The sequence below is a fragment of the Pedosphaera parvula Ellin514 genome, assembly GCF_000172555.1.
In the GTDB taxonomy this organism is placed as follows: domain Bacteria; phylum Verrucomicrobiota; class Verrucomicrobiia; order Limisphaerales; family Pedosphaeraceae; genus Pedosphaera.
This window is the reverse complement of the sequence record NZ_ABOX02000041.1, coordinates 1-57671: the sequence shown is the minus strand read 5'-3', so window position 1 is coordinate 57671 and position 57671 is coordinate 1. Positions and strand designations below refer to the sequence as shown.

Sequence of the window (57671 nt, the reverse complement as noted above, 5' to 3'; positions counted from 1 at the left end):
CGTCGCATGCCTACCGTACGGGAACACAGGACGGTGATCTAAAAACCCAAGTCGTTGCAGTTGAGGGGAGAACCTTTTTGTTCGAAGAACACACAGTCAAGCCAGAGTTAATATCCCGACCGCGTTTCAGGCATAACGCCTGTTTTTAATTTGCTATAGCTGACTGGCGGATTCTTCTGTTCCCTGGATAAAAGTTTGCTCTTTGTAATTGATGGCAACGAAAATAAACAATATTGCCGCAATGAACATCAAAGCTGCGAAAAACAGATAATAATTCGGACCGGCCAGTTTGCCAGCCACGTCAGGATGACTCTTCATAAACCCATTTACCTGCGACGTAAAAACGTTTCCCAAAGTCACCGAAGCTAGGAAAGTGGCCATAATAAAGGATTTCATCCGTTTGGGTGCCTGCGTATAGGAAAACTCCAAGGCGGTGATCGAGACGAAAATTTCTCCGGCGATCAACAGCGTGTAGGCATAAAACTGCCAAATGATATGCGGCGTTTCACCTGCCACGATCCGCGACTCCACATAGGCGGGCACGAGAAACGACGCAGCCGTGACAAAAAACCCAATGGAAATCTTCCGCAAAGCCGTCAGCGGAAACACTTTATTGATGGCGGGATATATCCCATAGGTAAACAGCGGGATATAAATAAGAATCAGCAACGGATTAATGGCCTGCAATTGTGCTGGCAGCCATTCATGCCCAAACGCATGTCGATCCATCTTCTCCGCCTGCAGCACCCAGGCTGAACTTGACTGGTCGTAAAGCGACCAAAATACCGCCACAAAGACATAGATCACAGCCAGTTTGCCCAGCGTCTTCAACCCCAATGGACTGAATGTCTCTTCAAAAAACTTATTTCTGGCAGGTTGAATGTGCGCGAATTTATAACGCCCCATCCAAAAGAAGATCGTGGCCAGAAACATGAGAATTCCCGGAATTCCGAATGCAATATGCGGTCCGTACCTTTCCAGGAGAATCGGTATCAGCAGGGTGGAGATCGCTGAACCGAAGTTGATGGAAAAGTAAAACCAGCTAAAAACCTTCGGTAGAAGGTGTTGATTTCCAGCGCTGAACTGGTCTCCCACGTGCGCCGAAACACACGGTTTAATGCCTCCTGAGCCCAAAGCGATCAATCCCAACCCGATTGCCAATCCTGTCTTAGTCGCGTCAAGAGCCAAGGCCAGATGTCCCAGGCAATAGACGATGGAAAGACTGATGATGGTCATGTACTTGCCTAGGAACGCGTCGGCGATAATTGAGCCAATAATTGGACAAATGTAAACCGAAGCCAGGAAAAGGTGATACCAATACTTGGCGTCGGTGTCGCTCAAGACATCCAATTGCCCATGTCTGTTCAGCAGGTACTTGGTCATGAACACCACGAGAATGGACCGCATGCCATAGTAACTGAACCGTTCGGCCGCCTCATTGGCCACAATATAGGGCACTCCCGGTGGCATCTGGTTTGTCTTGATCGGCTCGGTTAAATATTTTGTCCTGGCCATGTAATCAATAACTTATCTGCCTAAAGCCATGCAGATTTCAACCATTCTTCTCTGAAACCCGCAATGGAAAGCAAGTGTATTACAAAATTTGCATAACATCCTGGTTTGCATCCAGCTCAAGGTGGAATAGAATGCACACAGAAAGGACACCTATGGCCGCACAGGAAATGGAAATGATTGCCCGGGCTCTCGTGGCCCCAAACAAGGGAATTCTTGCTGCTGACGAAAGCACCGGCACCATCGAGAAGCGATTCAAAAACATCAATGTGCCGAACACGGAGGAAAATCGCCGGGACTACCGCGAATTGCTCTTCACCACTCCGGACATCTCGAAATTCATCAGCGGTGTCATTCTTTATGATGAAACCATCCGTCAAAAAAATAAGGAAGGCACCCCGTTGGTTGAAATCTTAAAGCAGCAGGGCCTGATCCCCGGCATCAAGGTTGATAAGGGCGCCAAGCCTTTGGCTGGTTTTCCAGGCGAAAAGATCACCGAGGGCTTGGACGGCCTCCGCGCCCGCTTCGAGGAATACTACAAACTCGGCGCCCGTTTCAGCAAATGGCGTGCGGTGATCACCATTGGAAACGGCATCCCCACTCTCGCTTGCATCAAGGCCAACGCTCATGCTCTTGCCTGCTATGCGGCCCTGAGCCAGGAAGCAGGGATTGTCCCCATCGTGGAACCGGAAGTATTGATGGACGGCAGTCATACCTTACAACGTTGCGCCGAAGTCACTGAGCTGACTATTAGAATAGTTTTTGAAGAATTGTTTATGCAACGGGTCGTCTTCGAACAAATGCTCTTAAAGCCCAACATGGTCACGGCCGGCAAGGACTCTCCTGAACAGGCCAGCGTCAGTGACGTCGCCAAAGCCACCATCCGCGTCCTGCGTCATTCTGTTCCTGCCGCCGTTCCCGGCATTGTCTTTCTCTCGGGAGGCCAGAACGATATCCTGGCAACCGAACATTTGAATGCCATGAATCAACTCGGTCCGCATCCTTGGCAACTAAGTTTCTCGTATGGCCGCGCCTTGCAAGACGCTCCCTTGCATGCATGGCTGGGCAATCCTTCCAACCGCGCAACCGCTCAACAGGCATTCCTTCACCGCGCCGAATGCAACGGCATGGCTCGCAGTGGAAAATACAGTGAGCAACTCGAAGCAGGTTCCGGCAATGGTCAAGCAACTGCTCGCAAACCAATTGTCGCCTCTGCCAGTCAGGATTAAAGAAGAACTGCCAAGCCGCGTTCTCAAACCAATTGTCAGCGGAATTGACATCATCATGCACTGGACATTTCTTCAATAATTGGAGAAATTTCGGGTTCACATGAACAGAGCCGCGTTATTCCGCTGTAGTTTGGCATTTGCATTTTTTATGGCGGCCCTGGTTAACCTCGTGGCTCAGGGAATCAGCAGCAGCAAGCTCAGCGCTCACCTCATCAACGCCTACACTGCCGGCTCATCCAACATCATTGCCGGTCATCCCAGGGTCTTGAAAATTCTCGACGTCGGCTCCGGTATGGTTAACGCCATGCGGGCTTACAAATCGGGAACACCCGGCGGCAAAGTTGTCCTGCGCGTTTACAGTCCGCGTATGTATACGCTCGATTCCGACCCGGATGCCTCGGCTGCCGCCACCAATTTTTGGACCACCATATTGCAACCCTCAATAAACTCGCTCTCCAGTTCGGATCGTGCCCTGCTCGATTATATCGAAGGACCCAACGAGGGCCAAACACCCACGCTTGGTTATCCACCGGACCGCCCCGTGCAAGCTTCTCAATGGTTTAATCAGTTTTGGACCAATCTCACGCCAATGATTGTGGCCGCAGGCTTCAAACCTTGCATTGGAAGCATTGGCGTGGGAAATCCGGGAGGTAGCCCGGCAGAAATGCAATCCTATCTGGCAGCGTTCGTGCCTGCGTTGCGACAAGCCAAGGCCGCAGGCGGAGCGTGGAGTTATCATGCCTATACGATTCAATACACCACCGATCCAAACGCAGAAATTTATTATTCACTACGCTACCGGCAATTTTACAATTACTTCGCCTCGACATTTCCGGATCTGAACAACATGCCATTGATTCTGACAGAAGGCGGCGTAGATCTGAGCGGTGACCCCAACACTTCAGGCTGGCAGGCGCGCGGACCCGCAGATTGGTACCAAAGATGGTTGAATTGGTTCGACAGCCAAATGAACCAGGATTCGTATGTGATGGGCTGCACCTTGTTCCAAAACGGCAACCCAAGTGGGTGGTCTTCCTTCGACCTGGAACCGATAGCCAGTTGGATGCGAACTTATCTTACCGGTCCATCAACTCTTCCACCAGCGCCCACCGGAGTTTCAGCCGCATGGGGTCTGAACACCATCACACTTACATGGCCCACTATTCCGTCCACGCCGACGAGCTTCTATGTGAAACGCGCCACCGTCAGTGGCGGCCCTTATTCTGTCATCGCGAGCAATATCACCACCGGTGTAACGAACTTCTATTATCTCGATACGACGGCCACCAATGGAGGTTCTTATTTTTATGTGATCTCGGCTCTGAATTCTGTTGGCGAAGGTCCCAACTCCCCGGAAATTACCCCGCAGATATTCGTCCCGAACGCAATCAATTGCGGCGGATCTGCAGTTGGCTCGTACCAAGCAGATGCCTATTTCAGTGGCGGTCTCACTTACGCGGTAGGGAACACGATCGACACAAATGGACTCAGCAATCCCGCGCCGATGTCGGTGTATCAATCCCAGCGCTATCAAAACCTCACCTATACCCTGCCCTTTTTCACGCCGAATGCTCCGTATAAACTTCGTTTGCATTTTGCCGAAATCTACTGGACCGCAACCGGTCAACGGGTCTTTAACGTGCTCGTCAATGGTGCACAGGTATTGTCCAGCTTCGACATCATCGCAGCTGCTGGAGCGCCAATGAAAGGTAATATCCAGGAAATCAATGCCATTTCCGACTCCTCGGGAAATATCAATTTGCAATTGGTCACTATCACCGATCAGGCCAGTATCAATGGTATCGAAGTGGTTGCGAATCCGACCAATTTCATTCCTATTGCGCCCGCCGGGTTAACCACCTCCGTCAGCACAGGCCAGGTTTCTCTTTCATGGTCGGCTCCCGCCAGCGCCACCCGTTTCAACATAAAGCGCTCCACTACCAGTGGCGGACCATACACGACCATTGCCAGCAATGTCGTCGTCTCAGCCTTCACTGATTACTCCTTTACTCCGAATACCACCTACTACTACGTCGTCAGCGGACAGAATACTTTAGGCGAAGGACCGAATTCAGCCCAGGCTTCTGCCACACCAACCGCCGGATTGCCCGATGTGGTCATCACGGCTCTGAGTTGGACGCCGAATCCTGCCCTCGGTGGCAACAATGTCACTTTCAAAGCCACAGTGAAAAATCAGGGTTCTGCCGCCACTCCTGCCGGAGTTGTTCTTGGAGTTGGATTCAATGTCGATGATGCCGGGGCGACTTTCTCCGGCAGCTTTAGCAGTGCCTTGGCTCCGGGCTCATCTGTAGTCCTGACGGCAAATGGTGGTGGTTCTCCCAGCGGAACCTGGCCGGCCACACCCGGTATCCACACACTGACGGGAAACGTGGACGACATTAACCGGTTTCCAGAAAGCAATGAGAACAACAATATTTTTAGCACGAATATGGCCGTCTTCGTGAGCGGTTACTCCATTAACTCTGGAGGCACAACCACTGGCTCCTTTGCAACTGATCAAAACTCCACTGGTGGCACGACATCTACTTCCACCAATACCATCGATCTCAGTCTGGCGAGCAACGTGGCTGGCCCGCAGTCGCTATATCAATCGCAACGTCTTGGAGATTTTACTTATTCATTCAACAATCTCATTCCCAATCAGACCTACGCTGTGCGACTGCATTTTGCTGAACTGGTTTATACCAACATCGGCCAGCGGGCGTTTAATGTCTCCATCAACGGCATTCAGAAACTGACGAATTTTGATATTGTCGCCCAGTCTGGAGGAATTAACCGTGCACTAATTGAACGATTCAACGCGCCTGCCGACACGAATGGTCAAATCATCGTTCAATTCACGTCTGTGGTGGATCAGGCATTGGTCAACGGCATACAAATCCTGGCCACCAATGGCCTGGTGAATGCCACCCCCACTTTGATTGCCATCTCGAATTACACGATCAATGCCAATCAATTGTTAAGCTTTACCACCAAGGCCATCGACCCTGACCAGCCCACTCAAAATCTCACTTACAGCATCGTAACAGGTGCGCCGGGCGGTGCCACCATCGGCCCAATCAGCGGATTGTTCACCTGGACACCGACACTGCTTCAAGCGCCAGGCACCAACACCATTCAAGTGCGCGCGACAGACAATGCTTCGCCTGCCGCCAGCGCCTTGAAAAGCTTTACTGTTATCGTTGTTGCCCCACCACATATTTCACAGTTGCTGAACCTCGGCACCAACCTTTCGCTCTCGTTCGATTCCTATCCAGGCAAAACCTACCGTCTCCAATACAAAGACGATTTGAGCGACACCAACTGGGTTACTCTTGGGGCTGATACAATGGCCAGTACATCAGGCAGTTCGTTCTCCAGTCTTGCCAATACAAACTCGCAACGGTTTTATCGCGTCCTGCAACTAAACTAAAATATTGTCCCCAGCTTAATCCGTGCGCCCACATTGCATTGCATCAAAACTGGGTGATATTTTCGCATGGAAGCAATCTATCCGAAGGTGGGATGCTGCGGATTTCCTCTGAACAAACCGGAATTCGCCCGGCGCTTTCCAGTCGCTGAAGTGCAGCAAACATTTTATCAGCCACCAAAAAAGCAGGAGACGCTCAAGCGTTGGCGGGCGGAAGTGCGACCTGAGTTCGAGTATACCCTGAAGGCCTGGCAGCTCATCACCCACCCTGCGACCAGTCCGACTTACCGACGGGTAACCAGCAAACTGGCAAAGGATGAACTTGAATGCTGCGGCTCATTCCAGGATTCCCTGATTGTGCATGAAGCCTGGCTGAATACGAAAGCTTGCGCGCAGGCTCTGGGAGCAAAGCTCGTCCTGTTTCAATGTCCACCAAGTTTTGCTCCAACACTACAAAACATCAGTCAGATGAAGAAGTTTTTCGCGAAGGTGAAACGTGACGACTTGACATTCCTTTGGGAACCCCGGGGCTATTGGACTGAAGAAGTAATTGAGAGGCTGTGCCGGGAGTTGAATTTAATCCATGCGGTTGATCCCTTCCTGAATCATACCGTCACACCGGAGTTCGTTTATTATCGCCTCCACGGTGGGAAGGATTTTCGACATGTATACTCAGAGAAACAGATGCGGAACCTCTTGAATATCATTCCGGCTGGCAAACCCTCCTATATTATGTTCAATAACATTGCCATGCTGGAAAACGCGACCCGGTTTCAGGATATGGCGGAGACTCTGAAGCATACTCAGGAACTGGAGCTTCATTAGGCATGGCACGAATCAGGCGTGCAGCAGCGAGCAGACGCAGCCAGGCAACCAATTACTTGATTTTAAGAATAGTCCCCGCAATGTAACGCGGCCCATCATGCTGGTTGAAATAGTAGGTAACGAGCACCTTGTCCCTGGAAATCATGGTGGACCAGGGATAACCAAGGTCAAATCCACTCCCATCCTCACGCAAAATCATTTCGGGTGCTGCTGCTGCATTGGTGCATTCTGCGTCAAGAACGCGGCAGCGAATGCCTTGGGGAGCATGACGGTAACCGTAAACAAGCAGGACACGTTTATCTGGCAAACGTAAAGCGTGGAGTGGGTGTCCTTGAAAACCGAGATCCTGCCACTTCCCGAAACTCTTGCCGCCATCGGTCGAGCGCGCAAGGCAGGCATGATCGTCGAAACCCTCCGTGCGCATGAAAGCGATGAGATCACCTTTTGGTGTTTCGTACATGGATGTTTCATTGAAGGTAATTTTGTCATCCCATGCTATGGGGCTGGAGTAGTTCCACGTGTTGCCTTTGTCGTTCGAAATCATCAGGTGAGTCCCGTTGTGTTTCGCATTGTGGCCCGCATGACTCGCCACGGCCCAGTAAAGATTTCCATTTTTCCCTTCATATATTGCCCCTCTGTTAAAGGCTGGAACAGGTTTGCCGAAGATATCCACCATTTTCTCCTCAGGAACCGAGGCCGGAACGATTGGACCTTGCCACGAACTACCGCCATCCCTGGAGCGAAGCAGATAGCCACCCATGAATGCAAAATTGCCAATGTGCGAAGAATTGGTCATTTTCGCAATAGTCTCTGGGTCAAAAACTGCCCAGCCGTAGCTGGCGCAAAGAATGGAATTGTCACTCAGCCGCACCATGCACGGGTCTTGCGAACCACCAAAGGGATGGGCGTAAAGCATTTCGGGTTCTGTCGACCAACTCTCGCCACCATCCTTGGAGCGGACCATGACAAGATGGCTGTTTGGATCGGTATGTTTCACACCCGGCTGTCCAAAATGACGCCGATCCGGCGCGCGACGGAACGCCACCAGCAATTCACCATCCGAACGCTTAACAACCGAGGGGAATGCACAATGAAAATATTCATTCGTGTAAATGACGACGTCCTTCAGCTTTGTAAGACCAGGTGCGTTTTTGAGCGAAGAATCGGAACGCGCGATTTGAATCATCAAAACAAGGACGAAAGTAATCAGCCAAAAACTTTTTCTCGGTTTGAACATGAGCGAAGTGAAACCTCTTCACCATTGAACACAAGTAAAAAAATTCAGACGCATCTGAAGTCGCATCTCATTACTGTTCTTAAGATCAGCAAAATTGATTAAAGCGCCCCATTTTTCCGTCCAACGTCCTTCTTTGTTAAGAACAGTACCAAGGTGCAACCAGGAAACAGTATCCGCAGAGAACGTCCTTGTTTTTGTCTCAAAAACCGAGGTATTCTCAAGCTAACTGAGATTGAAAAAAGCTTTTTGCTGCGCATTTAACGTGTTGCTGTTGCCCTCAGAGGTCTGTTTGCAAGCTCAGGCTTCTGTTACCGCCAACATTGTAACAGCGGTCAAAGATCGACTTTTCATTTTGGAAGCGAGTTCACGAACCTAACTCATGAGACAAACGACCATCTGGCGGCGATTAAACGCGTCGCTGGCCATCCTGATTTTTCTACTGGTCCTCGGCGCGGGTTTAGCCTGGTGGGTGGAGCATAACCGCGCAGTCGCGCGCGCACGGAGTGATTTGCTGAATAATCAGGCGATTAAGGTGCAGCTTAGCCTGGTCCAGATGAGCGATGCCATGAAGGGCCTGCTAATTGATCCAAACAATGACGACGAAAAAAGGGCGTTCGTCCTGGCCGAGAAGAGCCTGACCGCTCCACTGAGAGTAATCCAAAAGAACTTCGGAGATTACGATGCCCTGGCAAATACCATCGGCAACATCCGCGAGTTCGTTTCCAAACCTCTTTACAAGTTCCAGAGTGACATGCAGGTTTTGCAGACAACCAATTCCCTCGATGCCCCGGCACAATATATCAAAGCATATCCCGCACTGCGCCAGCAACGAGATCAATTGCTCAAGGACTTTAATCTCGCAGTTCAACGGGTTGCCGATTCGGAATCAGATGACAGGGTCGCTTCTTTCACGGGATCGGGCGTGTTGCTGATCATCCTTTTGGTGAGTATCTGGGTGGGAACCGCACAATCCTCAGCTGTGACCAAACCATTATCTCAATTGATTGAAGCCCTGGAACGCATGCGACACGGGGACTTCACGCAGCGGTTGAAATTGGAACGCAACGATGAATTTGGAATGATCGGTGATGGCATCAACCGGTTGGCTGATGATCTTTCCGTTCTGGTTGGCCAGGTTCAACGCTCCGGGATTCAGGTGAATTCCACCGCGACACAAATTGCAGCAAGCGCGAAAGATCAGCAGAGCACAGCCACGGAAATTGCAGCCACCACTGCGGAAATTGGAAACACATCCAAGGAGATTACTGCGACGTCGAAGGAATTGGTGAAGACCATGAATGAGGTCAGCCATGTCGCGGAAGAAACAGCCCGTCTGGCAGGAAGCGCTCAAGCCGCCATCGTAAGCATGGAATCCATGATGCGGCATATCATGGAAGCCTCGAGCTCAATTACAGGCAAGCTGGCAATCCTGAATGATAAAACGGGCAACATTAACTCCGTGGTGACAACCATCACCAAAGTGGCAGATCAGACCAACCTGCTTTCACTGAACGCCGCCATCGAAGCCGAGAAGGCTGGTGAATACGGATTGGGATTTGCGGTGGTCGCCATGGAAATCCGGCGATTGGCCGACCAAACAGCGGTGGCAACCTATGACATTGAAAAAATGGTCAAAGAGATGCAGTCGGCTGTTTCCACAGGCGTGATGGGAATGGATAAGTTTTCCGAGGAAGTGCGTCGCGGTGTGGAGGAAATTCGCCAGGTCAGCACTCAATTTGCTCAAATAATTCGCCAGGTCCAGGCGCTTACACCCCGCTTTCAGACAGTGAACGAGGGCATGCAATCTCAGGCCACGGGTGCCCAACAGATCAGTGAAACCTTGACGCAACTCAGCGAAGCGGCGCAACAAACAGCAGAATCGCTCAGATATTCCAATCATGCCATTGAGCAACTGAACGAGGCTGCGCGCCGCCTGCAGAGCAGCGTCACACGTTTTAAACTGGACGAAGCCTAGCAAGATGTTGTTTTTAACCTTCCAACTTGGCCAGGACCGTTACGCACTGGAAGCCAGTCGCGTCATTGAGGTGTTGCCTTTGGTGGAAATGAAACGGTTTCCAAATGCTCCCGCCGGTGTGGCTGGCATGATTAATTATCGCGCGCAACCTGTCCCCATTATCGACTTGAGTGAACTCACTCTTGGTCAGAAGGCCGGGGAACGCATGAGCACTCGGATCATTCTCATCAAGTATCCGGATCATGAAGGCCGGGAACATCCACTGGGCCTGATTGCCGAACAGGCAACCAGTACCATCCGCCGTGAAGCCAGTGATTTTATTGAACCCGGGCTCAATTTGAGTGGCACCCCCTACCTCGGCCCCGTGTTGATGGAGGATAAGTCCCCCATTCAATGGCTTTATGGGCAACATCTGCTCACGAACGAACTTCGCGATAAGTTGTTTTGCGCATCATTGGAGGAAAGCCCATGAATGACATCGCTATTTTTCTTCAGCAAACAATTGGTCTATACGCGCCAACCATCGGCTTCTCCGCGATTGAGAGTGCAGTGCGCGCGCGCATGAAAAATCTTGGTCTTTCGAGCAAGACCGATTACCTGGGCGCCTTACGCGCATCTTCCTCTGAACTCAACACTCTGATTGATTCGGTGGTTGTAACCGAGACCTGGTTTTTCAGGGACAGTGAACCTTTTTCCGCACTGGTGCGACTGATAAAACAGCGGTGGATTCCAGGCAACCACGAGCGACCATTGAGGATTCTAAGCCTTCCCTGCTCTACCGGCGAAGAACCTTACTCCATCGCCATGGCACTTTTAGACTCAGGCCTGGCTGCGACTGACTTCGAAATTGAAGCAGTCGATATCAGCACGAAAGCACTGGCGATGGCAGAACGTGGGCTTTATCAAAAGAACTCGTTTCGAAGTCGGAATCTCGGTTTTCGGGATCGCTATTTTCAATTGGATGAAGGTGGTTATTTACTGAGTCCAGTTGTTCGCAAGCAGGTCCGCTTCTCTCAGGGTAATATTTTGGATGAGCGGCTTAAGGCAGGAAAAGAAGGTTATGATTATGTCTTCTGCCGGAATCTCCTCATCTATTTTGACCGGGCCACTCAGAAGACCGTGTTTCGCAGAGTGTCCGAATTGCTCGATCCAAACGGCCTTGCATTTTTCGGTTCAGCAGAACTCTCACTGGCCCTGGCCAATGGTTTTATCTCAGCACAAATGCCACTGAGCTTTGCGTGCAGGCGGGCAGGATTTTCCTTACCGGCAGGCCAATCGAATCACTTTCATAAGCGAGCAGCCTCCAACCAGGAATCAGTGCGGCCGTTGTCAGATTTGACTAATGTTAAGGCACGGAAGCAACTTCGTCCCGCGAGGAAGGTTACCCATCGACTGTCCTTGAGCGTGACTGAGCGCACGTTAACCGATCTCAACCTGGCGCGTCGACTGGCGAACGCTGGCTTGTTCGCAGAAGCAGAACACATTTGTAGAACCTACCTTTCAAAAAAGGGCGTTTCAGCACAGGCGTATTATCTTATGGGGTTCCTGCGCGACGTGGCCGGTTCCAGTTTTGAAGCCCATGAATTCTATCGCAAGGCTCTCTACCTCGACCCAAATCATTATGATGCGCTGACAAACCTGGCTTCCCTCTCGCAAAAGAATGGCCACGAAGCAAAGGCCAAACTTCTGATGGAACGTGCTGAGCGCGTTAAATGCCAGGTTTAAGACCAACCGCGCCGTGGATTCACAAACCAATAATCAGAATCCGGAAAGCAACGCTGCAAAGGCTTTGGTTGCGCCTTCAGTATCTCCGCCAACCCAGCGGGACATAGTCGATTGTTGGAACCAAATCGGGGTGAATGGAAATGGCTCCTGTGACGAACTCTCAAAGTTTGTCCATTGCAGGAATTGCCCGATTTATTCCACCACCGGTGTGCGCCTTTTAAACCGTGAATTGCGGCAGGAGTATCGTCGAGAATGGACTGAACACTACTCGCGGCCAGGGAAGAACGGCGCTTCCGGCAGGATTTCCTGCATCATTTTCAGAATTGGGGTCGAATGGCTTGCACTTCCGAGCAGTGTGTTCCATGCAATTGCGGAAAAGCGGGCGATACACTCACTGCCGCATAGACATAAGGGTATCGTTCTCGGAGCGGCTAATTTCCGTGGAGAACTGCTGATTTGTGTCTCTCTGGATCGGTTCCTTGGCCTGGAACCAGTGAAGAATGCGGAGAGAGGCGGCAACCATTATGATCGATTGGTCGTTACGGAATGGAACAGAAAATTACTCGCCTTTCCAGTCAACGAGGTTGCAGGCATTCATCGTTATCATCCGGAGGAAATGAAGACGCTTCCTGCGACTTTGGAGAAATCCACTGCGAGCTTCAGCTGGGGTATCATCAGTTGGATGAATCAACCCGTGGGTTGCCTGGATGAGGAGTTACTCTTTTCCACCCTAAACCGGAGCCTGGGATGAGCAAGGATTTTAATTCAAAGGACCTGAGCCGCCTGTCCATGCTTGAGATCTTCCAAGTTGAGACAGAAAACCAAACTAATATTTTGACCACCGGCTTACTCGAGCTGGAGCGTAATCCAACGGCAGCACTACCATTGGAATCTCTCATGCGCGCAGCCCATTCCCTCAAAGGGGCTGCTCGAATCGTGAACCTTAAGGCAGCAGTCCAGGTGGCGCACGCCATGGAGGACTGTTTTGTTGCAGCGCAAAAGGGTAATATATATTTGGCGAAAGAAGGAATTGATGTCCTCTTCAAGGCAGTTGATTTATTTCTGCGCCTCTCCAAGCTGCCAGAACAGGATCAGGCAATCAAAAAGACCGTCGTGTCCGGGGAGATTACCGCCCTGCTTTCGGATCTGGGTGGCTTGATTCAACACCAGAATTTTTCCGAAGGCAGGGAAATGACTGGAAATGTTTCCCTGCCATCTGCGTCCAACCACCAACAGAATTTTCCTTCCAGTTTGAAGAGTGCCGATTCAGAAGCAATTGCACCCACTCCTTTCAATCGGATCCAAAATCCGGAGCGTGTTCTGAGGCTCACAGCGGAAAACCTAAATCGATTGTTAGGTTTGGCAGGCGAATCCCTGGTGGAATCACGCTGGCTTCATCCTTTTGCGGAGTCGATGCGACGACTCAAGCGGCTCCAGTCCGAGCTCGGCGAATCCCTGGACGGACTCCGGGAGACGCTGGGTGCCTACGAAACTTCGGAGCGAGTCGGTGACCAGATGGGCCAGGCTTTGGATAGACTGATAGAATGTCGCCAATTTTTATCAGATCGTCTGGGCGATTTGGAGATGTTTGATCGGCGCTCCACCAGTCTATCACATCGACTTTATTTAGAGGTGCTTCAATGTCGCATGCGCCCATTCGGAGAGGGCGTCCAGCGTTTCCCCCGAATGATGCGTGACCTGGCGCATTCGCTCGGCAAGGAGGTCAAACTCGAAGTTATCGGCGAACACACCCAGGTGGATCGTGACATTCTTGAAAAGCTGGAAACTCCTTTGGCCCATCTCCTGCGCAACGCCATGGATCACGGTTGTGAAATGCCGGAGAAACGCCGAGCGGCCGGAAAGCCTGTTGAGGGCACGATCCGCCTGGAAGCACGGCACAGTTCCGGAATGCTGATGGTAATCATTGCCGACGATGGCCCGGGCATTTCCCTGAATGATTTAAGAGAACGGGTCGTTGAGAAAAGTTTGGTGGCCAGGGATGTTGCCAACAAACTTAGCGAGGCAGAATTACTTCAATTTTTGCTATTGCCGGGATTTAGCATGAAGGACACCGTGACGGAAATTTCCGGGCGCGGAGTTGGCCTGGATGTGGTGCAAAACACGGTGAAGAATCTTCGTGGCACCATTCGCATCAGCACGCAGCCAAATAAAGGGACGCGTTTTCAGCTACAACTCCCATTAACCTTGTCGGTAATTCGAACTCTACTGGTCAGGATCGGTGGCGAATCGTATGGGCTTCCATTATCCCAAATCACCAGGGCACTGAAACTGCCATCCAGCAAGGTGGAAAGGCTGCAAGGGCGTCACTATTTCACGGTCGGAGATCAGCAGATTAGCCTCGTGACGGCGCATCAATTATTGGAATGTGCCCCGCCCAATTCTTTTGACGATCAACTGTCCATCGTTGTCATTGGCGATCGCACAACCAAATACGGCCTGGTGGTTGAGGCATTGCTGGGTGAACGAGAACTGGTGGTGCAACCGTTGGACCAGCGTCTTGGCAAGATCAAAGATGTGGCCGCTGGAGCTGTGATGGAAGACGGTTCTCCTGTACTAATCCTCGATACTGAGGATTTAATGCGCTCGCTTGAGAAACTAATTGGGGCAGGCGAGTTGAATAGCATTCAAAACAGCACAATTGAGATTGAAAACAAACGAATTAAACGCATTCTGGCAGTAGATGACTCCATGACCGTGCTGGAAGTGGAACGCAGACTACTGATGAATCATGGTTACTTTGCGGATATAGCAGTGGACGGGATGGACGGTTGGAACGCGGTGCGCAATGGAGATTACGATCTGGTGATCACGGATGTGGACATGCCCCGAATGGATGGCATTGAACTGGCCACTCTCATCAAGAAAGATCCGCTGCTAAAATCCATACCAGTAATGATTGTCTCCTATAAGGATCGCGAAGAGGACCGGCTGCGCGGTTTGGAGGCTGGTGCTGATTATTACCTGACCAAGGGCAGTTTTCATGATAAGACTTTGATTCATGCAGTGGTGGATTTGATAGGCAAGGCTGAAGAATGAGAATTGGAGTTGTTAACGACATGACGATGGCCGTTGAAGCCATTCGACGAGTGGTCATCAGCACTCCCGGGCACGAACTGGCCTGGGTCGCGCAGGATGGCCTGGAAGCAGTCGCGCTTTGCTCGCAAGACCGGCCCGACCTGGTGCTGATGGACCTGATCATGCCACAGATGGATGGCATTGAGGCCACCCGCAGGATCATGCAGAAGAGCCCCTGCCCCATCCTGATCGTGACGGCGGACGTGGATAGGAATTCCGCCAAGGTGTTTCAAGCCATGGGAGCCGGAGCGCTGGATGCGATTGATACGCCCACGCTGGGAAACGATGGTGGAACAGGCGGATTACTGGCGAAGATGCAAACGATCAACCGTCTCGTAGCAAGGAGTAAATTATCCTTGAACGCCCCAGGCGAATCCATCGCAGAGCAGGCATTTCCGCTGATAGCCATCGGAGCTTCTGCCGGAGGCCCCTCCGCCCTGGCCAACATCCTGTCAGAATTTCCGGCGCACTTTCCAGCGGCGGTAGTGATAGTTCAGCATACGGATTTTCACTTTGCTGCTGGCTTGGCAGACTGGTTAAAATCCCAGACCAAAATGAAATTGCGTCTGGCCAGAGATGGTGATGCACCGACACTGGGAACGATTTTGCTCGCGGGCTCGGAAAATCATCTCGTCTTTGTTAGCCCCGGAAAACTTGGCTATGTTGCCTCTCCCCACACCACCGCCTTCAGACCATCCATCGACATCTTCTTTCATAGTATCCAACATTCAGGGTCGAGAGAAGTTATGGGTGTGCTGTTGACGGGCATGGGACGAGATGGCGCTGAGGGTTTGAAGTCGCTTCGCGACGCCGGTCATTTTACCATTGCACAAGATCGTGCAACCAGTGCGATCTATGGAATGCCAAAGGCCGCGCTGGGATTGAAGGCAGCCTCGGAGGTTTTACCGATCGACCAGATTGGGCCAAGGCTTCGACGAAGGGTGAATGAAAGGTCAACCATTCATGGAAACGTCTGAATTCAACAGAGCCGTTTCTGAAGCGGCAGGTGCCCTGGACCACCTGCCAGGCTATCATTTCAGGGTCCTATTGGTCGATGATCAGGCCATGGTGGGCGAAGCCATTCGACGGGTGCTGGTTGATGAACCTGACATGGACTTTCACTATTGTGCCGATCCCAACGAAGCTCTTGAGCTGGCCCAACAAATCAAGCCCACCGTAATTTTACAGGATTTGGTTATGCCGGGAGTGGATGGACTTACACTGGTAAGCCGTTTTCGCTCTCATCCAGCGACGAGGGAAACACCGATCATTGTGCTCTCCACTACTGACAATCCCGAGGTCAAGGGGGAAGCATTCGCAATGGGTGCAAACGACTATTTGGTCAAGCTCCCGGACAAGATCGAACTCATTGCGCGCCTGCGATACCATTCCAAAGCCTTTCTGGGACAGCTCCAGCGCGATGAAGCCTATCAGGCTTTGAGAGAAAGCCAGAAGCAACTTGTGGAAAAGAATGCCTCCCTGGTGGCGTTAAATCAAAAATTGGAGGAAGCTACGCTGGCAAAATCCGAGTTTCTGGCGAACATGAGCCATGAGGTTCGCACCCCGATGAATGGTGTGATTGGCATGACCGCGTTGCTGCTGGATACGGAACTCACCGACGAACAGAGGGAATACGTTGAAGCCACTCGCAGCAGTGCCGATGCGATGCTCACAATCATCAACGACATCCTGGATTTTTCAAAAATTGAATCCGGCAAATTGGACTTGGAAAGCCATCCGTTCGAGCTGCACACCTGCATTGAAGAGGCCCTTGATCTGCTTGCACCCAAAGCGGCTGAAAAAGACCTCGACCTGGCCTACTCAGTTGATGATGCCATACCGAAAATCCTGGTGGGCGATGTTACACGTTTGCGGCAAATTCTGGTGAACCTGATTGGCAATGCAGTCAAGTTCACAAATGAGGGGGAAGTCTTCATCCAGGTCAAACCAGCGCCAAAACACTTCAATGATCGGGATAGATCTGCGTCTTCAATTACTGGTCCAGATATGTGGATGCTACAGTTTTCCGTACGCGATACCGGGGTGGGTATTCCAATCGATAAACAACACAGGCTGTTCAAATCGTTCCAGCAGGTCGATGCGTCCACCACGAGACATTACGGCGGTACGGGATTGGGACTTGCCATTTGCAAAAAACTTTCTGAATTGATGGGTGGCGACATCCAGGTGGAGAGCGATGCCGGGAAGGGATCAACCTTCCACTTTACCATCCAGGCGCGGGCGACAGCCTCGGTCATCCCTCCTGCCTGGCAGCAAATTCAGCCTCAGCTCGCTGGAAAGCGGGTGCTCATCGTTGAGGACAATGCCACCAATCGGCAGATTTTGAGCCACCGTTGCCGTCAATGGGGGATGCTGCCGGACGAGGCCGCGAACGCCGAAAAGGCGCTGGAGATGGTCGCGAATCAGAAATACTACGATGCAGCCATTCTAGACGTTCAGCTGCCTGGCTTCGATGGTATCAAACTGGCCCAGGCAATTCGACAGCGGTTGAATGGAAATTCCATTTCCTTATTGCTCCTATCCTCCGTGCGATTGCGCAGCGATGATACTCGTGCGGCCGAATTGGGGATCACTATTTTTGTTCACAAACCGATTCGACCTTCACAACTGCTGCAGGCCCTGTACCGGGGCTTAAGCCTGCAAATTCAGCGAGAGAAGAAAGCGCCTGCCCTGCCCTGCATGGATTCGAGTTTTGCCAACCGCTTTCCCCTGCGCATTTTGCTGGCCGACGACAATCCAATCAACCAGAAAGTAGGTCTCAACGTACTGCGAAGGCTCGGTTACCGGGCAGACGTTGCCAACAACGGATTGGAAGTGCTCAGGGCATTGGATCGACAACCTTACGACATAATCCTTTTGGACGTGCAGATGCCCGAATTGGATGGTTTTGAAACCACAAGCTCCATTCGCGAACGATGGCCCCTGGGCAAACGTCCCCGCGTCGTTGCCATGACTGGCAACGCACTGTTGGGCGATCGGGAAAAATGTTTGGATGCCGGAATGGATGATTACATCTCCAAACCTATTCGCATCGGTGAATTGCAATCGGCACTCGAGCGCTGGGCAAAAATCAGTGGCAAGCAATTCGATACGGCGTTTTTCGCCAACAACACCACCTTCAACGCTGGTCTGCTCGATCAATCTTTGATCAGCGAACTTCGCGAATTGGCGCCTGCAAACGGAGGAGACACCATGCTTGAAGAGATTATCGATTTGTTCCTGGAAAGCGCGCCCATCCGGATTGGTCAGATCAATCAATTCTTAAGCGATCCTCACAAAATGGCCTTCCATGCCCAGGCCTTAAAGAGCATGAGCCTTAACCTGGGCGCCACTAAAATGGCCACTTTATGCCAGAAGCTTGAGGAGTTGGCCCATACTGGAAATGAAGAAGGGGTCTCGAGGCTCTCGAGCGAGTTGGAAAAGGCCTTCCGATTTACCCAGACCGAACTCGCCTTTTTGAGGGCCAAGAAGCATTAGAGATTTCTGTTTCCTTCCACAACTACCATACACAACTATGCCTAACATACCAGACCGTTTACGATTGGGAGACACCGTAGCCTTGATCGCTCCAGCAAGCGCACCGCCTGATCCAAAATCCATTGATGAATCTCTTGCCGTCATCGAGAAGTTTGGGTTTAAACCAAAGCTTTCAAGGCACGCGCGGAAGCGTTGGGGTTTTCTGGCCGGATCAGACCGGGAGAGAGCTTCCGATCTGATGGAGGCTTTTGGCGATCGCCGGGTGAAAGGAATCTTCTGTGTTCGTGGAGGTTATGGAACGCCAAGGCTGCTGCCGCTGCTCGATTACCAAAAGATTCGAGAGAATCCGAAGGTGTTTGTGGGCTATAGCGATATAACTGCTCTCCACTGCGCATTTTTAAAGAAATCGAACCTGCTCTCCTTTCATGGCCCGATGTTTGCCTCGGATTTTATCAAGAAGAATTATCCAGACTTCTCATGTGAAAGATTTTTGAAGATTTTGACGGAACCGGAATTCCCTGGAAGCATCTGTCAAGATTACACGCACGACACCGTCTCCATACTACGCCGAGGCAAAGTCTCCGGTGAACTCATCGGCGGCAATATCTCGCTGCTCTGCTCATCTTTGGGCACGCCATATCAACCCTCCTTTCGAGGCAAGATACTTTTCTTCGAAGATTTGGACGAAGTTCCCTATCGTTACGATCGGCTCCTTACTCAACTCAGCAACGCCGGTTTACTTCAACAGGTCGCCGGGATTGCAGTGGGCATTTGCGTAGGGGCAATAGATCCCAAGGCGAAAAAAATGAAGGAATATCGTCAAACCTTCGAGGACGTATTGAAAGAGAGACTGTCGGGTCTAAAAGTTCCATTGGTCTGCGGTCTGCCGTTTGGACATACGCCGTATAACACCACTATTCCGGTTGGCGGACGAGCGACTCTGGATGCCAACAAAGGTGATCTGATTCTCGAGGGCCCGGTGGTGCGGTAAGTGGAATAGTTGTAATGTCAGCCAAAATAAACCATCAGCCTGAGCTTCCACCTCCAGTTTCCGAATCCGATGACAACTTGATTATGAATGCCATGAGTTATCGCGCGCCCAAAACGGAGGTTCGGGAAAGTTCGATTCACGGCAAAGGATTGTTTGCGAAAGAAGTGATCGCAATGGGAGAGATTGTTGCCGTCAAGGGAGGCCATATTTTCACAGGACACGAATGGAAAATCCTGGAGCAACAACTTGGACCCGCAGAGATCCAAATCACGGAAGGTCTTTTCATTGCCCCTGCTGCACAGGAACAACGGGATGGCTGCATGCTTTATACCAACCATTCCTGCGATCCGAATATCGCGATTCAAGGCCAGATTGTTTTTGTTGCGATGCGGGATATTGCGCCGGGCGAAGAATTGACGCACGACTGGGCCACCACGGATGACCTTGAGTATGTCATGGAATGCAAGTGCGGGCGTCCGAACTGCCGGGGCACCATCACCGGGAAGGACTGGATGAATAAGAAACTGCAGGAGAAATACAAAGGATGGTTCTGCTGGTTCATCCAGAGGAAGATTGACGCGTTGTGACGGACGGCCCTTTCGCCTGTTTGAATGCAAACGCCTAAAAAGTCGATCAAGAAACATGTCTGGATAACTCAGAGTGAAGAGAAGGCACGACTGGGCTTCTGCGCCGGGACTCATTCATGGATTGTGTTGCTTCTCTTCACCTACCGTGGTGAGCGGGCCATGCCTGAACAAATGGTTGTCTCATCCGGCAAGGTGAGTATCTGCTCCCGGTTATTGCGCAAGGCATCGTCATACGAGATCAAGCCTCCACCTTTTGCGCGAGTTGTTCGTCACTGAGCTTCAGACCGCGTTGTGCCTTTCCGATGACGTCATTGAAGCTGTCTTACAGAGGGATCATAGTACTAACAATCCGTATTACACTTTCTTCCAGCTTGAAAAGGAATTTAAGCCTTCCAAAAACCTGGGGATTGGGGTGAGTTCCTCCGTTGATGAGCAGACATTCAGGATGGACGATGCATTCATGAATGATTGGAACAACTCAGAATGGTTCGGCACATGGTTAATTTTGGCGCGTAACAGGGTGGATCAAATAACGAATTTCCCCGACGAGCCAACAAACATCGCCAACTTGAGCCACCGCTCTGTGGATCAACAATCACTGGACAATAAAATCATCCTTCCCTGGAACATGACTGATTTGTTCAATGGCACTGTATTTTAAATACACCATTACATTTCCCTGATTTCCAAAATTTTAACTGCCTTTTTCGCGGTCGAGAAATCAACTTCGATTTGTTCATTCAAAGCTTGTTCTCTCGCTTGTTTGAGATTCCTGGCCTCGATTTCATGGGTTGTATTCACGGTGGCTGTCCATTGGAGCACCACAGAGAAATGCTTTTTCGGCCTTGATGGCCTGGTATCGTTTTTCCTGTCAGTCTTGGTGAAACTGCTGATGCTTGCTTCGGCTTCAGGCTGATTTACCAATTCGTATTTGATGCCGTTCACTTCCATTCCAGAAAATCGATTTAGAGATTTCGGGAAGACCAAATACGAGGCATTTTTCTCCTTCAGAAAACCGATAATACCGATATCCTTGCCCGTCCCCACGTTTTGCTGCTCCACTGTCAGCACGCGGTTCTGGCGAACAGCAGACATGAATCGCTTGTCGTCAGAAGGATCAGTCCACAGGGTGACAGGCTCAGGTCTTCCGCATGCTTTCACCAACGCAGAGAAATGCACCGAACTCCGATTCGCCCTTTTCATGAACAGTTCAACATACGACGATCCCGCGTACATTCAACATGGAGAGGTAAAAATACTTGATAATCTTTGAGGCATGAAGGTTGCGATGAACAGATTCCTATTCCATCTTTAAGTAGCACTGCCATTAAAGGCAGGCGTAACAACAGGATGGTTATGGCAGGAAATAAAGGAAAGCCAAGCGGTTTCGTTGCCGAAACAAAAGTGGGTCCCGGAGCTCATAGCAGGATCAGAGAAAAGCCCTCCACCCCAGGAGCCGGCAAAAGGCCAAATTACGAGCCGGAATTTCATCCCGCCGGAGTAGGCGGGCCGGAGCAAAATGCGGGCGGGCCGGAGCACCACGGCGCCAATGCTGACGAAGACCATAACCCTTGATTAAAAGATTCTCCACCCCCATCAACATATGGCTCTCAATGAAGTAAAAAAGGAACTCAAGAAGGTCAAAGCCAAAATCGTCCCCGGCACTCCCAAACCGCGTCCCCGGCCTGAGGAACCGAGATCGAAGGAGTTGCCATTCGATGCCGAAGTTCCGGGGGATCGAGGAGACCGGGAAAAAAAGAGTTTAACTCAGGGCAGTGAATAGAGGTGCCTTTGATCATTACCGGTAGTAGTTAAAGTTAATTGGCATCAACTCCTTTTTGGGGAGTGATCTATGCCGATTCAGTGAAGCAGTATTTGGATGATAACATAAGAACGTTGCCTATTCTGCTGCCGTTGATTTCAGATTCACTCCTCAATCCTGCTGACAAGCATATCACGCGCGGCTTCACACGATGTGAGGGCAGTGTATTTTGTTGTCCGAGTGGTGATGAGCACACTGTCAACATGAATCCTCCGTGCCATTTGAAGACTGTTGTTTAGCCATCAGCTCAGATATAGGATCACTCCAATGAAACTTGATGAAGTTCAGAAAGCTGCCCAGGAACAGTTCGCAAGGCAAAGCCATCGCTATGGCCAGGGACATATTCTGGAACAAGTGGAGGATGTACGAAGTGCCTTGGAAAGTGTAAATCTGCCAGTAAAAGCTAAGGTTTTGGATGTAGCAACAGGTGGAGGCCATACTGGATTGCTCCTGGCAAGCCTGGGGCATGAGGTCATGCTCGCTGATATTGCACAACCCATGTTGGATCGGGCAGCGAGGACAGCACTTGAACGAGGCTTTTCAGTTTCGACAAAGCAACATGCCGCCGAACAGCTTCCTTATCCTGAAGAGGAATTCGACCTGGTAACCTGCCGCGTGGCAGCCCACCATTTCAGTTCCCCTGAAAATTTCATTCGTGAGACTGCGCGGGTGTTGAAACCGAAGGGTTATCTTCTGCTCATCGACGGCTCGGTCCAGGATAATGCCCAGGAAGCTGAACAATGGTTGCACCAAGTGGAAAAGCTGCGTGATCCCAGCCATCATCGCTTTTTGACTCCGTCAGCATGGAGCAAGCTTTGCGAAGCAAACGGACTAATCGTGAAAAAGATTACGATGACACCTTTCAAGCAACCTGATCTTAATTGGTATTTTGAAACGGCCGCAACCGCCCCTGCAAATCGCGCAAAAGTTTTGGAACTTATTGCCAATGCCCCGGAATCGGCGAGGACTTTATTCGGGCTCGCAGAAGAGGATGGTAGGATTGTTTGGTGGTGGCAACGGCTGTCATTGGTTGCTCAAAAAAATTAAAGAGCGATGTGGTCTGGTCTGAGTTTCTCGGGCCGGACAGTATTTCTCACTGGGTTGGCGCGTTGTTCACACCAGCGTTAGGACTTTCGGCTGGTTCAGCCGCAGTTTGTGTTCCCATGAGAACACTCGCAATTTTGGGACTGGTTGCCGCATCGTTGCCAAAGAGCGACAGTTTGTATTGCAAACTTACGCCGGGAGATTCCAACATGAATGGCTCATTGAGCTGATCGGGATTCACCTCGGTCCAGGTTGACCAATTGCCATCGGCCGAGCGGGTGCGAAAGGCAAACATGAGAGAACCCCCGTCTGGAATCGTTGCCTGATAATTGGGAAACACCCTGTCGATCGGCGCCGGAAGATCTTGAGGAAGAGAATGGAAGATGCCAAAAAGTTTGTAGTTGCTTTGAAAAGTTGTTGGAGTTGCATCATCACCCAACTGCATGAGCCCGTTACTGAGAATCACATTGTTCGTCTCACCTTTGGCAAAATCAGCAGCAGTATTGGTGATGACTGTGCTCACTGGCTGTTTTTGCGCGACTGCCACTACTTCCGTAGCCGGCGTTGGCGTCGGCGTCGCGACAACTGGAGTCAGTTCCCCGGATTCGGGGGCGCCGTTCTGTCGAGATGATTTGTGCTTAACCGGATTAACCCGCTCATTCAGCTCCGGGGTCGCCTCCTGTATGTTGACCTGCTTCGCGCTCTCAGGCTGCCGTTTGGAAAAATATTTGAAGCCAACCACGAAGCCGAGGATCAAAACCAGAACGGAGATTTTTTTCATACCATCCTACTTTACAAATTCCGGCGAGATTTTCCAAGACATCAAACCTTTAGCAGCGGACGCGAACGTAACACCTCGATTTGGTTGAAGCTGTCCAAATGTCCGGGGAACGATGCTCGTCTGACACGGTTGGCAGGCTTTCATACGTCTGCGATAAGGGAAACAGAATTGGCCGTGAGAAGAAGTTGTTCCCACGGCCATGATGTGCATAAGAATTAATCTGCTTCAGATACTATTGTTTAACCCATTTGACAGCATCAGCCACAACTACAGATCCCGCGGTGGTCCAACAGGAGAGTTTCACCGTATTGGCACCTGAGTTCATTGAAAATGTGCCCTGCTTGACCCATTGTCCACCAGTGAGCTGTTGATTGACCTGGACAGTAGAAGTGCCACTGGAGGTGCTGATGATGAAAGGAGCCGTGGTAGAGCGGTTGGAGCCTTCCGGGTACCATACATAAACTGCGTAGGAACCGCCAACTGCGAGATTAACAGTCCAAGTGGCCTCATCGCTGACGGCTTGTGTGGAATGATACCGATAGTTGCTCCCGTATTTATCCACCGAGGAGGTTCCGGTAGCCCAATTGGCGGAAGCGGAGAACCCGGAACTGGTGTTGTCCACTATATAGGTAGTGGGCGTCGGGGCCTGCCAATTATAGGTAACCTGCACCCAATCATTGCCTGTCATGCCAAGATCATCCCAGAAAGTTCCGTCTGCCAGATCGATTCCTGCAGGATTAAGGACTGTTCGGCCGAATTCATCGAGCCCGCCATTGAAGTTATTTTGAAAGGCAGCCTGGGATTCAGGAAGCCCCTGAGCCAGACTGGTAAATTCCGCGCGCGGCACATGCCAGTAATTGTCCTTCGTATTCCATGGCCCCACATCGTAGATCGGTACATTTAGAACCCGCTTGCCAGTGGCGGGACAATAAATATTGACCGTATAAGTTGAGCATCCGCTGCAATCAGTTACTGTGCCGGAAGGGAGGGCAACAAAATGATCATGCGTCTGGATCACATGGCCGCTGGCAGTTTTACCTCCGACCAGTCCTTCGCGCGTCGCGAAAACTGTATAGGTAACCTGGGCCGAAGCAGTCCCCACGGCAGCAGCCATGCCCAGGGCAAGCAAGCCAAGGCTTAAATATTTGCAAATACCAGTCTGAGGAGCATGTGCGTTTTTTTGATTTGTTTTCATTCTGATTTGGGTTGAGTTAGGTCGATCTGATTACAGCAATGTTTTGTTTATCAGGTTGACATGAGGCGCACTTAGGATTGCTTACCCACTGGAAATTTTAAATGGCATGAAGATGTGATTTTTGGATAGAGATCGGAAAATGATTCAAAATATCGCAAAAGCATTTAGTGTCTGATAATGTGACAGGTGTCATGCTACATGGAACACATTCATTGAAATCCTCCGGACCAAGAGGCTCGTTCCTGCTTGGCAATCTGACGCAATTTGGTCAAGACCCACTTGGGTTTCTTGAATTTTGCGCTCGAGAGCACGGGGATTTTGTTGCTCTGCGTTTTATCAACCGTCCCGTTTATATTCTTAATTCGCCTGAACACATTGACTTTGTTCTGGCTTCGCACTCACGCATTTTTCGGAAGACGCTTGGTTACCGCACTCCATTCATGCGACGACTTTTTGGGCAGGGATTGCTTACGAGTGAAGGTGAATTTTGGATGCGGCAACGCAAGCTGGCGCAACCTGCATTTCATCGCGATCGTATTGCCAGTCATGCGGAGGTGATTGTGGCATTTACGCGTCGCATGACTGCATCCTGGAGAGGAGGAGAAACCCGCGATATCCATCTGGATATGATGCGACTGACAACGGAAGTTGTAACGAAGACGCTTTTTAACTCGGCTGTGCCAAAGGAAATAAATGAGTTGGGTGAAGCTTCGGCAGTGGTGATGGAACGTTTCACCAAGCAGTGGCAATGGTACAGAATTCTTTTTAACCTGCTGCCCGAATCCATCACACAACCCCGGTATGAACAGGTGATGCGCCGGTTGGATGCGTTTATTTACGGCTTGATTGCTGAGCATCGTGCCAGCGGACGGGATGAAGGAGACTTGCTCTCAATGTTACTGCGTGCCCGAGGTGAGGATGGAAGTCAGATGACGGATCAACAGCTCCGTGATGAGCTTACCACTCTTATGGTCGCTGGTTTGGATACGACTGCGTTGGCGCTTTCATGGGCCTGCTATCTGTTATCGCAAAACCCGGATGTTCAGAAGAAGCTTGAAAACGAAATCGACGCCACGCTCGGTAATCGCGCAGCCAATATAGCCGATCTGCCACGACTGCCTTATACGGAGATGGTGATTAAAGAGACGATGCGGCTCTATCCGTCCGCATGGATCATAGGCCGGGAGGCCATTCAAGACTTCGAGCTTGCCGGGCATGCCATCAAAGCCGGCAGCTCCATGTTACTCAGCCAATGGCTGAAGCATCGGGATGAACGTTACTTCAAGAGCGCTGAGAAATTCGTGCCGGAACGTTGGGGCAGCGAGGAAACAAACACTCTTCCCAAATTCGCCTATTTCCCTTTCGGTGGCGGACCGCGGGTCTGCGTTGGAAGTTCCTTTGCAATGATGGAAGCCATCCTGGCGCTGGCGACCATCACGCAACAATTCAGACTGACTGCCCAACCGAATTATGTAATCAAACCCTTTGCTGCCATCACGCTTCAGCCGCTGGGCGGAGTGAATCTCAAGGTTGAAAAACGGGAGCGCGCTTGAGTTCAGCTATTTCTCCTTTTGAAATGCCAACTCACCGTCCTGCGCCTCCACTTTGATCCGGTCACCTGATTTGAACTCACCTTCAAGTATCTTCATGGCCAGAGGATCCAGCAACAATTCCTGGATGGTCCGTTTCAACGGACGTGCGCCAAACAGCGGATCATAGCCTTCCTTAGCGATCAGTTGCTTCGCGGACTTGTCCACGTCCAGTTGCAGTTTATGTTGTTCCAAGCGTTTGCCCAGCCGATTCAACTGGATGTCCACGATATGCGAAAGTTGCTCTTCATTCAGGCTGTGGAAAATAATAACGTCATCCACGCGATTCAAAAACTCCGGCCGGAAATGCGCTTTCAATTCCATGCGGACGAGCTGTTCCATTTCCGCATGTCCTTTGGCGGACATTTTGCCGGAACCATAAAACTCCTGGATAATCGGCGAGCCAATGTTGCTCGTCATGATGATAATGGTGTTCTTGAAATCCACCGTCCTCCCCTGCCCGTCCGTCAGGCGGCCATCATCCAACACCTGCAGCAATATATTGAACACATCATGATGCGCCTTCTCGATTTCATCGAAAAGCACGACGGAATACGGGCGGCGACGAACGGCTTCGCTAAGTTGCCCGCCTTCTTCATAACCGACGTAACCCGGAGGCGCTCCAACCAATCGCGCCACGGCGTGCTTCTCCATGTATTCACTCATGTCGATGCGCACCATGGCGTTTTCATCGTCAAATAAAAACTCTGCCAGCGCACGCGCCAACTCGGTTTTACCGACACCGGTGGGCCCCAGGAAAATGAATGAGCCAATCGGACGGTTCGGGTCCTGCAGTCCGCTGCGCGAACGGCGTACTGCGTTGGCGACGGCAGCGATGGCTTCGGATTGTCCGATGACTCTTTTCTGCAGACGTTCCTCCATTTTCACCAGTTTTTGGCGCTCGCCTTCCAACATTCGACTGACTGGAATATGTGTCCAGGAAGCGACCACTTGCGCAATGTCCTCCTCGGTGACTTCCTCGTTGAGCAAACGCTTGCCATCCGGTTTTTCATGCAAGGCCTTCTGGGCGGCCGCCAATTTCGCTTGCAGTTCCGGAATTCGGCCATACTGGATTTGCGCCGCCAAATTCAGGTCGCCTGCGCGCTGCGCCTTCTCCTGGTCCATCTTGGCGTTTTCGAGTTGCTCGTTGATGATGCTCACCGCGTTGATGGCGGCCTTTTCATTCTGCCATTCCGCCTTAAGCTTGCTCGACTGCTCTTTCAGTTCGGCCAAATCCTTCTCGATCTTTCTTAACCTTTCGCGTGCCGCTTCATCTTTCTCCTTTCTCAAAGCGGCTTGCTCAATCTCCAACTGCATGATCTGCCGTTCGAGTTTATCGACTTCGGTGGGCATCGAATCCAGCTCCATGCGCAGTCTCGACGCCGCTTCATCCATCAAATCCACGGCCTTGTCGGGCAGAAAGCGATCCGTGATATAGCGATGCGAGAGTGTCGCTGCCGCCACCAACGCTGAGTCCTGAATTCTCACGCCATGATGCACCTCGTAGCGCTCCTTCAATCCACGCAAAATTGCGATTGTCGCTTCCACGCTCGGTTCTTCCACGAAGACCGGTTGGAATCTTCGCTCCAAAGCCGGGTCCTTCTCAATGTGTTTGCGATATTCATCCAACGTCGTCGCGCCGATGCAGCGCAACTCTCCACGCGCCAGTTGAGGTTTCAACATGTTTGCTGCATCCGCCGCTCCCTCGGCGGCGCCCGCGCCGACCAGGGTGTGCAATTCGTCGATGAACAAAATTATTTTCCCTTCGCTCGATGTAATCTCCTTCAGGAACGCCTTCAACCGATCCTCGAATTCGCCGCGATACTTCGCGCCGGCAATCATGGCGCTCAGATCCATCGCTACGAGCTTCTTGTTCTTCAGCGACTCCGGCACATCACCGCTGACGATGCGCCGGGCCAATCCTTCCGCAATCGCCGTCTTGCCCACGCCAGGTTCGCCAATCAATACGGGATTATTCTTTGTGCGTCGGGTCAGCACTTGCATCACCCGACGGATTTCCTCATCTCTGCCAATCACCGGGTCAATTTTTCCGGACCTTGCCAGTGCCGTTAAATCGCGCCCATACTTTTCCAATGCCTGAAATTTATCCTCCGGATTCTGATCGGTCACCCGCTGATTTCCGCGCAATTCCGCCAGGGCCTTCAGCACTGCATCAAATTTAATTCCGTATTTCTGGAAAATCTTTTTCAGTGCGCCATCACCTTCGCTGAGCAGTCCCAACAGCAAATGCTCTGTGCTGACGTATTCATCCTTGAGCTTGCCAGCCTGCGCGTCCGCCGCATCGAGAGCCTTTTTCAAAGCACTGCTGAGAAAGGTATCGCCCGAACTAGTTCCCTGCACCTTCACACGCTTCTGAATCGCCTGCTGCAGGTCCGAAGACAATTGCGCAACAGGAACGCCTAATTTCTCCAGCAATGGGCGCACCAACCCCTCCTCCTGATCGATCAATGCCGTCAACAAATGCTCCCCATCAATCTCCTGATTCTGATGTTGATGAGCAATCTTTTGGGCATCTTGCAACGCCCCCTGAGCTTTCACCGTGAATCGATCCAAGTTCATATATTAAATCCCTATTCCATTTACAAAATCCCTAAGGCCCAAAGCAGTCCCTTAATCCGTTCTAATTGTAATCTCACCCACCGTTAGAGGCAATAGCCTCCAACACACCTGCCTTGTTCATCTCCCAACATTCTTTGCTTTCCCCTCTAATCATTTGGTTAAACAATTGTGAACCGCCATTCATCATCTTTAGCTGCCGATAATTGCCGTCCTCCATTTTCTTCCTTTGAAATTCTTGAATAATCCTTTCCTATTCACGTCCATTCTTCGGCACCCTTTTCGGAGCGTCCAGACACCCGGTTCCAGAGTGCGCCCATTTTTGCGGAGAATCAGAATGCGAAATCGAAAAATAAATTATCTGTCGCCCTGTCGTATCACTGGCTGGGCTTTCACGCTCATCGAACTGCTCGTCGTTATTGCCATCATCGCCATTCTCGCCGGATTGCTTCTCCCCGCGCTTTCCACCGCCAGGGCCAAGGCACGCACGACCCAATGCCTCTCCCAGCTCAAGCAATGCGGTGTCGCCATGCACCTCTATCTACCTGAATTCAACGAACGCTTCTTTTGGACTAATGCCAATGTTGCCCTCGATGGCATGGAAATGTTTGTATGGGCCGGTCGCACCAATGGCAATCTTTACAATGGCCAGGGAGGCATCTTCAATCGCATCGATCGGCCCCTCAATTATTATGGCTTGAACGAAGCAACCGTCACTTGCCCTGCTGACAAGGGGCGTGCCGATACCGGGGCCAATACTTTGTTCCAATGGGTCGGCAACTCTTATATGTTCAACTGCATCGGTTACCCTCCCTTTGATGGCGGACTTGATGGCCAGCCTTCCTCCAGTGTGAATCAACCTTCGCGCACCGTGCTCTTTGCTGATGGCCAAATCATTTATCCGTCGAACCCCAGCGGCTGGCACAAAGAGAAACCTGCCGGCAATGTTTTGCTGGTTGATGGTCACGCGGAATTTCGCACAGCGGTCACCGTCACGAACTTTGTTTGGTGAGTTCCACCCTATAGCTCAGCCCGTTTCGATAAACGAATCCGATTCACTTCTGATTTTTCAGTTCAATATCCTTTCCTTCAAGACGCAGGTTGGTTACCGCCACATTTCTCGTTTTTCGGCCTGATTTCTTAAATATTTTTCATACCCTTCTGCTAAATTGAGTTGTAAGCGGCTAACTTATAGCAGCTTACGCTCTAAAGGATAAATTTTATCAACAAAAGGGGGTTGGACAGCCAATGTCCACCCCCCCTCTGTAGGTTTGTATCAAGATAACGAAAGACATTTTATGACAAACCAACAAATGGAACTCGAATTGGCAGAAGCGAATAAGTGCCCGCGCGTCATTCAGCGTGAGCGTCGCGCCAACCGCGCCTCCTGGTGGTTTCACCAGATGCACCAACTGGTGGATGGCGCGGTCGAATGGGAACCAGCACCCCGCTTCCAAATGGAAGAGCAAATCTGGCTAACCCAGATTCCCAAGTCCACGCGCAGTAACTAAGCTTTGCTCCCGACTGGTTCCTCACCCTCTCTCGTTTGCCCAAGCGAGAGAGGGTTTGCCTTTACAACGCTTTGTAAAGGTGAAGCGGCCTGAAAGTCGAATACCCAGCTGGGGCGAATGTCTGATTGGTAACTTGAAACTTTTCCAGTTTTACTCGCGAACCGCTCCTTGCTTAGGCTGTTCACCCCATGGACACGCCCACCATGGCCTGTAATAATATCCTTTATGTTGAGAGAAAAAGGGGACGAAAGGCTTTTGCCTTCAAGTGAGGACGAAAAAATTACCGGCGATGACCTGCCTAATGTTGAGGAGCAGATTTCCTGTTCGCAGGCGCTGACCTCCTTCCAACCAGACGAAACCTCTCTGCCATGCGTCAGGTTCTCCCAGCCCTCTTCCCTGGCAGAGGGCGCGGATTGAACCAGGCGCGTACCCGACGATTGTGTTGTTTTCCACCGCTATAGCGATTGAGGTTGATATCCGCTTGGAAGCGCCCCAAATTCCATGCCGAATGCCGAAAGAAATTTCCGAATGGCAGGAGGGATTTGGATTTGAGGCGGCGTTGCCGGCCTTGCCTCAAATCAAAAGCACCCTGCGCCCAATGACTAATAAAGTTTTCATTCCCAAGGCCATGGTTTTTCAGTCTCCATTTTCCTCAATTTTTTCCTTCGTTCATTCCGGTTCTTTTCCCCGTTTCGGAAATTAATTTTGGCATCTGGTATAACCTCGTCGGTGATTCTACTCGTCCCATTGAGCCCATCCGCGGACGCGGTCCACAACCTAAACTCTCGCCAATCCGCCTTTCACAAATTATCCTCGATCTTCAAAATGCTTCCAAACTTCAAATGGCCCAAACCGGAAGATGCAAGAGATGATAAACTCATCCGTGATATCATCAACCATAAGTGCCAGATCATTTCCATCCCTGAAGATAAACACGGTCCGGCCTATTCCTTTTCCGTCGGACTTTATCTCCACTTTATGCATCCGGAAATCGTGATCTTCAGCTTGCAGCCTAAAACCGCGGCGATCACCATAAACAACATCTGCCGTTTAATTCAGCAAGGAAGACGTTTTCAACACGGCGATACAGTGCATGATCTCTTCGACACGGTTGATGTTGCCATGATCGATGTCGATCGAAGGTGTTACGGTTACTTTCTCGGGACCGCTCTCTGGTTTTACCGCAGCATCAACGAAGAGTTTCCCACGTTGCAACTCGTATGGCCCGACAAACATGGAAACCTTCCATGGGATGAAACAGTTAATCCGCAAGTGAAGCAAATGCAGCCACTTTTAGGCACATTCAGACACCCTTAAACTGCGAGCATCAGCCATGAATTCATCAACCCCAAATAACCTCCTCTGGTGGGCCATTCCCAATCTGCTCGCAGGCATGCCCATGCCGTTCATTCATCCCGAACGTCGCATGAATCACGGCGGACCATTGTCGGCATTTGAGGACGACTTGCCACTCCTCCACTCCGCAGGCATACGCGCGGTTGTCTCGCTCATTAACCTGACTTCTGATTCCTCGGTCTACGCATCCGCTGGATTTGCTTTTATTTGCCTGCCCGTTCCTGATGGGTTTCCTCCCACACACGAACAGGCTGCTGAATTTGTCCGCTACGTCAACGAGCAACATTCACAAAACCATCCTGTCGCCGTGCACTGTGAAGCCGGCCTTGGCCGCACCGGCACCCTTCTCGGCGCCTACCTCATCTCGCATGGCGCCTCAGCCCAGTCCGCAATCACCACTATCCGCTCGGTCGAAAGGGTTGCCATTGAAACTCAGCGCCAAATCCAATTTCTTGAACAATTTGAACAAAATGCTTCGCTTTAATTTGTCTGCTTTATAACCTTTCTCTATTGATTGTTTGGCAAACAAATTATGTTCGTTAGATCGCCTATGCATCTCCATCTCATCGGTATTAACCCAGCCCTTGTAAACGCCTGGTTTGATGCCTTCGCAGACTTTCCGGAAGTTGAAATTCAACATGGTGATCTCTTGAACGTCGCTCACGGCTGCATCGTCTCGCCTGCGAACAGTTACGGTTTTATGGATGGTGGTATCGATGCCGCATACAGAGATTTCTTTGGTCTGGAAATTGAGAAAACCGTGCAAGCAGCCATTGCTGTTCGTCCTGAAGGGCTTCTCCCGGTCGGTGCCTGCATCATTGTCCCAACCGGCAATCCGCGCATTCCGCATCTGATTGTTGCGCCCACAATGGTGATGCCGGAAATGGTAGAGAGCCTGAACTGCCAACGCGCCATGCGCGCCGTCCTTCGCATCGCACGCCAACATCCTGACCTTTGTTCGCATATCTACTGTCCAGGTCTGGCCACAGGCGTCGGAAGGGTACCGCCGGAAATCGCGGCGTTGGAAATGGCACAAGCCTATCGAGATTGGAAAGCCTTGGCAGAGTGAGTCGTTTGCGCGGGTGGGAGCGCCGATGGTACCGATTGCTGTCCCCGGAATGGGCGGGTGATCCCGGAGGTTGTGGTAGGATTGGGTGGTAGGCCCGCGTACGCGGATGAGACGAAAATTCATATTGGATCGCGGGCCAGTTCAGTGCGGCGCGCACGGAGTGACGCGGCCCTACCCACAGCAACAATCGCACATCTCCTGCGCAACCGGCCAGGCGGTTGCGCGGAAAATTGATTGAGTCTTAATTTAATACCAAGTGCCACCCAGGCTGGTCCAACTGGACCAAGTGGTGCTGTTGATCGCGGTCTGGTTGGCGGTGTCCATCGCGCCGTTGGCGATGTTTAAGAACACTTGCAGCGTTCCGCTGTTGTTGACGCCGACACAAGGCCGGATGGTTTGCGTAAAACTGCCGTTGAGATTCTGCCAACCGGACCAGTTGTATTTCCCATATGTTCCCGCGTTGTAATTGGCGATGGTCTGGTTCAGGGTGGCCGTGGGGTCCAGGTTGAAGTCGGGCGATGGCGTCCAACCGGCACCCACTCCGTATTCAGGGCCATACATATACGCGAAGCCGGTTTGAGGTTGACTGCTCTGGGAGGGATCATTGATGAACTGCGGTCCAAACGGAGTGGTGGTTTTACCATCAAGCATAGCCTGGGAATTAGCTCCGCCCGAATAGGCGATTAAATCACCGACGGCCACGTATGAACCGACCGAGAGAGCCGGGTTAACGGCACCCAAATGCAGATAGGCAAAATACGCGGCGTTGGCGGGTTGATCCACTTGGATGCCAATTTCCCAACCCCATGACGGTGTATCAATGCTGGATACCGTGCCGCTAACAATGGATGTAATGGGAGTGTCGAGCGGAGTCTGCACATCTTCATCATGCGCGCCGCCATATTGCACGTCATAGTTCGGATTGCCGAATGGCACGCAGATCGGATACTTGAACCAAGGGGACGAACCGGTGGGGAATGTGGAGAAACCGGTTTGGTAATTATGATACACATTGCCAGTGTTGCCGACGAGGAACAATTCGAGGGCGCCATTTTGATCGGCGACCACTACCGGCTTGACCAGGGTGTTCCAACTTCCGCCCAAACTGTTCCAAGCGGTCCATACGGTATGGGTGTTCTGGCCCGTCTGGCTCTTTGTATAAGCGACCCCATCGGTGCCAATGGTGAAGACCTCAATTGTTCCATTGTGATTACGGGCAGCGGCGACGCGGACGGTTTGCGAGATTGCGCCGCTCAGATCATTCCAGCCGTGCCAGCTGGTGCTGTTGGCCGAGGTTTGCCAGTTGTTGTAGAGATTGCCGGTGTTGCCGACCATGAATATTTCCAGTTCGCCATTCGCATCGTTTGCAATCGCGATGTCATTGTCCTGCGACCAGCTTCCGCCCAGGCTGGACCATCCGCTCCAGGTGCCGTTGGGAGTGTTTTGGTGACTCTCATAAAGAACGCCATCAGTACCGACGACGAAGAGATCGAGCACTCCATTGGCCCACTTGCCAACCGCGAGCTTGGCTGTCGTGCTGACATGCGAACTGAAGGTGTTGAAGGTGGACCAATTGGAAGCGGCACTGCTGCCGGCGGTCTTTTGCCAGATATGGTTGATCGTGCCGTCCGTGCCGACGACGAAGACTTCCAAACGGCCATCCGCATTGACGCCGACCGCTGGAATTGAATAGGGATTCCAAGTGTTGCCAGAGCCCATGGCAACCCAGCCGGACCACGAACCGCCAGGAGAGGTCTGATAATTTTGATAGAGTGTTCCGGCGGTGCCGACGCCTATGGCAAACACGGTCAAGCGGCCATCGGAAGTGCGGGCCGTGCAGGGATTGATGTGGCTGACAAGTGTGGCGTCCGCGCGCTGCGAGGCGCCAAGCCAGGTCGCTGCGATGATGCCAACGGATAAAAGCCGGACGGCTTTTTTTATGAATCCATTGTCTTTATTGATTGCGGTCTTCATTGATTTGCCTTTTCGATTTTTTCAGTTTATGGGTTTGTTTCAAAACCACGGGGTACTGCCAGTTCGATCCGCTGGTGAGAAAGGTGGGTCATGGTCCTGCCGATTATGCCGGGAGAGTCGCATTCGACTTCGTCCGAGCACAAAATTTGTGACTGAGCCTAACTAGACATTGGGGAAACCAATGCAACGAGAGTCAATCTGAGGTTCGAGAATCCAGACGTCTTTGTGAATGTGCTACAACTGGTGTGAAGTAGCCGGAAATTACTGTGATATCCAGACTCTGTCAAATCGCGATCAGCGTCGATTTCGAATGAAATCAATAGAACGATTCATTATCTCACCGCCGAATTTGCAGGCAATTTCATGTTGACGCCATTCTCTCTCATCAGCACCCTGACGAAAAGAGTGCGTCGGTGATCTTGCTCGATTTATGAAAAACTTTTTCCTTGGTTTCGCTGCTGGTGTCGCCTGCACCTTTATTCTCGGCGTTGCGAGTGTCATGCTCCTGGGATTTGGCCTGAAAAAGTACGCGGCTGGACACTCCTTCACCATGCCAGCCACGGCAACTGCGGGCGGGCTGAAAGTGACATTGGGAGGCAAACTTCGGGGCAAGGTCGAGTTTATGCGCGGCAACGATAAGTTTGTTTTTGAACCTCCCCAGGGTCATGCCTGCGCCAGTCCCCTTATCAATAGCAACGGTCGCGTGGTTTACCTGATTGTGCAAAAGCCCACCACACCCGGGTTAAGCGATTACTCCTCGCTGGTGCGATTCGATATTCCGGACAAACCTGCGCCTTTGGGCACACTGGTTCCGCATCCACTCCTGACCGCCAGGGAGCTGGAGGATTTAAATAATGGAAAGAAGTCCTCTGTTCACCATTTGGATTGCATCTCTGAGGATGACAATCGCATCCTGATGACGGTATCGACCGACGATGGCAGCGGCAGTTCGCGCAACGCGCTGCTTTCACCGGGGCATCCATTTTGGTTGAACCTCAATTCGCTAAAGCTCGAACCAGTAAAATATTGAAAATGGACTATCACCTCGCTCAAGTGAACATCGCCCGGATGCGAACCGCTCCCAGCGACCCTGTGATGTCCAAACTTGTCGACCGCATCGATGAGATGAATCAGCTTGCTGAAAATAGTTCCGGCTTCGTCTGGCGACTGCCCGGCGCACAGGCGACTCCCGAGGCACTACGCGTGTTGAAAACCTATTTCACCCCGTTTGAACCCGAGCGGCTTTTCTACAACATGTCGGTTTGGGAAACTGTCGAAGATTTGAAGAATTACGTTTACCGCACCAATCACATCGAGATGCTCCGTGAACAGCAAGCCTGGATGACACACTTCGAGAAGCCACAACTTGCGCTCTGGTGGATTTCAGCCGGGGCGACTCCCAGCATCCAGGATTCCGCGACGAGGCTCCTCTCGCTGCATCAAAACGGGCCAACTCCCCACGCTTTTAATTTTAAGCAACTCTTTCCAAGACCGATCGACTGAACTGCTGCTTCTGGATAAACCATGCGTGTGAAAATTGTTGGTGACCAGTTGTGAGCCATGCCTTTGCCGGTATCCCGGAATGATTTGGCTGATAGCCGGCGTGAGGCCCACAACGGGAATTTCAGCCTAATAAAGGTTAAGGAATCGAGTAGAACCCATTGCCTCACTGGACCATCCAATTGCGTGACGAAGGCTTGTTTTTTCAAATTTAAGTCATAAACTGTGGTTATGAAGAATGATGTCGTGCCAGTGCAAATTCGTGGGATTTTGCCTGCTCCCAGTGGTTGCGCACTCTTCGTTGGTAATGACGATAAGGTTTTTGTCATCAACGTGGAACCGGCCATGGGGCAGATCATTGGCATGTTTCTTCGCGAAACGCCCAAGGAACGCCCGCTGACACACGACTTGATTGCCAACATTTTGAAGGGCTTCAACATCTCGGTGGATCGGGTGATCATCACGGAGTTAAAGAACTCGACTTACTTTGCCCGGCTGATTCTAAATCAGCAGAATGAACTGGCCCGGAAAATTGTGGAGATTGATGCCCGTCCAAGTGATTGCATCGCGATGGCCACTGCTCAAAAACGTCCCATTTTCGTCTCCGCCCCGCTCTTCGAACAGGTCGAAGATATGACTGAAGTGCTGGATCGCATCAATGAAAATGGTGGCGAGTTGGAATAAACCGAATGCCCTCTTCAGCTGCCAAGCAGCCCGCGTCCCTGGTCCTCGTCTGTGGTGATGATGAGTTCGCCGTCAAGCAGCGCGCCAAACAGCTTTTTCAGCAATGGTCCCAGGAATTGGGCGGCATGGATCATGAGATGATCGATGCGGGTGTATCGAACAGCGGCGAGGCGCTCAAAGTCATTGCCCGACTGCGGGAAGCATTGCAAACCCTGCCATTTTTTGGCGGAGGCAAGGCGGTCTGGTTGCAGAACTGCAATTTTTTAGGAGACGAAAGGGCCGCCAGCGCACAAGCAGTTACCGAGACCCTGGGTGAACTGGCGCAGGAACTGAAGGATTTTTCCTGGGGCAATGTGCGCTTGTTGATCAGTGCCGGCAAGGTGGACAAACGCAAGGTCTTTTACAAAACCATCGATAAATTGGGTGAAGTGGAATCGTTCGCGGGGTTGTCGATCGATGACAAGGATTGGATGCAGCAGGCCGAGACGATGGCGTTGCAGACGTTACGCGGGTTAAAGAAGGAGATTTCTGATGAGGCTTTGGCGGAGCTGGTTGCCAACGTTGGGCCGAGCGCAAGGCAGTTGAATAGTGAAGCGGAAAAGCTCGCGCTTTATGTAGGCGAACGCCGTGACATTGAACTGGATGACGTGGCGGCGATTTGCACGCGGAATAAATCAGCTCGTGCATTTGCCCTGGGAGATGCCCTGGGAGATCGTGACTTGCCCAAGTTGTTACGCCGGTTGGATGAGGAACTTTGGGAGATGAAATTTGATTCGCAGAAGTCGGAGATTGGACTTTTGTACGGGTTGATCAGCAAGGTGCGGGCGATGATTCTGCTGAAGGAGATGGTGCGCGAAGGTTGGATAAAACCGGCACAGGATTATCAACGTTTTAAAGCACAGTTGGAACGGGTTCCGGTGGAAAAACTGCCTGAGGATAAGAGATTTAATCCGCTTTCGATTAATCCGTACATTCTGTTCAAGGCTTTCCCCCAGTCGCAACGTTATAGCCAGCCGGAATTAATCAGGGCAATGGATCTCCTTTTGAAGTGCAATCAACGGCTGATATCCAGCAGCCTGGATGAGGCTTTAATTTTGCAACAGACTCTGATAGAAATTGTGGGTTCAGCGAAACAACCGCTTCGAGCATAAATGACAAAGATGATAAACCTGGAAAATGATCTGGGAACAGGCCGACCGGCCTTGACTGATACAAGTGTCAATCCCATATTGGTTTGTAAAAAGCGGCTCCTGATATGAGTACACCCTCGGCCAAACTAATGGTTTTTGCGTCCGGGCAGTTAGCCTGCATCAAGATCATTGGGCGCGCGAATTTCACGTCGAGCATTGACTTCAAGACCGTGGTCAATGAACTGCTACAGAAGGGATTTTCGTGTTTCATTTTGGATCTCACGGATTGCCTGCTGATGGATAGCACCTTTCTGGGAGTGTTGGCGGGCTTTGGATTGAAAGCCACGGCGCCATCGCCAGAGGTTCCGGATGGGACGCCAAACGGCAGGGCGATTGAACTCCTCAATCCTAATACGCGCATTGCCGAACTTCTTGAAAACCTGGGTGTGATACATTTGTTCAAAGTGGTAAACGGGACTTTTGAACTACCCAAGGAGGCTTCCACACATATTCCGCCCCCGGTAAAAACAACCCGTGATGAGGTCACGCTCAACTGCCTGGAAGCGCACAAGACTTTGATGGAAATTTCTCCTGCCAATGTGCCACGCTTTAAGGATGTGGCCCAGTTTCTAACGGAAGATTTGAAGCGAAACAAAACCGGTTCGTGATCTTCAAAGCGCCACATGAGGCTGTAACATTTTTACCTGCCCTCGGCACGGTTGCCATTGAATCTGAGATCCTGGCTTCCATTGTTCTCCTTAGTATCGCGATCCTCGCTTTGCAGGCCTGGAAATTGACCGAGCGAAAGCGCAGAAATCGCGAGTTGGTCAAAAAGGTGGAGTTGTTGAATAAGAGTCGGAAATACATTCTCGATTTTCTACACGATCTGGGCGAAGCGTTCACCGAAGGAATCAATCTCGACGAGTTGCTCTACATGATTGCCAACTTTTCCGTAACCACTACCCAGGCTGCGGCTGGCGCGGTCTTTCTCTTTGATAAGGAAAAGCAATATCTTCAGGCGGAGGTTGTCATCGGTCCTTTTCCCCCTGCCCTGCCAATTCCTGAGACGGTCAAGGCGCAATCTCCGGCTTCGGAGACCAGTTTGGAACAACTTGTAAAGTCACAAAGGGTTCGCCTGCGCGAAGGAATTATTGGCGAGGTGGCCCGCAGTGGCAAGCCAGTGCTCATCCAGGATGGATTGCGGGATCCCCGCCTGGTTCAGCATGAAATCCCTGAGTTACAGACCAGGACTGCCATTTTCATCCCGCTAAAGTTTAAGGATGAAGTTCTCGGCGTGATGGCCGTGGTTAACAAGGAAAAAGCTGAAGCTGCAGATTACTTTAATGCCAACGATCTTTTTCTACTCGACTCGCTGGCGGATCATGCAGCGATCTCCCTGTATAATGCCACGCTTTACACCCTTGAAGCCCAACAAAAACAGTTGGACAGCGATTTGCGCGTGGCCAGTGAGATACAGAAAATGTTGCTCCCTGGCCATGCTCCTTCGGTGAAGAATTTCCAAATCGAGGGCTACAACCTCCCGGCGCGTCATGTGGGTGGAGATTATTACGATTTTCTTCCCCTGAACGATTCGAGGGTAGGAATCGTCATCGCCGATGTCTCCGGGAAGGCCATACCCAGCGCGCTGGTGATGACGATCTGCCGTTCTGCCATCCGCGCGCAGGCGCGATTAAGTGAATCTCCAACGGAGGTTTTGCAACATGTGCACGAGTCAGTCATACCCGATTTGCGCGAGGATATGTTTGTCACCATCCTTTACGGAATTCTGGACACAAATAATCGGACCTTTACCTTCGTGCGTGCAGGTCATGATCCTGTACTTTGGTACCACGCAAATACCGGGGTTATGGATGTGATCGCTCCAAAAGGAATGGCGGTGGGCATGGACCGGATTCATCGACTCGACGAGCGTTTGGAAGAATGCAAATTGCCGTTGCTTCCGGGAGATATAATCACCCTTTATACCGACGGCATTACTGAAGCACTGAATGGTGAAGATGAGGAATTCGGTCGTGATCGGTTGATTAACACCATCAAAAACGTCGCACACGAAAATGCGGATAAAATATTGCAGAGCATCTTTGAACGACTTCGCCAATTCACCGCAGATATCCCACCGCACGATGATCGAACATTGATTGTCATCAAGGCCGGTTAGGTCTTGGCACCGATAACCTTTCTGATTTCCGCGATCATTTGGCACTCCCAACTTCCTGGTAACTACTTTGTGGCAATCCCCGCATTCTGCTCATGGCTGGTTGTGAAACTATTCCAAAGGGATATGAAACGAGCCTGGTTGTAGGCACTGTGATCCCCATTCCTTGCCCGCCTGCCTGACGTTTACTTTGATGAGGGCGGAATGGCCCCCACCGAAGTCGGATCAAGCAGGAATGCCTCAAGATTTTTGACCAACTCAATCAACCTGGCATGTTGCAAAGTTTTGGCATAAAACGCATCCGCACCCAGGCTTCGCACCCTCTGGATATCGCCCGCTATGGATGCACCCGAAAGCACAACCGCCTTCAATGAGGAAAAATTTTGTTTTTGGAGCCACTCCAAAACCTGGAAGCCATCCAGTCGGGGCATTTTCAGGTCAATTAAAACCAAGTCTGGGAAGGGCCAAAGTTGACGATCGGAATAAGTTCCCGTCCCCCCCAGGTAGGCAACAGCCTCCTCACCGTCGCGCACCGAACCGACCACCTGAAAGCGCGTCGATTCACGAAGCGCACGCTCCATGAAAAAGCTGTCTTCTTCAGAGTCATCTGCAATCAGGACAGAATACTTTTTAATGACTTTTAAAGACACGGCAGGGCTTTTAATTGTGTTTAACCGTAAGGATTTATGGTTTTGAGGTTCCACTCATCCAGGGATTCCTTTGGAAGCTCACTCAGAAAGCGCGATGGCTGCTGCATGGCATCGCCACTGCCGCCGGGCATCATCCGGATCAGTGGATAACTAAGGTAGAGTTCATTACGGGCGCGCGTGATTGCCACGTACAAAAGGCGACGTTCTTCTTCCTCGCCTTCAGCCGTGTCCAATGAACGGGCAGATGGAAATAATCCATCACAAAGCATGATAATAAAAACCACGTCAAATTCCAATCCCTTGGCTTGGTGGATGGTGGAGAGTTTCACCTGTTCATTGTCATTGTTTGCAGGTTCGTCAGTTTCCGCTTCGAGGTTTGAAAGCAATGCCAGTTGGGCCAGAAACTCTTCAGTGGTGGAAAATTGCTGTGCAAAGAGCGCCAACTGCTCGATATCATCGAGACGGTTCCGGTAATTGGCATAATTTTCCTGCAAATGCTCGTCGTAACCCGCTTCCACTATCAGACGGATCATCTTATCAGTTTTCCCACGCACTGGTTCAGTCTCCAATTGTGAGATTGTGGCTACAAATTGTGCCCAGGCCACCGCTGTCTTCTTGGGCACCGCAGAAGCGCTGGCTTGTAGCGCAGTCGCAACGGGATTCCGATCAGCTTTCGTACTTGTCTCGCTGGGAAGCAAAGTGTCCCTGGCATCCGCCTGCAGATTTTCCGGAATTACTTTGAATGCGGACTGGAACCTGGCCCAGAGTTTATCAGCTCCTTTTCCTCCCACTCCGGGCAAAAGTTGCACGAGTCTCTTGAATGCCAATTCGTCACGCGGATTATTCACCAGCTTAATATACGCCGCTACGTCCTTGATGTGGGCCTGCTCAAAAAACCGGATGCCGCTGGTGATGCTAAAAGGAATATTGCGACGCGTAAGTTCCAGTTGGAGTTCAAGTGCGTGAAAATGCGAACGGTATAATACCGCCATTTGATTCATATTCACGCCTTCCTCGCGCAGTTCCAACATGCGTTGCGCTACAAAAGAGGCTTGTTCTGAAGCGGTCATGCACGGAACCAGAACGGGCTTTAATCCGGACTTGCGGGCCGGCGTGAGCTGCTTTTCAAATTGCTTCACATTCGCGGAAATGGCCGCGTTGGCCAGGTTAAGAATTTCCGGCGTGCTGCGATAATTGGTTTCGATCTTATAAACCCTGGCCTCGGAATAGCGCTCGGGAAACTTGATAATATTCTGAAAATTTGCCCCTCGCCAGGCATAGATACTCTGGGCGTCATCCCCAACCACCATCACGTTATGGTGACGCGCCGCGAGGAGATCAATAAGCTCGCTTTGCAGCGCATTTGTGTCCTGATACTCATCCACCAGGATAAATTGAAAGCGGCGCTGGTAATGTTCACGAACTTCCGGATGTTCCTTCAAAAGCTTCAGCCACAGCTCAAGCAAGTCATCAAAATCCATCGCGTTTGTGGATTTCTTCCGTAAAATATAACGTTCCTTTATATCGGCAATCTGCGGTGCCAGATTTTCGAAATAATCGTATTCTTGTGCGAGAACCTCAGGAATGGAGCGCTGCGTATTGAGTCCTAATGAGAAAATGTCGGCCAATACATCGGCCTTCGGAAAACGGGTGGCCTTGACGTCGATTTCTGCCTCGGCAACACAAGCATCAACCAAATCCTTCGCATCTTCGCGATCCATGATGCTAAAATCGCGCTGGTACCCAAGTAAAGGAGCGTGCTGGCGAAGAATGCGATTCCCAATGGAGTGGAAAGTCCCTCCCCACAACGAAGGTAAATCCTGGCCCAGGAGATCCGATACACGGCGCATCATTTCGCGCGCCGCCTTGTTCGTGAAGGTCAGGAGAAGGATTCGATCTGCCGGAATCCCCTGCTCCAGTAAAAAACCAACTCTAAACGTTAGAGTCCTCGTCTTTCCCGAACCCGCTCCGGCAATGACAAGGGATGGCCCCGGCGGAGCCGTCACGGCGGCATGTTGCTGTTCGTTCAACTCCCGTGCATAGTCAACATGCAGTTCAACAGGCGCATTAAATGGGTGCAGCACATATTCGCGCGACATAAGAACAAGTTAAGGCATGTGGAAAAAGTAAAAAGCGAAAAAGGATTAAATCACCCGGAAGCAGGAATTAATGAACAGATTCCCTATATTCTTTCAGACGTGTTTTCAGACGCACCATGTTGGCTTCAATTTTCTCCAGATAATAATTCGTCCCGGCGGGATAAGGATGGTTGAGAAAACGAAATACGGCTTCAAAATCAGTGTTTAACCTCGGCTGCACATATTTCCCCCAAAAAACTGGAGTCTTTTGCATCAAATCTTCGGCACTGCAGAACGTTCCCACCATCACGGAGCGTCCGGCACTGAACACGGTCGCTTCGGCAAACTCAGTGTACAGAACAGGCAATTTATCCACATAGTCTTCGGCGGCCATTTGCCCCAGCAAATCGGCGGTTCCTAATGCCAGACCAATGAGTTTTTCTGCTTCGCTCTGAAAGGGAATCTGGCCGATGACAGCATTGATACCTGTGCAACTAATCATGTGCTTGACCGCTTTGATCTCTTCCGGCGCAAAGCCTTTCTTTTGCTCCAAAAAAAGTTCGACCAAAGCCATACTCCGGTCCACATGCGTGGCCGTATATTTTGCTCCTGTGCCGTCGTTATCCCCCTGCTTTTTTAGATATCCAGTATCGTGAAAGAGAATGCCGATAAGCCCCAATTGCAGCATTCTTTCCGTGATGGCTGGATGGATGCCCGCCTTAAAATGACCGTTTAACAACCTTGCAAAGCAAAGGGTTCCCTGCAAAGTATGCTCAAAATCGTGGTAACAGGCATCAATCGGCTGGTATCCCGCAATTCGACCGGCGAAACAATCGCTCGCCCAATTAAATACTTGAGGAACAAACAACGCGTCCCCTTGGGGAAACATTGTTAGATAGGCGGATTGAACTTCAGCCTCTACCGCTGTCGCATCTTTGGTCACGACGGGAGGATACATTATTAAAAGGAAAATACTTCAAATTCTATCAACATGCACGCCTTTTCTGCGGTTGCAACCACTCTGGAACTGCTCGCCCGTTAGTCCGGGAAAAATGGAATCACAAATCTGGTGTATTCTTTCCAATTTCAAGTTTTGATGTTAATTATAGGCTTTGAAAATGTCACATCGATCTGCTCCATACTCCAGGAAGGACCCAACCTTCAGCGCGAAGTCCCGCTCCACCTGGGAGGTTGTTCGACGCGTATCCGTATACCTGAAGCCGTATAAGCTCATGGCTTTTGCCACCATGGCTTTTGCCTTGCTCTCTACCGGATTTAGCCTGGCGTTTCCCAAACTCGCGCACTTGATTATCGACGATGTGATCCTCAGTAAAAACGCGGCGCATCTTACAAGGTACGGTATTGGATTAATTGGAGCCTTTCTGTTCCGCGATCTTTTTAATAGCCTGCGTATTCGAATCAACAACATCTTTGAACAAAATGTGATCTTCGACATGCGACGGGCAGTCTACGCACGTCTGCAGCGCCTGCCAGTTGGATATTTCGACCAACGTTCCTCGGGCGATCTCATGACACGGGTGTTGGAAGATGTGAATTCAGTCGAACGGGTGCTGATTGACGGGACAGAGCAAGGCACAGTCGCAATTCTTAGCATCATCGTAGTACTGGTTATCCTATTCTGGACGAATCCGCTATTGGCGGCAGTGGCCTTGATTCCCATTCCCCTGTTGGCAGGTGGCGCACTCTGGTACACGCTCACGGCGCATCGCCGTTACCGTCTCCAACGCGAATCGGCGAGCGCCATGAACGCTCTCCTGATGGACAATTTGCAGGGTGTGCGACAGATAAAAGCCTTTGGCCACGAAAATCATGAGGACTCACGCTTCGCCAACCGTGCCGACGATTTGCGCAAGGGAAGTCTTGCTGTAATGCGCGTGTGGGCCTGGTACTCACCGGCCATGACCTTCGCAGCATCTCTTGGCGTAAGCCTTGTTCTCTGGCTCGGAGGACGGCAGGTTTTAGACGGCAAACTCTTGCCAGGCCAGCTGGTCGAATTTTTATTATACCTCTCGTTCTTCTACGAACCCATACGCCAATTGCATGCTTTAAACCAGATGTTGCAAGCCGCGCGGGCGGGCGGTGAACGTGTGTTTGATATTTTGGATGCATCGGTGGAACGAGCCGATAGCCAATCTCGAAAGGAACTCCACATTCCCGTCCGTGGTGAGGTGGTATATACCAATGTGAGTTTTGGCTATTCAAATGCGAAACCAGTACTTCATAACGTCTCTCTGCACGCTCGGGCGGGAGAGATGATCGCCCTGGTAGGACCGACCGGCGCGGGTAAATCAACTTTGGTGAATCTATTACCGGCCTTCTACGAGATTACCTCAGGTAATATCACCATCGATGGTCAGAACATCGGTGGCACCGAGCTGGAATCATTGCGTAAACATATCAGCGTCGTGAGTCAGGAGGCTTTTCTCTTTAACGGCACTATTCGCGAAAACATTTTATACGGCAAACTGAATGCCACGGAGGAGGAAATGATCGGCGCAGCCAAAGCAGCCAATTGTCACGATTTCATCTGCAGGCTGCCGGAGGGATATGACTCGCGCGTCGGAGAGCGCGGAGTTAAGTTGAGTGTAGGTGAGAAACAGCGTGTCAGCATCGCCCGTGCCCTGCTGAAGAATGCGCCAATTCTGATCCTCGACGAGGCAACTGCCAGCGTCGATACGGGAACGGAAAAGCTGATTCAGGAAGCTTTGGAGCGGCTAATGAGAAATCGAACCAGCTTCGTGATTGCTCATCGCCTCAGCACTATTCGCAAAGCCAATCAAATTCTGGTCATGCAACATGGTGAAATTATCGAACGCGGCACGCATGATGGGCTCCTGGCGACCGGTGGCTTGTATGCCAGGCTTGCGCGGATACAAAACACAACTTTCATCGAAGACAGTTTTGAAAAATTGACAGCGGTGGAATAGGAAAAAAATTGGTATCATGAATGACTTAGGAAAACTTCTCGTGGTCATTGGTTTGCTGCTTGCCACGGTGGGTGTCTTGCTTTGGACGGGTATTGGCAGAAGCTGGCTGGGACGCCTGCCAGGGGATATCCATTATACGCGGGGAAACTTTAGCATTTACTTTCCGATAGTTAGCTGTGTGATTTTAAGCCTGGTCCTGACGTTACTGATGTGGCTGTTTAGAAGATGAATTACAGCTTCTTCATCTCGCTTTTCAGCAGCGCAAAATCTTCCTTGATCTTCTCTGCAAGTTCCTCCCGGTAAAAGCGTACCGCCGGGTGATAAGTAACCAAAAATTTACGTCCCTCATGTTCAACGATGCCACATCGAGCCTCTTCAACTGTCTTCTTTCCCAACATTTTTTTCACCGCCACACCACCCAACAGCACAATGATCCTGGGATTAATCAATTCGATCTGACGGTAAAGATAGAGAGACGTGCACGTCTCAATCTCCCCGGTTTTGGGCGTGCGATTCGATGGTGGACGACACTTGCAAATGTTCGTGATGAAAAAATCGGAACGATCAAATTCGCTTCCCTCCAATACATGATCAAGAAATTTACCGGAACTACCCACAAACGGCCGTCCAGTCAAATCTTCATTACGACCTGGAGCTTCACCAATTATCATTACTTTTGAATTGAATTTGCCCTCTCCCGGCACGGCCAAAGTCCTGGATTTGTACAAGGGACAGGCCGTGCAGACACGAATTTTCGAATCCAGGGATTCCAACTCCTTGACGACCTTTGACTTTGCAGGGCCGGGAGCTGATTGAATCACCGATCTGCTCTCCATAGCTGCTTTTTCCAGACCTCTTTTACGATTGGTGCCTGTGAGGACTTTAGCTTTCACAATAAACCTCTTTTACAAGTTTCCCTCGCTTTTCGCTTCGCCGCAAACGTTTCCATATGGGGATTAACACCGTTAATTGCATTTCCACTTGCCAAACCGGTCAGGCGTTTTTAGATTCAACCCATGGGCGAAACGCAGTTAGAACAGTACATTCCAGTCTTGATCCTGCTTGTAGTGGCAGTCGGGCTATCCGGGACAATCCTCGTCAGTTCGGTCTTGTTCGGAAAGCTTGGGCGGCGCAGTCGCATCAAGGATACTGCTTACGAATGCGGCATGCTTCCGATTGGCGAAGGTAACACCCGTCTTTCAGTTAAGTTTTACCTTGTGGCCATGTTATTCATCCTATTCGATATCGAAGTAGTTTTCCTTTATCCTTGGGCGGTGGTTTATAAAGAAATGCTGGCAAAAAATGCCAATCTGATTTTTGGCTCGATGCTGACTTTCCTCGGTATTCTTTTTGTAGGTTACATCTACGCATTGAAAAAGCGGGCTTTCGACTGGAAGACCAGTTAATCTGGAAACCCGGTTCGCCCGGTTCGGATTGGCGTAGAAGTTCGAATCTAACTGACCTCGGAACGGTTAATCTCACACATCTTTTATGCCTTCAGCTATCAAATTTGGCACCTCCGGATGGCGCGGTCTGATTGCGCGCGACTTCACTTTTGACAATGTACGCCTCGCTACTCAAGGCATAGCCCAATACCTTAAAGCGGAACTTGCCAACCCACAGTCGCCTATTCACGGCCGGAAACCGGTAATTATTATTGGTTACGACACCCGTTTTTTGGGAAGGGAATTTTCATTAGCGGCAGCCGAGGTTTTGGCCAGCAATGGATTGATTCCTCTCCTGTGCAATCGAGACACCCCTACCCCAGTCATTGCTCATACCATTCGTGCGCGGAAGGCAATCGGTGGAATCAATATGACTGCCAGCCACAATCCGGCAGAGTATCAAGGTCTTAAGTTTTCCACTTACAATGGCGCGCCAGCGACACCTGAAGTCACCAGACAGGTGGAAGCACATATCGAGCAACTGACCGGGCAAAAGTGGAATTTTAAAGGTGCAGTGGTTGGGACCTACGAGTGTAAAACAATTGATCCGCAACCGGATTATTTCAAACAACTGCGGAAGCTTGTCGATTTCGCCACCATCAAAAAGGCAAAGCTAAAGATTGCCGTCGAGTTGATGTATGGAACCGGTCGCGGATATCTGGATACACTGCTCGCTGAGACTGGCGCCAAAATTACTGTTTTCCACAACGAATTGAACCCTCTCTTCGGCGGACACCATCCTGAACCGAATGCGGAAGGAATGCATGAAGTGAGTCTGCTGGTTCGTAGCGGAAAAGCACAACTTGGCCTGGGGTTGGATGGAGATGCAGATCGCTTTGGCATCGTGGACAAGGATGGCACGTGGCTGACACCCAATCAGATTCTGGCACTTGCTCTTTACCACTTAAAAAAGAACCGGCACTGGACAGGAGCAGTGGTCCGCACGGTGCCTACCAGTCATCAGGTGGATGCAGTCGCTACAATGCTGGGCGTCAAACTGCACGAGACACCGGTTGGCTTTAAATATATTGGCGCGCTCATGGAGAGTGAACCCGTTATTGTAGGCGGTGAAGAATCTGGAGGTTTGAGTGTGAAGGGTCATGTTCCGGAGAAGGACGGCATCCTCGCCTGCCTGCTCATGGCGGAACTGGTTGCGACCGAGAAAAAATCACTTGGAGCCATTCTGAAGCAGATTGAAAAGACCACCGGTGAATTTCACACGGATCGTATCAATGTCGCCATCCCTGCGGAAAAGAAGGAAGCTTTGCTAAAGAAATTAGGTTCCGGTCTGGAAACGATTGGACCATTCAAGGTGGAAAAGTTCATTACTACCGATGGATTTAAGTTTCTGCTGCCCAAGGGCGAGTGGGTCGCCTTCCGCGCTAGTGGAACTGAACCGCTTATTCGCTGTTACATTGAAGCCAAATCCAAACCTCAGTTGAAGAAGTTGCGTAGCGCCTGCCAGAAATTACTGGCTTCCTAAATGTGACAAACCATCAACTGAAGCGAGCCAACCTCTGTTCGAGTGCGGATAGGTTGGAGGCTTTAGGCACAATGTTTGGAAAATCGGCTAATATCTGTTCGTAAGTTGGAACAGTTCCCCATGCGGTTACCGTAAAGGATTCCAGGAGCTGTTTGGTTTCCAAACCGAGTTCGCGCTGTCGTTTTTCCATTCGCTTGCGTAAAGTTGCCGTCCATTCGTCGAATGATTTTGGCGTCGCCATGTCGTGTCGCCCCACCCAGGGAAGCTATTCACTGATTTGTGATTGATGGCACCACGTTCACACGTCCCTTCCCTGCTTTTCATATTGCTGTAAATCACAAACGACCGGCTCTGCTTAAATAATAGAGCGCAAAACCAAACCCTACGGCGAGGAGGATTCCCGCCAATAGAGCACAAATAAAAATTCGATATGGACGTTTTGAATCGTACGCTTCCGCTTTAGGTGAGAAAATGTTTCGTATATTACTTCCTCTATTTGCATTTTTTTTCATCGGCGCTTGTTTGGCTGCGGTTGAGGTATCCGAAAATTGATCTGAACGGCGGGATTAAGAATTGAAACCAGGAAGCGGTGCCCCGAGGCTGGCAAAAGGTGATGGCCCGTTTAGCCTGGGCAAAGGGAAATTCGATAGACAGGTGGACCGATCGATTGAACCTTGCTTTTTGAAGGCAGGGATTTGATTAGAATAACTCATTTACTGAATAACCCATACTTGCCAATTATTTATTTTCGAGTAACTTTATTTTGGTTCCTCATTGAGGGATGTTAGTGGGGGGCGGCTCTATCCGGGGTCCGCCCCTTTCGTTGCTCTCAAAACTTTGTCAGCAAATTGTCTGATGAACGGCCTTTTATGTGGAATCAGAATCATTTCGCCAGTCTGCCATGATTCGCAACGAAACTGATTCCCGATCAACTAAATTATTTCCTTATCCTGCTTCGACGTGATTTTCTTCTTTTATGAGCATCAATAATTAAAAAGAGGAACACGAGTATCCCTAAAATCACCAGCACCATCACAACCGGAGAGTTATGCCAGGCTTCCTGCAAAGATTTATACAACAACTTAAAATCCATCTGCTCTCCTCGCTACAACTGACTATAATTTAATCCCCCATATAATCCTAGGGCTCAAACCGCATTTTAAACTCGAAGGTCAGAAGGCGGGAAGCATACATGGAGAGTTGAGTAAGTTATTTGGAACCTTTTAAGGTTTTAAAATGGCGGAGAGAGAGGGATTCGAACCCTCGGAAGGATTACTCCTTCACAGGTTTAGCAAACCTGCGCTTTAGGCCACTCAGCCATCTCTCCGAACCCCACTAATCAACAGTGGAAATACAAATGACTCAAGACAAATTTCCTGCAAACGCAATACTTTTATACCCCATCGGCCAGCTTATGCAAGTCCATCAGCCTGGCTTGGATAAGGCAGAACGGAATCACCCAAGCCAAATTTTCTCGTTACACGAGGAACAACCTTCCCACATGATTATTTCAAAATGCCCGAACTATCTCGCTTTAAAAGTGCTTGCCTGCCTGCCGGTTGTCATTACGGCTCAATAATTGGATTCCTAAACGCATTTAGGAGATCGCTGCCGAAGGAAGGATTGGTGCCTGACCACTTGGTTGCGAAGGACTTAATCCTGCAGGCGGTGTTGGGGGAGTAAAACGATGCATCGCCACATTTCGGAATTCACTCTCCAATCTTTTTTTGGCGGTGACGCCAAAGATCACATCAACCAAGATCCCGAGAACGAACCATGATCCGATAAGAAACTTCGGATCTGATAGCGTGGAGTTATACGCCGCCTGCCCGATTGTAACCAAAAGCATCATTCCCGACCATAGAATCCATGGCAACACCATGGTCTTTGTTACTGTTATGCTCGTGGCACGATTCGAGTTCCTGGCCGTAAGTCCTCCCCACATGGCAATCCATCCCATGGCGATCAAATCAGCCACCAACATGCAAATACCAGCGACCCACATCAGAATATAAGCTCCTCCGACTTCCCCTTTGGGCGCCAGCATGAAAATAATTTCAATGAGCACCAGCAGAACCACCGGGCCAAGAAACTGTCGGCGCAAAGCCAGCCACTGCCCTTTTAGGATATCAGAAACGCTCAGCGGGGTTGACAGCAACCATTCCAAAGCGCCACTTTTTCTATCCTCCCCCAGTCGCCTTCCAGCTTCCGAAGCCAGCCACACTTTGATAACAGTATTCAACAACAACGCGGTAACAACGTAAATCACCTCATTAAACCAGTCATTGCGGAATTCGATGCATCCCCATGCCCAAAGACACGCCACTGCTCCAAACACCAGCCATACGTGCGCCGGTTTGGAACGTGCTCTACCCGCCAGCCAGAAAAATGCGTTCACATCCAAAAGTTTCTTACGAAATGCCTGACGCTCGGTGGTATCTCCATAACTCCACCGGTGCCAGCGATCCCGCCACATCGCCAAGCGGCTCCCCGTCGGTTTATCCTGCCAGGAACGCGGAACTATTGCCGAGGCGGCCAGCAGAAATATCCAGGACAGCCCGTGCATGATTCCAACCGACCACCAAAAGGGCTTCGCTGTCCGGGCAAAGTTTTGATCAAACACCAAATAGAACGCATTAAAAGGACAAGGAAGCAGGAAAATTGACTCCCATTTCGGCGAGCGGCTGATCCATGGCACCCAGGCAGCCAAGGCTGGCAACATGGCAGCAAAAAAAAGTATGATGATAAACGTCCCTGCCATCGCTTTGCGGGGACTCTGACTCAGTGACGAAACCACGATGCCGATCGAAAGTGAAAACAAAAAAGTAACCAACAAAACCAGCGTCATTCGCCAAAACTCACCATTAGTAATCCCACCCATCAACAACGGGATGGCAAGCACCGGGAAAATTGCCATCAGCCCGTAAAATCCATTTAGTGATGTGGCAAACAATTTACCCAAAATAACATCGTAACCCTTCAAGTCGGTCAAAAAGAGCAAACCCAGCGTGCCTTCTCGTTTTTCTTCGCTTAGGCAGTCCGCGGTGGAACGCACTCCGGCCACCAGGCAGTAAAGAAAAGACAGGACCGAAAGAGTTTGAAATAAGTTTTGCCCGAATTCTTTGGGCGGCTTGACCTGATTGATCAAATAAACGATTCCTCCGGTCGCAATCGCTGCCAGCGCGATGGCACAACGTATCCAATACGTAGCCCGGCGTCGCGAAGCCACTCGCAGTTCACGTCCAACGATCGGTAGAAAGGTCATCTTTTTATAGCGATTCCAGGTTCAGTTTCACTTTATTTGGATTTTCAAGCCAGTGATTTTTCAAAAGCAAAATTGCGACTCACGAGATTACGATGCAGCTTCCGCGCCAACATAATCGCCGCCAAAATTTGCCAAAGTGTAATAAAGCCTCTCGAGTACACCACCACATATATCAATCCCTCAAACAGATCGGTTACGTCTGTTATGCTCCCCATCCCATATCCTGACCCGCCCAACAATAGGGAAACACCGAAGCCCAGGCCGGACTGCAATCCTGCGGGGATAATCAAACCAACAAAGAGTGTAAAAAGAAAAGCACTGACGAAATTGCTCTTTCCGAGTGAATAGTAAAGGCCGATTACGGGCAGCGTGAAGAATGCCACTCCAAAGAACAGGACATAACTAAAGTCAATCCTATGATCGAGCAGCGAACCAAAATACATCCAAAGCACCATGAGTACCACCAGGGCAGGCAGAAATTGACTCCACAAACCACGTAAACGCCCGCCAATTATTTGTTGTACAGTAACTGGAGAAACCAATAATAATTCCAACACACCTGTTTCCCGCTCGCGACGAAAGCTGCTGGCGGCACTCACACTGATACCCATGATCAGTAGCCACGCCATTAGCTGCTGCATTATCTGCAGGCCGCGATACAAACCTCCGGGCACGGCCATGCTGTAGAGGGAAATCATGATCGAAAACCATCCCCAGGTAACCAACCTTCCAGACCAGGTCCGCTGCTCCAACCACCCAATCGGGTTCTTATTCAGCTTGCGCCTCATCCAGCGTTGAAGAAACGTCACACCCAACACGGGTGTAAAAAATGTTTTTTCCACCCAAACCTGTTCCTTTGATGGCGGTTTATCCTGCCATCCTCGCCGCAGAGGCCAGCCAGCAATTTTGATGCTCAGCAATAACGCAAGGAATGAAATAACGGTTACCACAACCTCGGCTATCAACCAGTTGATCCGTTGAGGCGTAGCGATGGACGCCAACTGATGTCCCCAGGCGCCATCAAAATCCAAGGCATCATAAATTCCGAGCGCCAGATAGTTCGGGGATGAACCGGTGAAATTGGCCCAGCTAAAAACCTTTCCACCCAGCGCCGCGAAAACTCCTTGTCCGTGGAGATATCCAAAAAAAATGAAAAAGCACATGCCGAAAGCGTAGGCCAACAGCAAACAACGCAGCCAGGCTTTGCCTGTCGAAGTCGCCAGAATTCCTGCCGCCATCGCCCAGCACAAGGAACTGAAGTTTACCAATCCACAAATCACTGCCTCCTCCCAGCTCACACCGCCCAGCAGAAAAGGGATGGTCATGACTGGAATCACCGCCACCCACAAGCTGAACGCTCTCAAGCCATGCACCAGTCCTTTTGCAAGAACGATGTCTCGCGCCTTCAATGGAGTTAAAAAAAGCAACCCCAACGTGCCCTCACGCTTTTCCTTGCTGATGCTATCAGCCGCCAGCGGAGGGACCATGATCCATATCGAAAAGAAAAGGGTCAGATTGATATACCCAAAAAGTTTTCCACCAAGTTGTGGGGAGAACCCATTGTTCACCGCAAAAATAAAGCATACCAGTAGCAGGATCATTACCCCGATCACGCGCAGGAGATAAGTGAATGAATGCCGCGCCTGCGTCCTCATTTCACGTGCTATGACCGGTAGGGCGTTCATGCGCTCAACTTAACTCCAGTTGAAGGAGCCAACTACATCACTTCGAAAAAAAATCGCCAGACTTTATGTGAGCCTTTCAAACTACTGTGTTTCGCCGCGAGTCACCCGCAGGAAGACTTCTTCGAGACCAAGCTCATCTTCCTGAAGTCCCGTTAATTTTAATCCCCCACGCACCAGGGTGTCCGCCACAAATCCATGGTCTACATCATGATTGACCATCGTCACCTTGATTCGACCATCTACGGCAAGAGCTTCAGCCACCTCGCTGTGCCCCTTCAGCAATTCTATCGCCTTGCTATTATCCGATGCCACCTTCACCCAGACCACCAACCCCGCCGACATCTGGTCCCTGACTCCCTGCACAGGTCCGGCATAGATTAACTTGCCTCGTTCAATAATCGCCACGCGGTTACAAAGCGTCTGCAACTCGCTCAAAATGTGGGATGAAATGATGATTGTTTTTCCCAACCGCTGGAGTTCCTGCAAAATGGCCATCATTTCAATGCGCGCCCGTGGATCCAGACCGCTCGCCGGTTCGTCCAACAACAGCACCTGCGGATCGTGAATCAACACGCGCGCCAGTCCCAGGCGCTGCTGCATGCCACGACTCAAAGCGCCAATCAGTGCTCCTTTCTTCTCGCTCAACCCCACGAGTTCAAGCACGTCATTCACCGTCTTCTCACGTTGCGCGCTCGGTATTTTGTAACACGCGCCGAAGAAGTCCAAATACTCCGTCACTTCCATGTCTTTATAGACACCAAAGAAGTCCGGCATATATCCAATCACATGCCGCACGGCGTCGGCATCCTTTACCACATCATGCCCCAGCACCTTCGCCTGTCCTGCGGAAGGAGCCAGGAAGGTTGCCAAAATACGCAGTGTCGTCGTCTTGCCGGCACCGTTCGATCCGATAAACCCGAACAAATCACCTCGGTTCACCGTTAGATCGAGTGAGTTTAAAGCCACCATCGACCCGTAGGTGCGTGAGAGTCCAACCGTATGAACAGCTGGAATAGGGGGAACAGATTCAGAATTCATATTCAAATCAAAGCGATGATGGTTGCGAATTAAGCGGTGCAGTCATGCGCCAAAGCGTATTCTTGTGGCTGCGACGCGTCGGGAACTGGTTCATAGGTTTGATGGGCGCAGAGTCCGATTCCCAGGCCAGCAGAATGGCATTGTCATGCTCAGCCACCGGTGACAGATCCATCCCAGGAGGCGTTACCAGTTCGCGCTGGCCCTGTGTCTGAGCCAGATACGAAAGAAAGGAAATCGCCACGCAACTGTTGGGAAGATCATTGATCTGACTCTGCCCGCCCATTCCAAATGCCTGGTGACGTCCACCCACCGCGGATTGAAAGCCCGATCCGTGTTGCCACACAAAATCCTTCAAACCCATTCCGTCATTTTTTGAAAGACGAAACGTCTTTGGCTTTTCCGCCGGTATCTCCTTTAAATCCAGAATCTTTCCACTCACTACCAGGTGAACTTCCGTCAGCGGTTGATCCAGATGGTTTTCCACTGTCACCACCCAGTCATTCCCTTCCGAGGTGATGGTGAAATTGATTGGCAATGCGGCCGATTGCCACCAATCGCTGACATATAATTGGCTGGTCCAAACCGGCACAAAGATTTCCGCAAGAAAATTGTCCCCGTTCTGAACAATGTCCGCCTGTTCCGAGTCATGTGATCCCCCGCCCCAACTCCCAACATACTCACCTCTGAAGGTTGAAAAATGTTGCTGGTTTTCAATTTTGTATTTCGCGTTCACTGGGGAGTAGATCGAGGCATACGTCCGACCGCGCAACTCAGCCTGCTTGCCATTCATCAGCACGTCCACCAAATGCAATTCATTCCATTCTGTTTCACCAGCGCGCAACTTGTAGCCGATAAAATAAATCAGCAATGAAAACAAAACCACATAACAAGGAAACGTGATCCAGGTCAGCATTGGTCGTTTGAGACGCTTCAACCAAATCTGATCCAACGGTCCAATCACCAACAGATAAACCAGGAGCAACACCAACAGCCATCCCACAGGTAATTTGCGCACCTGTTTGCTGTCAATCATCGCCCCAAAAACTCCATCCACACTCCAGCCGCCATGCGAGTAGTTGTAGTTGTTGTTGTTCTCTGTCGCATAAACATTCGCGGGCACTTCAGCCATTTTCGCCCAGAACGCCGGCAGATTCTTCCACGAGCGCATCGGTTCCCGCTCGGGGCTTGCCAGCAAGGCGGTCACTCTTCCACGTCCTTGATGTGACGTAACAATCAATGGCGTGCTTTCAGCAGAGAGCACAACCTCGCTGGTATTCCTGACCTTGCCGGAAACTACCTGCAACGGCGCGGCCTCGAAGGTCCGGTCACCGGCTAAATCCGAGAATGGATTGGAGGTATTATTTCTGTTCTTTCGCTGCACACCGCCCAATCCCGCCCGAATCCAATCTTGCAACTCCGCATGGCTCGGCACGGTCTTCATGTCCGACACATCGCAAGGCATGATCTTCTTCAGCCAAGGTGTTCCATTCACATCCGCAATTTGTTCCACCCCCACGATCAAATGTCCGCCCAAGTTCAACCAGGCAAGCAGCGCATCAACCTGGTTGACGGTCAATTCAATGGCTTTCTCGGAGTTAAGATAAAAGCAATCCATTCCCTCCAGCGTCAACGGATTATCGGGCAGAATTGAAGTTTGCAGCCGGGCCGAGGCCGGTTGGATTTCCAGCGTGCTGGCGGAAGAACCTTGTCTGATTATCGGCATTCCACTCGCTGTCCGCGGAAGAGCCCCCATGATGGTCGTTCCAGCTGCGACCTGCTTTTTGGACCGGACTGACGTTTGCTGCGCCTGAACCTTCCCACGCTGATCCAGCAGGCGAACATCCCAAACCGCCTGGTTCACATAACGCGTGGTGGAAAACACGGGAATTACCAACCGCTTCAACGTTCCTGTCGGCAACTCCACTGTTACACTGCGGTTTTGATCCTGATTGATATTCCCGGAAGGTACAATCTCAATTGTTCCCGTAAACGAAGGACCATCATTCTTTACCTCGCACACCACAGGAAACCAACTCGCCTCCGGCACCACCCCTTCATAGCCCAAAAACACATCAAACTGCAATGCCGCGCGGGCAGACAGCGTCAGGAAAATGATTAGCAAAATACCCAGCCAGCGAATTGGATGGGCCCCAGCCCTCCTTCGGGCAGGTGGATTATCAAACATCCTTGTTCTCACCATGATATTAAACATGCTGCGTTCGAGATGGTTGCTGTATAGCAGACCGTTTCTGATTAGCAATGTTCAATTGCAACCTTTAGAACTTTTGGTTCCCGGCCTCTTTCCCCATTTGTCTGACTCCCTTCATTCGTTCCCAATTTTTTTTAACCGACCATTGGCGACTATTACCGACCACCACCGACCGAATTCTCAGCTTCATGGCCGAAAACTGAATTTTGAACCGAACCACCATGTTGCAGCGTTTCCATTCTGGCTCCTGACTTCTGAATCCTGTCCTGAAAATTTTTTAACCTTCCGATACCTTCCGATACCGACCGATACCGACCGATACCGACCGATACCGACCGATACCGACCGAGCCCACCG

General features: G+C 50.8%; 52 protein-coding genes and 1 tRNA gene (1 of these 53 running past the window's edge). 35 read left to right on the top strand and 18 right to left on the bottom strand.

The annotated features are described in order from the left end of the window. A protein-coding gene (locus CFLAV_RS23875; protein WP_040549944.1) for an SPW repeat domain-containing protein crosses the window boundary here: on the top strand, positions 1–42 show its final stretch. 354 nt of this gene lie to the left of the window's left edge; only the last 42 of its 396 coding nucleotides appear in the window; its start codon lies beyond the left edge, outside the window; its stop codon occupies positions 40–42. A gap of 111 nt (positions 43–153) precedes the next feature. Here the strand turns inward: CFLAV_RS23875 and CFLAV_RS23870 are convergent, their stop codons facing one another. Next, a complete protein-coding gene (locus CFLAV_RS23870) occupies positions 154–1515 on the bottom strand; it encodes a POT family MFS transporter (protein ID WP_007417429.1) in 1362 nt (453 codons plus the stop codon). Positions 1516–1667: 152 nt separating this feature from the next. Between CFLAV_RS23870 and CFLAV_RS23865 the strand changes: the two genes are divergently transcribed. The 3 genes from CFLAV_RS23865 (at position 1668) to CFLAV_RS23855 (ending at position 6996) form a co-directional block, all read left to right on the top strand. Continuing rightward, positions 1668–2741 (top strand): class I fructose-bisphosphate aldolase, encoded by a 1074-nt coding sequence (locus tag CFLAV_RS23865; RefSeq protein WP_007417428.1) that lies wholly within the window; start codon positions 1668–1670, stop codon positions 2739–2741. A 148-nt stretch (positions 2742–2889) separates the two neighbouring features. Next, a complete protein-coding gene (locus tag CFLAV_RS23860) occupies positions 2890–6174 on the top strand; it encodes a malectin domain-containing carbohydrate-binding protein (protein WP_007417427.1) in 3285 nt (1094 codons plus the stop codon). Between the two features lie 66 nt (positions 6175–6240). Then, positions 6241–6996 carry a DUF72 domain-containing protein gene (locus CFLAV_RS23855; protein WP_007417426.1) on the top strand — a complete coding sequence of 252 codons (756 nt, stop codon included), beginning with the start codon at positions 6241–6243 and terminating at the stop codon, positions 6994–6996. Positions 6997–7048: 52 nt separating this feature from the next. On the opposite strand, the gene CFLAV_RS23850 is transcribed toward CFLAV_RS23855, so the two are convergent. Further along, on the bottom strand, positions 7049–8233 hold the full coding sequence (locus CFLAV_RS23850) for a sialidase family protein (protein ID WP_007417425.1): 1185 nt from the start codon (positions 8231–8233) through the stop codon (positions 7049–7051). A gap of 379 nt (positions 8234–8612) precedes the next feature. On the opposite strand from CFLAV_RS23850, the gene CFLAV_RS23845 reads away from it, so the two are divergent. The 11 genes from CFLAV_RS23845 to CFLAV_RS23800 are packed head-to-tail and all read left to right on the top strand — an operon-like array spanning position 8613 to position 20766. Further along, entirely contained in the window at positions 8613–10208 is a 1596-nt protein-coding gene (locus CFLAV_RS23845) for a methyl-accepting chemotaxis protein (RefSeq protein ID WP_007417424.1), read from the top strand. A gap of 4 nt (positions 10209–10212) precedes the next feature. Continuing rightward, the gene (locus CFLAV_RS23840; protein ID WP_007417423.1) at positions 10213–10680 is read left to right on the top strand and encodes a chemotaxis protein CheW; all 468 of its coding nucleotides are present in this window, start codon (positions 10213–10215) and stop codon (positions 10678–10680) included. After that, a complete protein-coding gene (locus CFLAV_RS23835) occupies positions 10677–11933 on the top strand; it encodes a CheR family methyltransferase (protein WP_007417422.1) in 1257 nt (418 codons plus the stop codon). Before CFLAV_RS23840 ends, CFLAV_RS23835 begins: the two co-directional genes overlap by 4 nt. Continuing rightward, a complete protein-coding gene (locus CFLAV_RS23830) occupies positions 11905–12684 on the top strand; it encodes a chemotaxis protein CheW (protein WP_007417421.1) in 780 nt (259 codons plus the stop codon). The genes CFLAV_RS23835 and CFLAV_RS23830 overlap by 29 nt, the downstream gene beginning before the upstream one ends. After that, positions 12681–14990 (top strand): hybrid sensor histidine kinase/response regulator, encoded by a 2310-nt coding sequence (locus CFLAV_RS23825; protein ID WP_007417420.1) that lies wholly within the window; start codon positions 12681–12683, stop codon positions 14988–14990. Before CFLAV_RS23830 ends, CFLAV_RS23825 begins: the two co-directional genes overlap by 4 nt. Continuing rightward, positions 14987–16006, top strand: a complete 1020-nt coding sequence (locus CFLAV_RS23820) for a chemotaxis response regulator protein-glutamate methylesterase (RefSeq protein WP_007417419.1) — start codon at positions 14987–14989, stop codon at positions 16004–16006. Before CFLAV_RS23825 ends, CFLAV_RS23820 begins: the two co-directional genes overlap by 4 nt. Continuing rightward, positions 15993–18527, top strand: a complete 2535-nt coding sequence (locus CFLAV_RS23815; protein ID WP_007417418.1) for a response regulator — start codon at positions 15993–15995, stop codon at positions 18525–18527. The genes CFLAV_RS23820 and CFLAV_RS23815 overlap by 14 nt, the downstream gene beginning before the upstream one ends. A 37-nt stretch (positions 18528–18564) precedes the next feature. After that, positions 18565–19518, top strand: a complete 954-nt coding sequence (locus tag CFLAV_RS23810; RefSeq protein WP_007417417.1) for a S66 peptidase family protein — start codon at positions 18565–18567, stop codon at positions 19516–19518. Positions 19519–19532: 14 nt separating this feature from the next. After that, on the top strand, positions 19533–20105 hold the full coding sequence (locus tag CFLAV_RS23805) for an SET domain-containing protein (RefSeq protein ID WP_007417416.1): 573 nt from the start codon (positions 19533–19535) through the stop codon (positions 20103–20105). 24 nt (positions 20106–20129) lie between these two features. Beyond that, entirely contained in the window at positions 20130–20381 is a 252-nt protein-coding gene (locus CFLAV_RS35725; RefSeq protein ID WP_007417415.1) for a hypothetical protein, read from the top strand. Beyond that, positions 20359–20766 carry a hypothetical protein gene (locus CFLAV_RS23800; protein WP_040549919.1) on the top strand — a complete coding sequence of 136 codons (408 nt, stop codon included), beginning with the start codon at positions 20359–20361 and terminating at the stop codon, positions 20764–20766. The genes CFLAV_RS35725 and CFLAV_RS23800 overlap by 23 nt, the downstream gene beginning before the upstream one ends. A gap of 8 nt (positions 20767–20774) precedes the next feature. Here the strand turns inward: CFLAV_RS23800 and CFLAV_RS23795 are convergent, their stop codons facing one another. Further along, complete coding sequence (locus CFLAV_RS23795) at positions 20775–21308, bottom strand: hypothetical protein (protein ID WP_150107566.1); 534 nt, start codon at positions 21306–21308, stop codon at positions 20775–20777. A gap of 400 nt (positions 21309–21708) precedes the next feature. Here CFLAV_RS23795 and CFLAV_RS23785 point away from each other — a divergent pair, with 400 nt between their 5' ends. After that, on the top strand, positions 21709–21888 hold the full coding sequence (locus CFLAV_RS23785; protein WP_007417411.1) for a hypothetical protein: 180 nt from the start codon (positions 21709–21711) through the stop codon (positions 21886–21888). 306 nt (positions 21889–22194) lie between these two features. Continuing rightward, complete coding sequence (locus CFLAV_RS23780) at positions 22195–22974, top strand: class I SAM-dependent methyltransferase (RefSeq protein ID WP_007417410.1); 780 nt, start codon at positions 22195–22197, stop codon at positions 22972–22974. A gap of 46 nt (positions 22975–23020) precedes the next feature. Here the strand turns inward: CFLAV_RS23780 and CFLAV_RS23775 are convergent, their stop codons facing one another. Continuing rightward, on the bottom strand, positions 23021–23752 hold the full coding sequence (locus CFLAV_RS23775; RefSeq protein WP_007417409.1) for a hypothetical protein: 732 nt from the start codon (positions 23750–23752) through the stop codon (positions 23021–23023). Positions 23753–23984: 232 nt separating this feature from the next. After that, positions 23985–24947 carry a DUF8814 domain-containing protein gene (locus tag CFLAV_RS23770; protein WP_007417408.1) on the bottom strand — a complete coding sequence of 321 codons (963 nt, stop codon included), beginning with the start codon at positions 24945–24947 and terminating at the stop codon, positions 23985–23987. A gap of 191 nt (positions 24948–25138) precedes the next feature. On the opposite strand from CFLAV_RS23770, the gene CFLAV_RS23765 reads away from it, so the two are divergent. After that, complete coding sequence (locus tag CFLAV_RS23765) at positions 25139–26500, top strand: cytochrome P450 (RefSeq protein WP_007417407.1); 1362 nt, start codon at positions 25139–25141, stop codon at positions 26498–26500. A 6-nt stretch (positions 26501–26506) separates the two neighbouring features. On the opposite strand, the gene clpB is transcribed toward CFLAV_RS23765, so the two are convergent. Next, positions 26507–29116 carry an ATP-dependent chaperone ClpB gene (clpB, locus tag CFLAV_RS23760; RefSeq protein WP_007417406.1) on the bottom strand — a complete coding sequence of 870 codons (2610 nt, stop codon included), beginning with the start codon at positions 29114–29116 and terminating at the stop codon, positions 26507–26509. A gap of 334 nt (positions 29117–29450) precedes the next feature. Between clpB and CFLAV_RS36645 the strand changes: the two genes are divergently transcribed. From CFLAV_RS36645 to CFLAV_RS23725, 6 genes are all read left to right on the top strand, one after another. Next, complete coding sequence (locus CFLAV_RS36645) at positions 29451–30125, top strand: prepilin-type N-terminal cleavage/methylation domain-containing protein (protein ID WP_007417404.1); 675 nt, start codon at positions 29451–29453, stop codon at positions 30123–30125. Between the two features lie 286 nt (positions 30126–30411). Continuing rightward, positions 30412–30624 (top strand): hypothetical protein, encoded by a 213-nt coding sequence (locus CFLAV_RS23750; RefSeq protein ID WP_007417403.1) that lies wholly within the window; start codon positions 30412–30414, stop codon positions 30622–30624. A gap of 225 nt (positions 30625–30849) precedes the next feature. Beyond that, the gene (locus CFLAV_RS23745; protein WP_007417402.1) at positions 30850–31041 is read left to right on the top strand and encodes a hypothetical protein; all 192 of its coding nucleotides are present in this window, start codon (positions 30850–30852) and stop codon (positions 31039–31041) included. Between the two features lie 408 nt (positions 31042–31449). Further along, positions 31450–31941 (top strand): DUF4262 domain-containing protein, encoded by a 492-nt coding sequence (locus CFLAV_RS23735; RefSeq protein WP_007417400.1) that lies wholly within the window; start codon positions 31450–31452, stop codon positions 31939–31941. A gap of 16 nt (positions 31942–31957) precedes the next feature. Next, positions 31958–32464: a phosphatase domain-containing putative toxin gene (locus tag CFLAV_RS23730; protein WP_007417399.1), complete on the top strand. Its 507-nt coding sequence runs from the start codon at positions 31958–31960 to the stop codon at positions 32462–32464. Between the two features lie 30 nt (positions 32465–32494). Then, complete coding sequence (locus tag CFLAV_RS23725; RefSeq protein WP_202796949.1) at positions 32495–33049, top strand: macro domain-containing protein; 555 nt, start codon at positions 32495–32497, stop codon at positions 33047–33049. A 246-nt stretch (positions 33050–33295) separates the two neighbouring features. Here the strand turns inward: CFLAV_RS23725 and CFLAV_RS32990 are convergent, their stop codons facing one another. Continuing rightward, positions 33296–35023 carry a DUF8189 domain-containing protein gene (locus CFLAV_RS32990; RefSeq protein WP_007417397.1) on the bottom strand — a complete coding sequence of 576 codons (1728 nt, stop codon included), beginning with the start codon at positions 35021–35023 and terminating at the stop codon, positions 33296–33298. 430 nt (positions 35024–35453) lie between these two features. Between CFLAV_RS32990 and CFLAV_RS23715 the strand changes: the two genes are divergently transcribed. The 6 genes from CFLAV_RS23715 (at position 35454) to CFLAV_RS23690 (ending at position 40516) form a co-directional block, all read left to right on the top strand. Continuing rightward, a complete protein-coding gene (locus CFLAV_RS23715) occupies positions 35454–36053 on the top strand; it encodes a hypothetical protein (protein ID WP_007417396.1) in 600 nt (199 codons plus the stop codon). A gap of 2 nt (positions 36054–36055) precedes the next feature. Then, complete coding sequence (locus tag CFLAV_RS23710; protein WP_007417395.1) at positions 36056–36526, top strand: DUF3291 domain-containing protein; 471 nt, start codon at positions 36056–36058, stop codon at positions 36524–36526. A 228-nt stretch (positions 36527–36754) separates the two neighbouring features. Next, positions 36755–37207 carry a bifunctional nuclease family protein gene (locus tag CFLAV_RS23705; RefSeq protein WP_007417394.1) on the top strand — a complete coding sequence of 151 codons (453 nt, stop codon included), beginning with the start codon at positions 36755–36757 and terminating at the stop codon, positions 37205–37207. A 5-nt stretch (positions 37208–37212) separates the two neighbouring features. Next, positions 37213–38358 carry a DNA polymerase III subunit delta gene (gene holA, locus CFLAV_RS23700; protein ID WP_007417393.1) on the top strand — a complete coding sequence of 382 codons (1146 nt, stop codon included), beginning with the start codon at positions 37213–37215 and terminating at the stop codon, positions 38356–38358. Between the two features lie 104 nt (positions 38359–38462). Beyond that, positions 38463–39005 carry an STAS domain-containing protein gene (locus CFLAV_RS32985; RefSeq protein WP_007417392.1) on the top strand — a complete coding sequence of 181 codons (543 nt, stop codon included), beginning with the start codon at positions 38463–38465 and terminating at the stop codon, positions 39003–39005. Further along, on the top strand, positions 39002–40516 hold the full coding sequence (locus tag CFLAV_RS23690; protein WP_007417391.1) for a PP2C family protein-serine/threonine phosphatase: 1515 nt from the start codon (positions 39002–39004) through the stop codon (positions 40514–40516). The genes CFLAV_RS32985 and CFLAV_RS23690 overlap by 4 nt, the downstream gene beginning before the upstream one ends. A 182-nt stretch (positions 40517–40698) precedes the next feature. On the opposite strand, the gene CFLAV_RS23685 is transcribed toward CFLAV_RS23690, so the two are convergent. The 3 genes from CFLAV_RS23685 to CFLAV_RS23675 all read right to left on the bottom strand — a co-directional run bounded on the left by CFLAV_RS23685 (position 40699) and on the right by CFLAV_RS23675 (position 44199). Next, on the bottom strand, positions 40699–41163 hold the full coding sequence (locus CFLAV_RS23685; protein ID WP_050785932.1) for a response regulator: 465 nt from the start codon (positions 41161–41163) through the stop codon (positions 40699–40701). Positions 41164–41183: 20 nt separating this feature from the next. Continuing rightward, a complete protein-coding gene (locus CFLAV_RS23680; protein ID WP_007417389.1) occupies positions 41184–43262 on the bottom strand; it encodes an ATP-dependent helicase in 2079 nt (692 codons plus the stop codon). Between the two features lie 67 nt (positions 43263–43329). Next, positions 43330–44199 carry a hypothetical protein gene (locus CFLAV_RS23675; protein WP_007417388.1) on the bottom strand — a complete coding sequence of 290 codons (870 nt, stop codon included), beginning with the start codon at positions 44197–44199 and terminating at the stop codon, positions 43330–43332. 160 nt (positions 44200–44359) lie between these two features. Here CFLAV_RS23675 and CFLAV_RS23670 point away from each other — a divergent pair, with 160 nt between their 5' ends. Both CFLAV_RS23670 and CFLAV_RS23665 read left to right on the top strand, forming a co-directional pair. Beyond that, the gene (locus tag CFLAV_RS23670; protein WP_007417387.1) at positions 44360–46189 is read left to right on the top strand and encodes an ABC transporter ATP-binding protein; all 1830 of its coding nucleotides are present in this window, start codon (positions 44360–44362) and stop codon (positions 46187–46189) included. A gap of 16 nt (positions 46190–46205) precedes the next feature. Then, entirely contained in the window at positions 46206–46418 is a 213-nt protein-coding gene (locus CFLAV_RS23665; RefSeq protein ID WP_007417386.1) for a DUF2905 domain-containing protein, read from the top strand. Position 46419: 1 nt separating this feature from the next. Here CFLAV_RS23665 and CFLAV_RS23660 read toward each other — a convergent pair whose 3' ends face one another. Further along, a complete protein-coding gene (locus CFLAV_RS23660) occupies positions 46420–47082 on the bottom strand; it encodes a uracil-DNA glycosylase (protein ID WP_150107565.1) in 663 nt (220 codons plus the stop codon). 123 nt (positions 47083–47205) lie between these two features. On the opposite strand from CFLAV_RS23660, the gene CFLAV_RS23655 reads away from it, so the two are divergent. Both CFLAV_RS23655 and CFLAV_RS23650 read left to right on the top strand, forming a co-directional pair. Continuing rightward, positions 47206–47595: an NADH-quinone oxidoreductase subunit A gene (locus CFLAV_RS23655; protein ID WP_007417384.1), complete on the top strand. Its 390-nt coding sequence runs from the start codon at positions 47206–47208 to the stop codon at positions 47593–47595. Positions 47596–47680: 85 nt separating this feature from the next. Continuing rightward, entirely contained in the window at positions 47681–49117 is a 1437-nt protein-coding gene (locus tag CFLAV_RS23650) for a phosphoglucomutase/phosphomannomutase family protein (RefSeq protein ID WP_007417383.1), read from the top strand. A gap of 13 nt (positions 49118–49130) precedes the next feature. Here the strand turns inward: CFLAV_RS23650 and CFLAV_RS35715 are convergent, their stop codons facing one another. Together CFLAV_RS35715 and CFLAV_RS23640 are read right to left on the bottom strand one after the other, a co-directional pair. Next, positions 49131–49307, bottom strand: a complete 177-nt coding sequence (locus CFLAV_RS35715) for a hypothetical protein (RefSeq protein WP_160164649.1) — start codon at positions 49305–49307, stop codon at positions 49131–49133. Positions 49308–50354: 1047 nt separating this feature from the next. Then, positions 50355–50444, bottom strand: a tRNA-Ser gene (locus CFLAV_RS23640). A gap of 30 nt (positions 50445–50474) precedes the next feature. Here CFLAV_RS23640 and CFLAV_RS23635 point away from each other — a divergent pair. Continuing rightward, the gene (locus CFLAV_RS23635; RefSeq protein WP_040549914.1) at positions 50475–50696 is read left to right on the top strand and encodes a hypothetical protein; all 222 of its coding nucleotides are present in this window, start codon (positions 50475–50477) and stop codon (positions 50694–50696) included. 18 nt (positions 50697–50714) lie between these two features. Here CFLAV_RS23635 and CFLAV_RS23630 read toward each other — a convergent pair whose 3' ends face one another. From CFLAV_RS23630 to CFLAV_RS36640, 5 genes are all read right to left on the bottom strand, one after another. Then, positions 50715–52382: an ABC transporter permease gene (locus CFLAV_RS23630; RefSeq protein ID WP_007417380.1), complete on the bottom strand. Its 1668-nt coding sequence runs from the start codon at positions 52380–52382 to the stop codon at positions 50715–50717. Positions 52383–52426: 44 nt separating this feature from the next. After that, positions 52427–54067, bottom strand: a complete 1641-nt coding sequence (locus tag CFLAV_RS23625; RefSeq protein ID WP_007417379.1) for an ABC transporter permease family protein — start codon at positions 54065–54067, stop codon at positions 52427–52429. 81 nt (positions 54068–54148) lie between these two features. After that, positions 54149–55105 carry an ABC transporter ATP-binding protein gene (locus tag CFLAV_RS23620; RefSeq protein WP_007417378.1) on the bottom strand — a complete coding sequence of 319 codons (957 nt, stop codon included), beginning with the start codon at positions 55103–55105 and terminating at the stop codon, positions 54149–54151. Between the two features lie 7 nt (positions 55106–55112). Continuing rightward, a complete protein-coding gene (locus tag CFLAV_RS23615) occupies positions 55113–57305 on the bottom strand; it encodes a DUF8726 domain-containing protein (protein ID WP_150107564.1) in 2193 nt (730 codons plus the stop codon). Positions 57306–57469: 164 nt separating this feature from the next. Beyond that, on the bottom strand, positions 57470–57671 hold a 202-nt coding region (locus tag CFLAV_RS36640), incomplete at its 5' end, for a hypothetical protein (RefSeq protein WP_237712446.1).

Excerpts from the sequence above, each read along its gene's own strand:
- CFLAV_RS23635 (WP_040549914.1), top strand. The coding sequence starts at position 50,475 with ATGACTCAAGACAAATTTCCTGCAAACGCAATACTTTTATACCCCATC.
- CFLAV_RS23670 (WP_007417387.1), top strand. The coding sequence starts at position 44,360 with ATGTCACATCGATCTGCTCCATACTCCAGGAAGGACCCAACCTTCAGC.
- CFLAV_RS23835 (WP_007417422.1), top strand. The coding sequence starts at position 10,677 with ATGAATGACATCGCTATTTTTCTTCAGCAAACAATTGGTCTATACGCG.
- CFLAV_RS23715 (WP_007417396.1), top strand. The coding sequence starts at position 35,454 with ATGAAAAACTTTTTCCTTGGTTTCGCTGCTGGTGTCGCCTGCACCTTT.
- CFLAV_RS32985 (WP_007417392.1), top strand. The coding sequence starts at position 38,463 with ATGAGTACACCCTCGGCCAAACTAATGGTTTTTGCGTCCGGGCAGTTA.
- CFLAV_RS32990 (WP_007417397.1), bottom strand. The coding sequence starts at position 35,023 with ATGAAGACCGCAATCAATAAAGACAATGGATTCATAAAAAAAGCCGTC.
- CFLAV_RS23795 (WP_150107566.1), bottom strand. The coding sequence starts at position 21,308 with ATGAAAAGGGCGAATCGGAGTTCGGTGCATTTCTCTGCGTTGGTGAAA.
- CFLAV_RS23750 (WP_007417403.1), top strand. The coding sequence starts at position 30,412 with ATGACAAACCAACAAATGGAACTCGAATTGGCAGAAGCGAATAAGTGC.
- CFLAV_RS23845 (WP_007417424.1), top strand. The coding sequence starts at position 8,613 with ATGAGACAAACGACCATCTGGCGGCGATTAAACGCGTCGCTGGCCATC.
- CFLAV_RS23680 (WP_007417389.1), bottom strand. The coding sequence starts at position 43,262 with ATGTCGCGCGAATATGTGCTGCACCCATTTAATGCGCCTGTTGAACTG.
- CFLAV_RS23850 (WP_007417425.1), bottom strand. The coding sequence starts at position 8,233 with ATGTTCAAACCGAGAAAAAGTTTTTGGCTGATTACTTTCGTCCTTGTT.
- CFLAV_RS23745 (WP_007417402.1), top strand. The coding sequence starts at position 30,850 with ATGTTGAGAGAAAAAGGGGACGAAAGGCTTTTGCCTTCAAGTGAGGAC.
- CFLAV_RS23825 (WP_007417420.1), top strand. The coding sequence starts at position 12,681 with ATGAGCAAGGATTTTAATTCAAAGGACCTGAGCCGCCTGTCCATGCTT.
- CFLAV_RS23735 (WP_007417400.1), top strand. The coding sequence starts at position 31,450 with ATGCTTCCAAACTTCAAATGGCCCAAACCGGAAGATGCAAGAGATGAT.
- CFLAV_RS35715 (WP_160164649.1), bottom strand. The coding sequence starts at position 49,307 with ATGGAAAAACGACAGCGCGAACTCGGTTTGGAAACCAAACAGCTCCTG.
- CFLAV_RS23615 (WP_150107564.1), bottom strand. The coding sequence starts at position 57,305 with ATGGTGAGAACAAGGATGTTTGATAATCCACCTGCCCGAAGGAGGGCT.
- CFLAV_RS23865 (WP_007417428.1), top strand. The coding sequence starts at position 1,668 with ATGGCCGCACAGGAAATGGAAATGATTGCCCGGGCTCTCGTGGCCCCA.
- holA (WP_007417393.1), top strand. The coding sequence starts at position 37,213 with ATGCCCTCTTCAGCTGCCAAGCAGCCCGCGTCCCTGGTCCTCGTCTGT.
- CFLAV_RS23665 (WP_007417386.1), top strand. The coding sequence starts at position 46,206 with ATGAATGACTTAGGAAAACTTCTCGTGGTCATTGGTTTGCTGCTTGCC.
- CFLAV_RS23620 (WP_007417378.1), bottom strand. The coding sequence starts at position 55,105 with ATGAATTCTGAATCTGTTCCCCCTATTCCAGCTGTTCATACGGTTGGA.
- CFLAV_RS23810 (WP_007417417.1), top strand. The coding sequence starts at position 18,565 with ATGCCTAACATACCAGACCGTTTACGATTGGGAGACACCGTAGCCTTG.
- CFLAV_RS23625 (WP_007417379.1), bottom strand. The coding sequence starts at position 54,067 with ATGAACGCCCTACCGGTCATAGCACGTGAAATGAGGACGCAGGCGCGG.
- CFLAV_RS36645 (WP_007417404.1), top strand. The coding sequence starts at position 29,451 with ATGCGAAATCGAAAAATAAATTATCTGTCGCCCTGTCGTATCACTGGC.
- CFLAV_RS23705 (WP_007417394.1), top strand. The coding sequence starts at position 36,755 with ATGAAGAATGATGTCGTGCCAGTGCAAATTCGTGGGATTTTGCCTGCT.
- CFLAV_RS23765 (WP_007417407.1), top strand. The coding sequence starts at position 25,139 with ATGCTACATGGAACACATTCATTGAAATCCTCCGGACCAAGAGGCTCG.
- CFLAV_RS23840 (WP_007417423.1), top strand. The coding sequence starts at position 10,213 with ATGTTGTTTTTAACCTTCCAACTTGGCCAGGACCGTTACGCACTGGAA.
- CFLAV_RS23655 (WP_007417384.1), top strand. The coding sequence starts at position 47,206 with ATGGGCGAAACGCAGTTAGAACAGTACATTCCAGTCTTGATCCTGCTT.
- clpB (WP_007417406.1), bottom strand. The coding sequence starts at position 29,116 with ATGAACTTGGATCGATTCACGGTGAAAGCTCAGGGGGCGTTGCAAGAT.
- CFLAV_RS23730 (WP_007417399.1), top strand. The coding sequence starts at position 31,958 with ATGAATTCATCAACCCCAAATAACCTCCTCTGGTGGGCCATTCCCAAT.
- CFLAV_RS23650 (WP_007417383.1), top strand. The coding sequence starts at position 47,681 with ATGCCTTCAGCTATCAAATTTGGCACCTCCGGATGGCGCGGTCTGATT.
- CFLAV_RS23820 (WP_007417419.1), top strand. The coding sequence starts at position 14,987 with ATGAGAATTGGAGTTGTTAACGACATGACGATGGCCGTTGAAGCCATT.
- CFLAV_RS23805 (WP_007417416.1), top strand. The coding sequence starts at position 19,533 with ATGTCAGCCAAAATAAACCATCAGCCTGAGCTTCCACCTCCAGTTTCC.
- CFLAV_RS23710 (WP_007417395.1), top strand. The coding sequence starts at position 36,056 with ATGGACTATCACCTCGCTCAAGTGAACATCGCCCGGATGCGAACCGCT.
- CFLAV_RS23780 (WP_007417410.1), top strand. The coding sequence starts at position 22,195 with ATGAAACTTGATGAAGTTCAGAAAGCTGCCCAGGAACAGTTCGCAAGG.
- CFLAV_RS23775 (WP_007417409.1), bottom strand. The coding sequence starts at position 23,752 with ATGAAAAAAATCTCCGTTCTGGTTTTGATCCTCGGCTTCGTGGTTGGC.
- CFLAV_RS35725 (WP_007417415.1), top strand. The coding sequence starts at position 20,130 with ATGCAAACGCCTAAAAAGTCGATCAAGAAACATGTCTGGATAACTCAG.
- CFLAV_RS23815 (WP_007417418.1), top strand. The coding sequence starts at position 15,993 with ATGGAAACGTCTGAATTCAACAGAGCCGTTTCTGAAGCGGCAGGTGCC.
- CFLAV_RS23785 (WP_007417411.1), top strand. The coding sequence starts at position 21,709 with ATGGCTCTCAATGAAGTAAAAAAGGAACTCAAGAAGGTCAAAGCCAAA.
- CFLAV_RS23770 (WP_007417408.1), bottom strand. The coding sequence starts at position 24,947 with ATGAAAACAAATCAAAAAAACGCACATGCTCCTCAGACTGGTATTTGC.
- CFLAV_RS23675 (WP_007417388.1), bottom strand. The coding sequence starts at position 44,199 with ATGTATCCTCCCGTCGTGACCAAAGATGCGACAGCGGTAGAGGCTGAA.
- CFLAV_RS23860 (WP_007417427.1), top strand. The coding sequence starts at position 2,890 with ATGGCGGCCCTGGTTAACCTCGTGGCTCAGGGAATCAGCAGCAGCAAG.
- CFLAV_RS23855 (WP_007417426.1), top strand. The coding sequence starts at position 6,241 with ATGGAAGCAATCTATCCGAAGGTGGGATGCTGCGGATTTCCTCTGAAC.
- CFLAV_RS23870 (WP_007417429.1), bottom strand. The coding sequence starts at position 1,515 with ATGGCCAGGACAAAATATTTAACCGAGCCGATCAAGACAAACCAGATG.
- CFLAV_RS23630 (WP_007417380.1), bottom strand. The coding sequence starts at position 52,382 with ATGACCTTTCTACCGATCGTTGGACGTGAACTGCGAGTGGCTTCGCGA.